Origin of the sequence: Virgibacillus oceani (assembly GCF_041521345.1) — a bacterium.
Classification (GTDB): Bacteria; Bacillota; Bacilli; order Bacillales; family Amphibacillaceae; genus Virgibacillus_N; species Virgibacillus_N oceani_A.
This window is the reverse complement of the sequence record NZ_JBGOHB010000011.1, coordinates 57,672-115,342: the sequence shown is the minus strand read 5'-3', so window position 1 is coordinate 115,342 and position 57,671 is coordinate 57,672. Positions and strand designations below refer to the sequence as shown.

The following is a 57,671-nucleotide window of genomic DNA, read 5'->3' as shown; positions in this document are numbered from 1 at the left end:
TTTTAGCTGCTTTTGTGGGTATCGGCATCATTCTGCTGTTTATCATTGCTATATATCGTTTTCCGGGGATGATAGCTGCAGTTAATTTAATTATTTACATTTATATTGTGTTATTGGTGTTTGAATTAATGAATGGTGTGCTGACGCTGCCGGGTCTGGCTGCATTGATTCTAGGTGTTGGTATGGCTGTAGACGCCAATATTATCACTTTTGAACGAATTAAGGAAGAACTGAGGACAGGGAAATCAGTCATGGCTGCATTTAAGACGGGGACAAAGAATTCGCTGTCTGCCATTTTAGATGCTAATATAACAACCATGCTGGCAGCCGTTGTATTATTTATCTTCGGTACAAGCTCTGTCCAAGGGTTTGCTACGATGTTGATTGTAAGTATTTTAGTCAGTTTCCTGACAGCAGTATTTGGTACAAGATTTTTCCTTAGTCTATGGGTGAAAAGCCGCTTCTTGAATAATAGGAAAACATGGTTTGGCGTGAAGAACGATGACATTCAGGAAATCTCGGTAAAAGAAGAACCTGAGCCAGTCATTTTTAACCGGACGCCGAATATTGTACAGCATAGAAAAAAATTCATTTTAGTGTCTGTTTTGATGGTTTTGCTTGGAACAGTCTCACTTCTTTTGTTCCAGCTCAATCCGGGAATAGATTTTACAAGCGGCTCCAGAATTGAAATACTTGCAGAAGAAAGTTTGACTGCAGAAGAAGTGGAAGAAGGACTTGCAGCACTTAACCTGGAAGCACAATCAGTTGTACTTTCAGGTGAAAATGATGAAAGAGCTGCCGCAAGATTTGATACTGTATTGGATGACAGTAAAATAACGGAAGTTAATGAATACTTTATAGCCGAATACGGAAATGAACCAAGTGTCGGCGTTGTTTCTCCGATCGTTGGGGAAGAACTGGTGAAAAATGCGATTTATGCAGTAGCCATTGCAGCAGTGTTTATGATTATTTATGTCACCTTCCGTTTTGAGTTTTTCTTTGCCATTACGGCAATCATTGCCCTATTGCATGATGCATTTTTCATACTCGTAGTATTTAGTCTCACAAGGATTGAATTTGATGTAACCATTGTGGCGGCGGTATTGACAATTGTTGGTTATTCAATAAATGACACCATTGTCACCTTTGACAGAATCAGGGAAAATGTACGCAGGAAGAAACGTGTGAAGTCGTTTAAGGAGCTTGCCTCTATTGTAAACAAAAGTATCATACAAACTTTTACACGTAGTATTAATACTTCTTTCAGTACGTTAATTGCAGTTCTGGCATTTTTAGTATTGGGCGCTCAGTCCATTTTCGGATTTGCCGTTGCACTGGCAGTAGGATTAATTGCAGGTACGTATTCTTCATTATTCCTGGCCGCGCAGCTCTGGCTTGTATGGCGAGGGAAAAATATTAAGGAAAAACCGATTGATTTTACGAAAAAGAAACGTGTGGAAGGGCCACAAGTATAATATCAATGAAGAAAGGCTATTCTAATTGGCTGCTAGTCAAATGAATAGCCTTTTGCTTAGTATACAGAGAAAATGGGTAATTTAAGAAAGAAGCCATTTTTTTACGAAAAAAAATGAGATTTTTCGAACCGGAAAAGAAGGGAGACATCAGAATGAAGGGACAAACGTACGTCATCTTATCTATTGTTTTAGTCATTATCGTTGCCGTTTTTGCTGTTACGAATGTGGAAGCCGTGGAGGTTAATTATTTGTTCTGGAGTGCTGAATCTCCATTAATACTGGTCATTCTTTTCTCTGTATTAATGGGCGGAATTATTACCGGTACAGCCGGAACAGTAAAAGTCTTTCAGCTGCAGAAGGAAAATCGTCTCATGAAAACAGAAAATGATAACATGCGAAAAACTTTGAAAAACAAGGGATTATTAGATAAACATAAGCATGAAATTTCTAATAAAGATCCAAAAGATGATTAGAATTATAGATCAATGTTAATCGTCTATCTAAAAAAAGAGGAAGTTCATTGCTACCCTTGTCTCACTTTTGTATAATAGGTGGGTCAGGGGTGAATTTTATGTTACAGAGTAAAGCAAATTGGAAATACTTACATAGTGATGAAGTCAATCAGTGGATGGATGAATCCATTGGTTATTCCCCTGTAATCCAGCGTCTTTTACTGCAGAGAGGAATAACAACAGAGCAAGCAGCATCTGATTTTCTTTCTCCGTCTCTAGAAGCTTTATATCAGCCTGAACGGCTTTCTATGATTGAAAAAGCTGCAGCGCGTGTACATGATGCTGTTGAACATCAGGAAAAAATACTCATCTATGGAGATTACGATGCGGATGGGGTGAGTTCAACGACAGTACTTTTAAAAGCACTGAAAGAACTTGGCGCTGATTGTGATTTTTACATACCTAATCGTTTTAATGAAGGATATGGGCCAAATGAAGAAGCATTTAGAAGGGCGCATCATCACGGATTCCAATTAATCATCACAGTAGATACAGGCATTACTTCTATACATGAAGCGGAAATAGCAAAAGAGTTGGGAATCGATTTAATTATTACCGACCATCATGAAATACAGGAAACATTACCGGATGCTTATGCGATTATTCATCCAAAACACTCCCCGAATTATCCTTTTCAGGAGCTGGCGGGTGTTGGTGTTGCATTTAAATTTGCTGAAAAACTGCTTGGTTATTTTCCAAAACATTTATTAGGATTCGCAGCAATTGGAACGATTGCGGATCTGGTTCCATTAATCAATGAAAACCGTATAATAGCCTATTACGGACTGAAAGCACTCACAGAGACATCGAATAAGGGCATTAAAGCCTTAAAACGACTGTGTAACATAGAGGGTAAAGTAACAGAAGAAGATGTCGGTTTTTTACTTGGACCAAGAATTAATGCAGTTGGCAGGCTTCAGGATGCTGGCTTGGCTGTACAGTTATTTATGACGGAGGAGCCAGAGGAAGCAGCTCAAATTGCAGAGGAAGTCCAGCAGCTCAATCAGGAAAGACAGCAAATAGTTGCAGAAATTGTAAAAGAAGCAGAAGAGATGGTTGTTACCGGTATAAATGAACAGCCGGTAATCATCGTTTATAAAGAGGGCTGGAATGAAGGTGTGCTCGGCATCGTTGCCTCAAGACTTGTACAAAAATATGACAGACCAGCTATCGTAATGGCTTATAAACCAGAAACGAATGAGGTAAAGGGATCTGCCAGAAGTATTCCGGCATTTGATCTATTTGCCAACTGTATGGAAGTTAGAGATCTGTTTACCCATTTTGGAGGGCACGCACAAGCTGCCGGAATGACTTTACCATATGAAAATGTGAAACAATTAGAAAAGGGACTAAAGCAGCGGATTTTAAGTCAGCTTTCAGCAAATGATTTTAAACAAATGCTTGAAATCAGCCAGACTTTATCAATCAGTGAAATAAATGAGACACTTATTAATGATATAAATAAGCTCGCGCCATTTGGAATGAAAAACCCCAAGCCGCTTGTTGAAATAAAAGCAGAACCATCTGAAGCAAGGCAAATTGGAGCGAAAAAAAATCATCTGAAGCTTCAATTTAAAGAAAACGAGGTTCAATTAGATGGCATTGGTTTCGGGCTGGGTGAACTTTATACCAAGTTAACAAGTGAAACGAAGATTTCCATTGTCGGTGAACTCGGGATTAATGAATGGAATGGTAATAGAAAAGCCCAAATAATGTTCAAGGACATGAAAATAGATGAATGGCAGCTATTTGATTATAGAGGAAAAAAACAGATGGATCTGCAAAATGTTGTGCATGATGATCCAGCTTCTCTAATCATAAATAGTCAAGTGTATAACCATTATCAGCATGCAAGGCAGATTACATATCAAACGGATACGGAAGACATTCCGGAAACTAATACTGTATATCTCTTTACACTGCCAGAGAACCTGCAGGAATTAAAAAATGTAATTGAAACCGCAATGCCTGAGAACATATATGTCTGCTATTATCTTGAAAACAGCAGCTACCTGCAGGCACTTCCTTCACGAGAGGATTTCAAATGGCTCTACGTTGTACTGATGAAGCAAAAACAGCTGGAGGTCAAAAAAGCAATTGGAAACATTATGAAAGCCCGTGGCTGGAAAAAAGAACAAGTGATATTTATGTTCCAGGTCTTTCAGGAACTCGGGTTTGTGAATATAGAAAAAGGCACCATAAATATAAACAATCAACCAGCTAAAAAAGACTTGAGTGTGTCTTCTATATACCAAAAACGTCTGCATAAAATGGAATTAGAAAAAACATTATATTATTCAAGCTATACCGATTTAAAAAAATGGTTCTCAAACAGTATAGATTATATAAAAAGTCCCAAGGAGGGAGTAGTGTATGGATTATAAACAACATATTAAAATTGTAGAAGATTGGCCAAGGGAAGGAATTAAATTTAAGGATATTACCCCATTAATGGAAAATGGAGAAGCATTTAAATCAGCAATTGATGAAATTGTAGATTATGCGAGAGAAAAACAAATTGATACTGTAGTCGGACCGGAAGCGCGTGGCTTTATTATAGGCTGCCCGGTATCCTATGCACTGGGGGTGGGGTTTGCACCAGTAAGAAAAGAAGGAAAACTTCCCCGAGATGTAATTAAAGTAGATTATGGACTAGAATACGGAGAGAATGTCTTAACCATTCATAAAGATGCCATCAAACCTGGGCAGCGTGTATTAATAACTGATGATTTACTCGCTACCGGCGGAACAATTGAAGCAACGATAAATCTTGTGGAACAGCTCGGCGGCATTGTTGTAGGATGTGCATTTTTTATTGAATTGGGTTATCTGGAAGGGATTACTAAGCTGGAAGGTTATGACGTTTTAACATTAATGCGATACGAATAAGTTTCATTAAGAGGCTTGGACAGAACAATTGTAGTAAACAAAAATCTGAACAACTAAACTTGCACTTAAAAACCTCCGGAAATATACTACGCTTTCCGCGGACATAAGTGCGACATCTATTCAAACGCCCGTTGGTTGTTTTCATAGTGTCTTCTTTGCAGCGGGTGGCCGGTGAGCCTCCTTGCCCCGACAAGGAGTATGACGACGTTGCCCGCAAAGGGCGGTTTTAGTCGGCCTTCCTTATCAACGCACTCCGGGATCTCACCGATGCCGACGCAATCCCAGGATGTGCGAGTGTCGGCGTTGGTCACAGGACTTGACCGAACTTAGCCGACCTCCCGCAGGAGTCTACGTATATTTCCGGAGCTATCATAGTAGATTGTTTGTCTTTTTAATGTTTTCTCAGGTTCTGTCCCAGCTTCTTAATAAAATATATAATTGTACATAAAAGCGAGAAAAGCATATAATCAATAATACGATCATGTTTAGACAAAGACAATAGGTTTTGATTATCTAAATGAAGTAAGGAGAAAATAGGCTCCTTTTTTCTATATAGAGAGAAAATTGTAATACAGACAAGGTGATTATATGGCCAAAGATGACATTTTAACAATTGAAGAAATCATAAATACAGCAAAAAAATTTCTATCCGCAGAAGATGTTGCGTTTCTTTGGAAAGCCTATGAATTTGCGGAAGAGGCGCATAAAGATCAATTCCGTAAATCAGGGGAATCTTACATCGTGCATCCTGTTCAGGTAGCAGGTATTCTTGTGGATTTAGAAATGGATACCGAAACGATTGCAGGCGGATTTTTACACGATGTGCTCGAAGATACGGAAATTACTTTCGAGGAAATTGAGACGGCATTTAATCATGAAGTGGCTATGCTTGTAGATGGTGTAACCAAGCTTGGGAAAATTAAATATAAATCCCAGCAAGCAATTCAAGCAGAAAACCATCGAAAAATGTTTGTGGCAATGGCAAAGGATATTCGCGTTATTTTAATAAAACTGGCTGACCGCTTGCATAATATGCGCACATTAAAGTTTTTGCGGCCGGAAAAACAATTCCGTATATCCAATGAAACACTGGAAATTTTTGCGCCATTAGCTCATCGGTTAGGTATTTCCACTATAAAATGGGAGCTTGAAGATACAGCGCTGCGTTACTTAAACCCTAAGCAATATTACCGTATTGTTCAATTAATGAAACAAAAGAGGGAAGAGCGGGAATCCTATATTGAAGATGTTATGGATGAAGTTTCCAACCAGCTGAAAAAGGTAAATATTGAAGCGGATATGTCAGGAAGACCAAAGCACTTATATAGCATTTACCGCAAAATGACGAAGCAGAATAAGCAATTTAATGAAATATACGACTTGCTTGCTGTGAGAATTTTAGTAAACAGTATCAAAGACTGTTATGCTGTCCTGGGAATTATCCATACATGCTGGAAACCGATGCCAGGAAGATTCAAAGATTACATTGCAATGCCGAAGCCAAACCTGTACCAATCATTGCATACAACGGTTATTGGTCCAAAAGGTGATCCTTTAGAAGTGCAAATTCGGACAAAGGAAATGCATCAAATTGCCGAATACGGGATTGCAGCCCATTGGGCATATAAAGAAGGCAAAATGGTAAATAAAAATAAGGAATCGTATGAACAGAAATTAAGCTGGTTCAGGGAAATTCTGGAATGGCAAAATGAAACGCATGATGCCGAAGAATTTATGGAAACATTAAAAATTGATTTGTTTTCCGATATGGTATATGTTTTCACACCAAAAGGAGATGTTATCGAACTTCCAAAAGGTTCTGTACCGCTTGATTTTGCCTATAAAATCCATACGGAAATCGGGAACAAAACGGTAGGAGCAAAAGTTAACGGGAAGATGGAGCCATTGGATTATCATTTGAATAATGGCGACATCGTGGAAGTGATGACTTCTAAGCATTCTTACGGACCATCCACAGACTGGTTAAAGCTTACACAGACATCGCAAGCCAAAAATAAAATAAAACAGTTTTTTAAAAAGCAAAAACGTGATGAAAATATCGCCAAAGGAAAAGAAGCAGTAGAGAAAGAAATCCGTTCATTTTCGATTAATCCTAAACAAGCACTGACCCGGGATAATTTGCAGCGAGTTTTTGAGAAATTTAATTTCAGCAATGAAGATGATATGTATGCGGCAGTTGGTTACCAGGGGATCACCGCAGCACAAGTTGCAACCCGCATGACAGATAAAATCCGTAGTGAAAGACAGCAGGAACAGGACCTTGCTGAGGCGATAGAAGATGTAAAAACAACAGATGTGAATCAGAAAAAATTGCAGAAAAAAGATTCCGGAGTCAAAGTAGCAGGGGTGGACAACCTGTTAGTGCGTTTATCCAAATGCTGCAATCCGGTTCCGGGGGATAAAATCACAGGCTATATAACAAAAGGAAGAGGCGTTTCTGTTCACAGAGCAGATTGTCCAAATGTACAAACAGAAGAAGCGAAAGAACGTCACATTCATGTAGAATGGGAAAGAAGCCATACAAATCAAAAACAATATCATGTTGATCTGGAAATCTCAGGGTATGACAGGCGAGGCTTAGTAAATGAAGTACTGCAGGCGGTAAATGAAACCAAAACAAACATTACATTTGTTAACGGCAGGTCTGACAGAAACAGAATGGCTTTTATCCAGCTGACAATTTTGATTCAGAACACGAGTCATTTACGAAGTATTGTAGACCGGATTAAACAGATTAGAGATGTTTACACCGTTACCCGTACACTTCATTAAGCTGGTAAATGAAGATATGAAAAGATTGTGAAAGACTAAACGGTTTGTTTCTGTCAAGTATGTTGGATGTAAAGGGGTTTGGATGAATGAAGGCGGTAATTCAGCGAGTTAAAGATGCAAGTGTGTCTGTTCACGGTGAAAAAGTTGGGGAGATTGATCATGGTTTAACGGTGCTCCTCGGCGTCACCCATGAAGATACATTGGAAGATGCAAAATACCTTGTGAATAAAATTATTCATCTACGTATTTTTGAAGATGAAAATAATAAAATGAATCGTTCATTGATCGATGTTGGCGGGAGTGTATTATCCATTTCCCAATTTACCCTGTATGGAGATACAAAAAAGGGGAGACGTCCAAGTTTTACGAAAGCAGCAAAACCGGACGAGGCCCTTAGCTATTATGAGAAATTTAATCAGCTGATGAAAGAACAAGGGTTACATGTTGAAACAGGCAGCTTTGGCGAGATGATGGACGTTCAGTTAACAAACAGCGGGCCTGTTACATTGATCATCGATAGTAAGGATAAATAGAAAGGAAGCGCGTGTGCCAATTTCTTTCTGATAGAAAACCGATGCAGAAAATAAGATTTCTCATCGGTTTTTTTGCTTTAGAGCGGTGGTTCTCTCTGAGGGATAGGCTGAGGTGTTTTCCACTTAGTTATTGTGTCAGAGAAGGCCTCTCTGGTATGTGATACCGGTTTTTATGATGAAGTCATGTGTCAGAGAAGGTCTCTCTGGTATGCGATACCGGGTTTTATGATGAAGTCATGTGTCAGAGAAGGTCTCTCAGGTATGCGATACCGGTTTTTATGATGAAGTCATGTGTCAGAGAAGGCCTCTCTGGTAAGCGATACCGCAGATTAGGATGAAGTCATGTGTCGGAGAAGCGCTCCGGAAGGACCATATATAAAAGGGCTGCCCGTCACAAGTCTGTTTAAGACTAATGAGACAACCCCGTCTTGTTATTCATAAGCAAAGTATTTGCCTAGTCCGTTAATAATACCGCTGACAATTTTCTTTTGGTAGCCAATAGTAGTGAGCAGATCTTCTTTATCTTCATTCGATATAAATCCTAATTCAACAAGTACAGCGGGTTTTACATTTTGCATGATGACGAGGTAATTTTCCTGTGTTATACCCCGGTCATTTGCAGCTGTCGCTTTAATCAGCTCCGATTGAATGTAGGAAGCAAGGTTTTCATTTTGTTCCTGGTAATAATAGGTTTCAATTCCTGTTACCTCAGGCAATTCTGGAACACTATTATAGTGAATACTTATAAAAGCATCGGTGTTCATTGTGTTTGAAAAGCTGATTCTGCTGCCTAGTGATACGAATTCATCATCCGGTCTTGCCATCTGCACATTCGCACCAAGAATCTCCAGTTCCTGTTTTAGTTCTTGCGCGGTTAAGAATGCGAAATCTTTTTCAAATGCGCCACTTGCTCCGATGGCGCCAACATCTCTGCCGCCGTGTCCCGGGTCAATAACAATCGTTTTATCCTTAAACCCCGGGGAATTGGATTCCGGCTGTTTAATCAGGTTTTTATAAATATAACCTTCCACGCCATCTCCGGATACTTCATACCATCCATCTGTTTCCCCTGTAACATCATATCGACTGTCTTCTTCTGCAAAGTAGATGATATCATTCTCTGTTGAGGGGCCATTGCGTATTTGGGTATTATCGTTTGAGATAGTAATGGATGTTTGATTGGAATTCTCCACGTTATCAATTGATTCAGATTCTATCGTGACAAAATCCACGGCAACCCAGCCGGTGTCACTTTCCAATTGAATTTCAATCCAATTTCCTTCCTGTGAAACAAGCGGGTAAGTATCCCCTGTATTAGCCTGTCCAATTGGTTCAAACGCTGTGCCAGGTCCACTTCTGATATTTAAATCATCTGCATTTATTACTGCATCATCAGCATATGCTGGCTGTATGTTAAATTGGATGAAAAAAAGAGCAAGTATCGTAATGATGATCGTTCTATGTAATGTTGACATGATTCCACCCCAGGTAATATATTTTAGATATCCTAATTATAATAAAAACACGTTCTTTAGGCAAAACTATTCTCGTCCAAGTAAATTTAAAGGGAGGAATAGTTATGCGCAGCCATGAAAAACAATGGGTTTCCAATAATAACAAAGAAGTCTTTGGCGTTAATTTACATAAGTTCATGGAGATGGAGGAGCATGCTAACAGTATGGAAATTGCCCAGGAATTTGGTTTGACCATCGGAGAAGTGAATAAGTTGAAAAAAAAGATAAACCGGACTTGACATTCCTTTCACCATTGATTAATATAATAGTCATTCAAGAATACGATTAATAATAACAAAACCGATGACGGAATAAGTAGTTAGGATCCACATGAACAGAGAGAAAATATCATTGGCTGAAAATATTTTCACATGATGACTTAGCGAACGACACTCCTAAGGGTTGATATCGAAAACTGATGTAGATATGAACGTATGACAGGCGTTAACTGTTTAAGTGGGTGCTATAATTGCACCAACCAGGGTGGCAACGCGGGTAAACTCTCGTCCCTTTTTATAGGGATCGGGAGTTTTTTATATTTTTAAGGGGGTTATGATGATGAGCTTTAAAGCTCCACGTGGTACGGTGGATATTTTGCCGGTTGAAGCGGCAAAATGGCAATTTGTAGAGGAAGCGATTAAAAATGTGTGCAACAGATATCATTATAAGGAAATCCGGACCCCGCTCTTTGAGCATACGGAAGTATTTCAACGGGGTGTAGGGGATTCAACGGATATTGTTCAGAAGGAGATGTATACCTTTGAAGACCGGGGTGGCAGAAGTCTCACATTAAGACCTGAAGGAACAGCTTCGGTCGTACGAGCTTTTGTCGAAAATAAAATGCACGGTGATCCGAATCAGCCGGTAAAACTGTATTATTTTGCTCAGATGTTTCGTTATGAGCGTCCACAAAAGGGCAGGATGCGCCAGTTAAACCAATTTGGGGTAGAGGCAATGGGGAGTGCCGATCCGGCTATTGATGCTGAAGTAATTGATCTGGCCATGACCTGTTATCAAGAGCTTGGCCTGAAGTCACTGAAATTGGTTATTAATTCATTGGGTGATCAGGAGAGCAGAAAGAATCACCGCCAAGCTCTGGTTGACCATTTCTCACCACATAAAGAAGAGCTATGCGCGGATTGCCAGGTAAGACTGACGCAAAATCCACTCAGGATTCTGGATTGCAAGAAAGATAAAGATCATCCGGCAATGAAAACGGCCCCTTCCATTTTGGATTATTTAAACGAGGAATCCATGGAATATTTTGAACAAGTAAAAACCTATTTAACCCTGATGGGCATTGACTATGAAGTGGACAAAAATCTTGTAAGAGGGCTTGATTACTATAATCACACTGCTTTTGAAATTATGAGCGAGGCAGAAGGATTTGGCGCTATCACAACGTTGACTGGCGGCGGGAGATACAATGGACTCACGGAAGAACTTGGCGGTCCAGATGTCCCCGGCATAGGCTTTGGCATGGGGTTGGAGCGGCTGTTGATGGCACTGGAAGCTGAAAATATCAGCATTCCCGTTGACGATGCCCTGGATTGCTACATGATTTCACTTGGCGATGAAGTAAATAATGAAGCAGTCCGGATCGTCCACGAACTGCGCAAGCAAAACATTCGAGTTGATAAAGATTATCAAAACCGGAAAATGAAAGCCCAATTTAAAGCAGCCGATCGACTTGGAGCTAAGTTTGCCCTCGTTCTTGGCGATGATGAACTAAAGAAAAATGTAATTCAAGTAAAAAATTTGGAAACTGGAAATGAAGAGGAAATCCCTTTAGCGCAATTGGCAAATAGATTGAAGGAGTCAATAGGAGGATAATGACATGAGTGAAAGAATTTTAGCAGGGACACTAAATGAGTCAAACGTCGATCAGCATGTATTGCTGAAAGGATGGGTACAAAAACGACGTGATCTTGGTGGTTTAATATTTATTGATCTACGGGATAAAACCGGTTTAATTCAGGTCGTTTTTAACCCGGACCATTCCAAGGAGGCACTCGAAACAGCCGAAACAATCCGCAGTGAATATGTGGTTGAAATCGAGGGAACCGTTTTAAAGCGGGAGAAAGATACCGTAAACCCTAATATGGAAACAGGGGAAATTGAAGTTTTTGCCTCTGCCATACATGTATTAAATAAGTCAAAAACGCCTCCTTTTGCTATTAAAGACGAAGAAGCAGCCGCAGAGGACCTCAGACTGAAATACCGTTATATCGATTTGCGGAGACATTCATTACAGAAAACATTTAAGTTAAGACATCAGACAACACAGACTGTACGGAATTTTTTAAATGACCAGGGATTTTTAGAAATGGAAACGCCTATTTTAACAAAAAGTACGCCAGAGGGAGCGCGTGATTATTTAGTGCCGAGCCGAGTGCACGGAGGGGAGTTTTATGCGCTTCCACAGTCACCGCAGCTTTTTAAGCAATTAATTATGATGGGCGGATTTGAAACATATTACCAGATTGCCCGTTGTTTTCGTGATGAAGATCTGAGGGCGGACAGACAGCCGGAATTCACACAAATTGATATCGAAACCTCTTTTATGACTAGTGATGAAATAATGGAAATGACTGAAAAAATGATGCAGCGGGTGATGAAAGAAGTGAAGGGAATTGAAGTTCACCTACCTTTCCCTCGATTACCTTATGACGAGGCAATGAGCCGGTATGGTTCAGATAAGCCAGATACTCGATTTGAGATGGAACTCATCCATGTATCTGATATTCTCGCCAATTCATCATTCAAGGTGTTCCAATCAGCGATTGAATCGGGCGGAATCGTCAGTTTATTAAATGTAAAAGGGGAAGCAGCAAATTATTCAAGAAAAGATATTGATAAACTAACAGACTTTGTAAAGGTTTATGGCGCAAAAGGTCTTGCGTGGGTGAAAGTAGAAGGAGAAGGACTGAATGGGCCGATAGCTAAATTTTTATCAGATGAGGAACAAACAGCTTTAATAGATAAAGCTTCAGCTAAAGAGGGAGATTTACTCTTATTCGGCGCCGATAAAAAATCGGTCGTCTATGACAGCCTGGGTCAGCTTCGTCTTAAACTCGGAAAGGAATTGAACTTAATTGATGCGTCAAAATTCAACTACTTATGGGTTACAGACTGGCCGCTCTTTGAATATGATGAAGAGGCAGGAAGGTACTTTGCAGCACATCACCCATTTACCGCGCCGGCAGAGGAAGATGCAGATAAATTATTAACCAGTCCTGATAGCGTAAAAGCCAATGCATATGACCTGGTATTAAATGGGTATGAACTGGGCGGTGGCTCCATTCGTATTCATCAAAAGAAACAGCAGGAAGAGATGTTTGAAATGCTTGGTTTTACCAAAGCAGAAAGCGAAGAACAATTCGGCTTTTTACTGGAAGCATTGGAATACGGCGCACCACCCCATGGCGGTGTAGCTTTAGGACTGGATAGAATTGTCATGCTGCTTGCAGGAAGAAATAATTTAAGGGATACGATTCTATTCCCTAAAACCGCATCAGCATCTGATTTATTAACCAATGCACCAAGCAGCGTAAGTGAGGAACAATTGGAAGAGCTGACCATTCGGTTAACTAAAAATGACTGATCTATAAACTTGTTAAAAACACGTAATAACTGTAATCCATTATTTATAATCGCAAATATTGATAAAAAAGGATCGGTATGTTAAAATAAATTTACAGTAAATCAAAGATTATCAAATCCTGATGTGTTCGTCTAATAAAAGTGTTTTGACCGAACACCTTTAATATTGGGAGCTTGAAGTGTTTCTATGTTGCATGCATGCCCCATTTTATACATCTGGGGAAGCGTAATAAATATAGAACAAAGCACCCACCTGCCATAAGCGGGATCAAAGCTTGAATTTAGACGGCACGATTGGGATTTGATAACGTACATATAAAAAATGACTTCGTATGCGCATTGCATAGGAAGTCATTTTTTATTGTAAATAGTGAATTGTGATTAGTTTTGTGCTATTTGCTGTAAATTACCATTTTTATCCATTCTGAAGGCTGGTGATGAGGATGCACCATTGTCTTCCAAGACAGCCATTTTTCTTGCCCTGTCCATAATTTGAATAAACGCTTGATAGTCTTCTTGCATGGTAGCCAATTGTTTTTCCGTCTCCTGCAGTTTATTCTCCAAAATGGTTACTTGTTCTTCCAATTGAATTTTTTCATTTTGGGTTGCTTCAAGGGTTGCTTTTGATTGATTTGAAGCATAATAGTCTTTTTGCAGCCCTTGCAGAAAGTCGATGACCGTATCAATCGTTACTTCTTCATTCTCTTGCTTTTTAGTTAATGTATTATCTACTCTATCTAACTGTTCTGTATAGTCTTGCTCCATGGCAATAATTGGCTTCCTTGTTTTCTTGATATTCTTTGACATTGCCCGTTTCTTTTCTTTTCGTTGTCTCTTTGCAAGATCAATAGCACTATCATATTTATTTCTTACTTCTGCATTCCAGCGGAAACCGCATGCCGCTGAGGTTCGGTTTAATTTATCCCCAACCTCTTCAAAGGCGTTCAGTTGTGTACTGCCTTCCCTTATATGCCGCAATACGGTTTCTGCCAATAATAGATCATCTTCATGCGACCAGGCATCCTGTCTAACTTTTACCATAACGTTCAACTCCTATTTCAATATATAATGAAAATAGATTTCATATTTTTATAATTTATTGTTGCCTCAGATTATAGGAATTATACGTTTAAATAATAATTCTTTTGCCGGATGGTCCTATTTCCTGGTCAGATTCACCATTAATGCTTTTGAATATTTTCATATACCTGCTTTAGCGCCTGTTCAAATTTTCCGGTTCCTTTTGGGTGATAATAGTGTTTGTTTTTAATAGAATCCGGCAAATATTGCTGTTTGACCCAGCCGCTATCATGATGATGCGGGTATTTATAGAACAAACCTCTGCCCAGTGTTTTCGCGCCGGCATAATGTGCATCTTTTATATGGGCAGGAATGCTGCCGGTTTTTCCTTTTCGTATATCAGCTAATGCCGCATCCAGTGCAGAATATGCTGTATTGGATTTTGGAGATAAAGCGAGTTCCACGATAGCTACAGACAAAGGAATTCTTGCCTCCGGGAAACCCAGTCTCTCGGCAGCTTCCACAGCAGCAACGGCTCGAGGTCCTGCCTGCGGATTTGCCAGACCGATATCTTCATATGCCGTAACAATCATTCTTCTTGCAATGCTATCCAAATCTCCTGCTTCAATTAATCTGCCCAGATAGTGAAGAGCTGCATTGACATCACTTCCCCGGATGGATTTCTGAAAGGCGGAAAGGACATCGTAATGGGCATCGCCATCTTTGTCATGGGAAAAACTTTTCTTTTGCATACACTCTTCCGCTGTTTCCTGTTCAATGATGATTTGTCCCTTATCATTTTTCGGTGTGGAAGAAACGGCCAATTCTAATCCATTTAAGGCTGCTCTCATATCCCCGTTGGCACTGCCTGCAAAATGATCAAGTGCCTCTTCGGAAAGATCAATATTATGTACCCCGAGTCCTTTTTCGTTATCTTCTACGGCACGCAGTATTGCTGTTTTAACATCATCACTAGTCAAAGGATAAAGCTCGAACAAATGGCATCTGCTTCTGATAGCCGGATTAATGGAATGGTAAGGGTTGCTTGTAGTGCAGCCGATCAGTGTAAGGAGATTGCTTTCAAGATGCGGCAGCAGAAAATCCTGTTTGGCTTTATCCAGCCGGTGCACTTCATCAAGAATTAATACTGTTTGGCCACTCATCTTTGCTTCTGCTACAACAATTTCCATATCTTTCTTTTTATCTGTAACGGCGTTTAAAATTTTAACGGGAAGGTTTAAGCTTTTAGCAAGCGCATAAGCCATAGATGTTTTACCTGTTCCTGGCGGCCCAAATAAAATCATGGAGGCTAGTCTTTCTGCCTGCACCATCCGGTTAATAATTTTCCCGGGAGCGACCAGGTGCGTTTGCCCGATGATTTCATCTATGTTTTCAGGTCTCATTCGAAAGGCGAGTGGCTGTTGTTTCATTATGATCATCCTTTTCGTTATCGGTTATTTACAATGTAAGGTATTATCGTTTAATATATAAGGAAATTTGATTTGTTGTTTCCAGAGAAAAGTAACTTTCATATCAAGCTTAATTCCGATTTCGATAAAATGCAAGATGTGAATCATTCGTGCTATAATGGCGTAAGTGTAACTGCATGGTAAGTATTAAATTGAGGTGTAAAATAAATGAAGATTTCAACCAAAGGAAGGTATGGATTAACGATTATGATCCATCTGGCAAAAAAATATGGAGAAGGTCCTGTTTCTTTAAAGCTAATTGCTAAAGAAAACGGCCTTTCAGAACACTATTTGGAACAGCTTGCAACGCCTTTAAGAAATGCCGGATTAATAAAAAGCATCCGTGGTGCTTATGGCGGCTACAAACTGACAAGGGAACCAAATAATATAACAGCGGGGGACGTGATCCGGGTACTGGAAGGGCCGATCACACCTGTAGAAGGTATAGAAAGTGAAGAACCTGCAAAACAGGCGCTTTGGATGAGGATACGTGATGCAGTTAAAGATGTATTGGATACGACTACCTTGGATGACTTAACACATCACGACGATGAACCTCGGGAAGCGTATATGTTTTATATTTAAGCTTTCGGAGGTTCTAATATTAATTCGAATAAGGAAGGAAGAGAATGATGGAACAGATTTATTTGGACCATGCTGCTACTACCCCGGTCCATAAAGATGTCATAGCTGCGATGCAATCCGTCTACAGTGAAGTTTTCGGCAACCCGTCAAGTGTCCATTCCTTCGGGAGACAGGCGAGGAAATATCTGGACGAGGCAAGAATGAGTATGGCGAGGAGCATCCATGCAAATGAAAAAGAGATTATATTTACAAGCGGGGGTACGGAAGCAGACAATTTGGCACTTACTGGAACGGCAATAATAAACCGGCAAAAAGGAAACCATATTATTACCTCGTCCCAAGAACATCATGCTACACTCCACACGATTCAAAGTTTGGGAAAACAAGGTTTTGATGTAACATATCTGCCGGTTTACAAGGACGGAAAAATATCGCTCAATGATCTGGCCAAGTCTATAACAGAGGACACAGTGCTGGTTTCCATCATGTTTGTAAACAATGAGACTGGTGTTATGCAGCCTGTACAGGAAATTGGTGAGATGCTAAAGGATCATCAGGCTTACTTTCATACAGATGCTGTACAGGCATACGGTTTAATCGATATAGATGTAAAAAAAATGGCAATTGACATGCTGAGTGTTTCTTCTCATAAAATAAATGGACCAAAAGGAATTGGTTTTTTATATGCTTCAGAAGATGTAAAATTAAGTGCCATTCAATACGGCGGGGAACAGGAGAGAAAGAGACGGCCAGGCACAGAAAATGTGGCAGCAGCAGTAGGGTTTCAAAAAGCTGTTGGATTGGCCATGGAAAATAAAACAGAACAAATAGCGCTCTATCAATCATATAAGGAACAGTTCTTACAAGAATTAAAAGCGCAGCATATTGAATTTTCCATAAATGGTGATTATCATGCTTCTGTTCCTTCCATTGTTAATATCAGCTTCCCCGGAGCGAATGTGGAGGCATTACTTTCGAACTTTGATTTGGACGGGATTGCAGCCTCGAGCGGAAGTGCCTGCACGGCTGGTTCTGTCGAGCCTTCCCACGTGCTGGCAGCCATGTTCGGAAAAAATCACAAATGTACAACAAACTCGATCCGTTTTAGCTTTGGGCTCGCCAACACAAGCGAAAATGTGAAGGAGGCGGCTGTTAAAGTGGCCAAAGTCGTAAAACGATTAACTTCAAAAAAGGAATGATCAATAATGAAAGATAAAAAAGATACACGGGTAGTCATCGGGATGAGCGGAGGTGTAGACTCATCGGTTGCCGCCCTTTTACTAAAAGAAGAAGGATATGATGTAGTAGGCATCTTTATGAAAAACTGGGATGATACGGATGAATTCGGCGTATGCACAGCGACGGAAGATTTTGATGATGTGGTTCGTGTCTGTAATCAGCTGAATATCCCTTATTATGCGGTTAATTTTGAAAAGCAGTACTGGGATAAGGTTTTCACCTATTTCCTTGATGAATATAAAGCCGGCAGAACACCAAACCCGGATGTAGTGTGCAATAAAGAAATTAAATTTAAAGCCTTTTTGGACCATGCCATGTCTCTCGGTGCAGATTATTTGGCAACAGGCCATTATGCACAGGTCAGAAAAAGCAATGGAAGATATGAAATGCTCCGTGGAACCGACAGCAATAAAGATCAAACTTATTTTCTCAATCAATTAACAGAAGATGTCCTGGAGAAAGTGATGTTTCCTCTCGGTCATTTGCAAAAATCAGAAGTGCGTGAAATTGCGAGAGACCATGATCTTTATACAGCCGACAAAAAAGACAGTACGGGAATTTGTTTTATAGGCGAGCGGAATTTCAAAGAATTCTTAAGCGAGTATTTACCCGCACAGCCAGGAGAAATGAAAACTTTGACTGGCGAGATGAAAGGCCGTCACGAAGGATTAATGTATTATACCATTGGACAACGGCAGGGTCTTGGAATAGGCGGAGCCGGGGATCCCTGGTTTGTCGTAGGCAAGAACTTGGAGGAAAATGTATTGTACGTTGAGCAAAGCTACACGAATGATGCGCTTTATTCAGATGGATTAATTGCGACAGATGTAAATTGGATTAATCCGGATAAAATATCTGAGACATTTACCTGTACAGCGAAATTTCGTTATCGTCAGGACGATCATGGAGTAAAAGTAGAGAAAATGAAAGATGGAAAATTGTATGTGAAATTTTCTCAAAAAGAGCGAGCCATTACTCCTGGTCAAGCTATTGTATTTTATGATGGGGACGTGTGTCTAGGCGGGGCAACCATTGATGAAATTATCAAGGATGAAAGATCCCTTGATTATGTTGGCTGAACAATTCGAAGCATTATTTTTGCATTCAGGCGGCCGAGTTTTAGTGAACTGCTGCCTGAATGCAATCATTTTTGAGGTTAAAAATATATTTGAAAAACGAGGAGTTATTTAGAATGGACAAAAACAGACAAGCTATTGAGTTTATGAAAGAAAAGAAATACGAAGAAGCAGCTGATTTATTTTCTGAACTGATTGAAGAATTCCCCGAAGATCCTATCGGGTATATAAACTTTGGAAATTTACTACTTCATTTGAATGATTACACTCGTGCGGAGCGCTTTTTCAACAAAGCTATCGAGCTTAATAAATTTGTAGGGACAGCATACTATGGTTTAGGAAATCTATATTACGAGCAATCAGATTATGCTAAGGCGCAGGAAAATTTCCAAAATGCGATTGAACTTGAGATAAAAGATGCAGATGTTTATTATATGCTGGGTATGACATTTGTCCATCAAGAGCAGGTAAAACTATCTATTCCTTATTTGCAGCGTGCAGCAGAACTGGCTCCTGAAGATCCTCAAATATTATTTCAGTATGGACTGTCACTTGCTCTGAATGAGCACATAGAGGAAGCGGAACCCGTATTTACCAAAGTACTTGAGCTGGAGCCGGAACATAGTGATGCTCATTACAACCTGGGGGTCATAGAACTATATAATGATGAAGTGAAGGAAGCGCTAAATCATTTTGAAGAAGCACTGCGCATTCAGCCGGAGCATGTACTGGCAGCCAATGGAAAGAAAAATGCTGAAAGCTTGCTCGGGTGAATAGTATAAATTTGTGGGGTTGTTTTCAATGGAATCAGCAAAAAGCCATGGATATATTAAAGGTGAGCTGCTATTCACCATTTTCCGGAATGAAAGCGAGAAGTTTGTCATTGCAAAGGTAAAGGTCCTTGAGACAAATGAAGATTACCTGGAAAAGGATATCATTCTAAAAGGATACTTTCATCAGCTTCAGGAGCAAATGGCGTACTACTTTTATGGTGTATTTGAAAAGCATGCTAAATTCGGACTGCAGTATCGGGTGCATTCCTATGAAACATATATCCCTGATACGAAAACAGGTCTCGTCAGTTATCTCTCCAGTGATTTATTTTATGGGATCGGAAAAAAGACGGCAAAGCGGATTGTTGAATTTTTAGGTGAGGGAGCCATCAGTAAAATATTAAACGACCCCAGTGTTTTAGCCCGGGTAAAAGGGTTGAACAAGGACACAAAGGATTCATTTGTCAAAAGTTTGCAGGAAAATCAAGGGTTTGAGCATATTGCCCTTTATCTGGCGAAACATAATATCGGACTGAAAATGGCCCAAAAAATTTATCAGGAATACAAAGAAGAGGCGATTGCTGTTTTGGAAGAAGATCCATATCAATATGTCTTTGACATTGAAGGCTTTGGTTTTCAAACGGCAGATGAAATTGCCAGAAAAAATGGCTTGTCGCCTGCACACCCGAACAGAATCGGTGCCGGGTGTATTTATGTTTTGCAAAAAAACATTCAGCATGGGCATGTTTTCCTCCCGCTGGAACAATGCACACTTCAGGTTTTACAATTACTGTCTGACGGAGAATTGACAGAAACAGTAATCCACGATCGCTTAATAGATTTAAACAAAGCTAAGACTGTAATTATTTCGGAGGGAAATGTGTATTTGCCTTCTCTTTATTATGCTGAAGACGGTTTTTCTTCACACTTAAAACGTGTCATGGATAAGCCTGTGGAACATCATACACCTGTTGCAGAACTGATGAAGATTACAGGAGAACTGGAAGAAGCGGAAACGATCAGCTACGGAAAAGAGCAGTTTGAAGCAATTAATCAGGCAATACATTCAAAGCTGCTGATTCTCACGGGTGGTCCCGGTACAGGTAAAACCACAGTCATTAAAGGAATATTACAGGCATATGCTGCAATCCACGATTTGTCTCTGGATGATAGGGATTATGAAAATAAAAAGGATTTCCCATTTGTTTTGACCGCACCAACAGGACGTGCTGCAAAGAGATTAGCAGAATCTACATCACAGCAGGCTGTAACTATCCATCGGCTATTAGGCTGGGATGGGCAACAAGGTTTTAGTAAGGACGAAAGTGAACCATTATCAGGAAAAGTACTTATTGTTGATGAATTTTCCATGGTTGATATTTGGCTGGCGAATCACTTATTTAAAGCAATCCCAAATGATATGCAAGTTTTACTAGTGGGAGATGAAGACCAGCTTCCGTCTGTTGGTCCTGGACAAGTCTTGTCAGACTTATTGGAAACAGAGGTTATTCCTGTTGTTCGACTTACGGAAGTATACCGGCAAAAGGAAGGATCAAAAATAATATCGCTCGCCCATGAAATTAAGAACAACGAGCAGATTGATTTGCAAAATGACAAGGATTTCAGCTTTTTCTCATGCAGGCAAGAACAATTAGTCGATGTCATTATTCGAATTTATAAAAAGGCGATGGAAAAAGGACTTGATGTAAAGGATATTCAAGTTCTCGCTCCCATGTACCGGTCCCAAGCAGGAATTACGGCGATCAATAAGGAATTGCAGCAATTATTAAACCCAAAAACTTCGGCAAAAAGGGAAGTGAAAACATATGACCAGACATTCCGGGTAGGAGATAAAGTGCTGCAGCTTGTTAATCAGCCGGAAGACGGTGTTTATAATGGGGATATCGGAGAAGTTGCTGCTATTTTTGAAGAAGATGAAACCGAAGAAAATACGGAACAGCTTGTCATTCGCTTTGAAAATAAGGAAGTGGCATATGAAAGAAAAGAATATACGAACCTGATGCATGCTTACTGTATTTCAATTCATAAGTCACAGGGGAGTGAATTTCCGATTGTCATCCTTCCTGTTACACCGGCATACCGTCGTATGTTAAGGAAAAATCTACTTTATACAGCAATTACGAGAAGTAAACAATCCCTTATTATTTGCGGTGATGCCCACTCTCTGATAAAAGGGTTAGCGACTATGGACACAAACAAGCGTTTTACAACGTTAAAGGAACAAATCTTGAAACGCCAGGAACATATATCTTTACCCGTCCCGGAAAATGAAGAAAAAGAAATATCTCCCTATGATTTTATGGAATGATGTATATTTTTAACAAAATCGGGTTAGCATAACATAATAATCTTTTAAAAGGAGATCTTTGATGTATGCGTTGCCCGAATTGTCGTGAAAAAAATATAGGTAAAATAGGGACAGCACAATATTATTGCTGGACATGTTTCATCGAAATGGTTGTGGAGGGAAATAAACTTACCATACACCAGGTAGAGGCGGATGGCTCATTAAGTTCCTTGAATGATCTGTTTTCAGAGGAAGAAAGAAAAGTGAATGGGTAGCCTTTTGCTTAAAAATATAAACACTATTTTAAGAGGAAGTTCAAAAAGTCCGGTAAAATTCCACATATACTAGAGGTTCTTCTCTGCCTGCGATTACTTAGGGTGAAAATAGATTGCTAAAAACGTCTATTTCCTGGGACTACAGTACAGCGGTTCCTCATACCACGGCCGTGAGCAACGCAGAAGTGAATACCCCATGTGGAAGCTCGTCAGTTTGCTTTTCCGTTGTTCATATATTAAAACCATACATTAAAGAACTGATGTACCTGGTCTTCATGGTTATTCGGGGAAGTCAATTCCTCGGTGCAAGCCAGCAGGGAAGGAAATCGCTGAAATAGGATCCTGCTTAAAGCTGCACTGCCTCGACCTTAGCTGACGGGTTCATTTTATCCTCCTTTTTAAACACGTATATTAAGCTGGGGGAAGTATAATTATGCTAAAAGAGAAAAAAAGAGTAACTATTTTATACTGGTTATTGCTCGGGATTCTGTTATTCCTTTTCTTTTACTTGCTTGTGAGGTTATTTCCGTTATATGGCAGTTTTTTTTCTTTTATATGGCAGCTGTTCCTGCCTTTTTTAATTGCAGGATTAATTGCCTATCTGCTCCATCCGATTATTGCAAAAATAGAAACCTGGAATATTCCACGCAGCATATCCATTCTCCTTATTTACCTGTTATTTTTTGGCGGGGTTGGTTACTTAATCTATCGTGTTTATCCGGCAATCATTGTTCAACTGCGCGATTTAAGTGAACAATTACCGCAATTCATCTCTATGTACCAGTCATTTATTAATCAAATGTACGAATCTACCTCTTTTTTACCGGAAACGGTTCATGATAAAATGGATGAACTGATTTTACGTGTGGAAGCGTCTATTGATAACCTTCTTTCTAGATTAGTTGCTGGTTTTACAAGGGTATTTGACATGATTATTATCATTACCGTCATCCCCGTACTCGTATTTTACTTCCTGAAGGATGATGATAAATGGAAGGATTTATTTAAAAAATATATTCCGGATAAACATCGATCAAAAGCCAGCAGCATGCTGCATGCTATAGATGAAAGTCTTGGAGGTTATATCCGCGGTCAGCTGATTGTAAGTTTATTTGTTGCGATCACCGCTTTTATTCTCTTTGAATTATTAAATATGGATTATGCTTTGCTGCTCGCTATAATCATGGGTATTACCAACCTTATTCCTTACTTTGGGCCGATCATTGGTGCAGTCCCGGCTGTTGCGATTGCCTTTACCATGTCCGTTCAGACCGTTATTTTTGTGATCATTGCTATTTTTATCCTCCAGCTGCTGGAAAGTAATTTGCTGGCACCTTATATTGTAGGTAAAAGTATTGCTATACATCCTATAGCGATTATTTTTGCATTACTCCTCGGCGGCAAGATTTCCGGCGTAGTCGGCATGATTTTAGCTGTTCCACTACTCACCGTTTTGAAAGTTATTTTCACTCATGTGTATGCATTTCGAAGCTTTCGTTGACAATGCCGGAAAAGTTTTCTATAATATCGCTAAATGAACAATTACAGCGTACACACGAATGCATAGAAGGTTCTGAGTACATGATATCGCTTTAAAGAGAGGGATTTTCCACAGGCTGAGAGAAATCCCAAACGCAGAATCATGGAAAGCTAAACTGGAGTGCGGCTAATCCCCGCCGGTTTCATACCGTTATCATGGGAAAGTGATGTCTGAAAAAGTTAGACATAATAAGGGTGGTACCGCGAATCAATCTCGTCCCTGCTATAGCAGAGATGGGATTTTTTTATTTTTGAACTTAAGACATTTCATATGAATTTTATAAATTACATTGGGAGGTAATTAAATGAAAAAACTAACATCAGCTGAAGTCAGACAAATGTTTCTTGATTTTTTTAAAGAAAAGGGACACCGGGTAGAACCGAGTGCATCTCTAGTCCCAAAAGATGATCCTTCTCTTTTGTGGATTAATAGCGGGGTGGCGACATTAAAAAAATATTTTGACGGCAGGGTCATTCCTGACAACCCCAGAATTGTCAACGCCCAAAAATCAATACGGACCAATGATATTGAAAATGTTGGTTTTACTGCCAGGCATCATACATTTTTTGAGATGCTTGGAAACTTCTCCATTGGAGACTATTTTAAAAAAGAAGCAATGGCGTGGGCTTGGGAGTTTTTAACGAGTGATAAATGGATCGGCTTTAATGAGGAATTATTATCTGTCACGGTACATCCGGAAGATGATGAAGCATATGATTTGTGGCTAAATGATATTAAAGTTCCAAAAGAACGGATCATTCGGCTGGAAGAGAATTTCTGGGATATCGGAGAAGGGCCGAGTGGTCCAAACACGGAAATCTTTTATGATCGTGGGGAAGAATACGGGAACGATCCTTCAGATCCCGAACTTTATCCTGGCGGGGAAAATGAACGTTATTTGGAAATATGGAACCTGGTATTTTCCCAGTTTAATCATAATCCTGATAACACATATACACCACTTCCTAAAAAGAATATAGATACGGGGATGGGGCTTGAAAGGATCGTTTCCGTGATTCAGGATGCGCGTACGAATTATGATACGGATTTATTTATCCCGATCATTGAAAAAACCCAAGATATTGCAGATAAAGCCTATGGAAAAGATAAAGAGGCTGATGCTGCATATAAAGTTATTGCTGATCATATTCGCACAGTCAGTTTTTCCATAGGGGACGGTGCCGTTCCGTCAAATGAAGGACGCGGTTATGTACTGCGCAGACTGCTGAGAAGGGCTGTCCGTTTTGCAAAAGATATTGGCATTGAGAAGCCTTTCATGTATGAATTGGTGGAAACTGTAGGAGAAATTATGAAAGATTATTATCCGGCAGTGGCAAAGAATAGCGAATTTATTAAAAGTATCGTGAAGACGGAAGAAGCCCAATTTCATAAAACACTGCAGGATGGCATCGACATTTTGACAGAAATTATGCAAAAGGAGAAAGAAAGAAATAGCACGGTCATTCCCGGTGAAGATGTTTTCCGTTTATATGATACGTATGGGTTTCCTAAAGAATTAACCGTGGAGTATGTGGAGGAAGAGGGTTTTTCGATCGATGAAGCAGGTTTTGATCAAGAGATGGAAAAACAGCGTGAACGAGCAAGGAGTGCCCGCCAGAAGGTAGATTCCATGCAAGTGCAGGATGGTATTCTCGCAGAACTGGAGATCGAAAGTGAGTTTGTCGGATATGACAAATTGGAGGCAGATACCCGGATTGCTGCTATTATCCATGAAAACGAGCAAGTGTCTACGGCAAATGCAGGGGATAACGTATTTATATTTCTGGAGCGTACACCATTTTATGCTGAAAGCGGAGGTCAAATGGCTGATCCGGGTTGGGTCTATACAGACGGCGTTTCTGCTTACGTCAAAAATGTACAAAAGTCGCCGAACGGGCAGCATGTTCACCATGTAGAAATAAAAGAAGGTGGATTAGCGGAAGGAGATTATGTTAAAGCAATCGCTGATCCCGCATTCCGTAAAGGCATCATTAAAAATCATACAGCTACCCATTTATTACACCAGGCTTTAAAAGATATTTTAGGAAGCCATGTAAACCAGGGAGGTTCTTTGGTAGCACCGGACAGATTGCGTTTTGACTTCTCCCATTTTCAATCGGTCACACAGGAGGAAATGCAACAGATTGAGCAAACGGTGAATGAAAAGATCTGGAACGCATTGCCGCTCATGATAAATCATAAGAAGCTGGAGGAAGCGAAAGAAATGGGAGCGATGGCCCTTTTCGGTGAAAAATACGGAGATATTGTCCGTGTTGTGCAAATAGCAGATTACAGCATTGAACTATGCGGCGGCTGTCACGTGAGAAATACGGCAGAAATCGGCTTGTTTAAAATAATTTCAGAGGCAGGAATTGGTGCTGGCACAAGAAGAATCGAAGCAGTCACAAGTAAAGATGCCTATGAATATTTGAATAACAAACTCGATATCCTAAATGAAGCAAGCGTTCTGTTAAAGGTGAGTGAAGCAGAAAAACTGCCTGAGCGGATTGAAGGGCTTTTTAAAGATATGAAAGCTTTGCAGAAAGAAAATGAATCATTGCTTCAAAAAATTTCCAATGCAGAGGCTTCTTCCATTATGGAACGTGTGGAGCAGTTAGGTGATGTAAAAATAATTGCAGAAAAGGTTAACGTAAAAGATATGAACCAGCTGAGAACGATGGTGGATGAATTAAAACAAAAGCTGAATTCCGGCATCGTTCTGCTCGCAGCCGAAAATAATCAAAAAGTGCAGCTGGCGGCAGGTGTTTCCAAAGACCTGGTGGAAAAAGGCTATCATGCCGGCAATATAATAAAAACGGCAGCCACAAAATGCGGTGGCGGTGGCGGCGGCCGTCCGGATATGGCCCAGGCCGGAGGGAAAAATCCTGAAAAAATCCAGGAGGCTTTAGAAGCGGCAAAAACACTTGTAGAAAACCATTATTAATAATAATTTGTATAATAATGCAGTAAAGCGTTATAATGGGGATGGAATCGTTGGAAACGATAAATAAAGACATTTTCTACAATGTACTCAGTTATTTAAGGGCGAGGTGTCACGATGAGCAATATTGATAAAACGATGAAATTCAATTTTTCAGAAGAACCATTTGACCAGGACATTAAAGAAGTACTTTACACGGTCCATGAAGCATTAAGAGAGAAAGGCTACAACCCGATTAATCAAATTGTTGGATATCTCTTATCCGGTGACCCCGCTTATATACCAAGGTATAGGGATGCTAGAAGTCTAATCCGTAAGATGGAGCGGGATGAAGTCATAGAAGAACTGGTCAAATTCTATCTGGAAAATAACAAAAAGGATTCCTGATGAAAATTATTGGATTGGACGTAGGTTCAAAAACAATCGGTGTTGCAGTCAGTGATGCATTGGGATGGACAGCACAGGGGCTGACCACGATAAAATGGGAAGAAGATGATTTCACCTCAGCTGACCCCGAACTTACACGAATAATAACGGAGCATGAAATTGGGAAGGCTATTATCGGTTTACCAAAGAATATGAATGGAACCATTGGTGAGCGTGGCGTGTTTTCTCAAAAATATGCCAAATATATTGAAGAGAAATATGATATCCCGGTTGTATTGTGGGATGAACGTCTGACTACAGTCGCTGCGGAAAGAGTACTGCTTGAGGCTGATTTAAGCCGGAACAAGCGAAAGAAAGTCATTGATAAGATGGCTGCTGTAATGATACTGCAAGGCTATCTGGACCAAAAGTAAAGGAGGGATATCATGGCATTGGAAGAAAAAGAACGCATCATTATACCAGATGAGAACGGGGAAGAGCATTTATTCGAAGTGTTATTTACGTTTGATGTGGATCAAACAAACCAATCCTACATTGCGGTTGTTCCAGCTGAACAATCAGAGGAAGAAGAAGTGGAAGTGTATGCATTCCGGTATGAGGAAAAAGATAATGAAGATAACGATTTATCTTTATTCCCGATTGAATCGGACGATGAATGGGAAATGGTCGAGGAAATGCTCCACACACTTGCAGAGGAAGAAAAGGATGTTTAATTCCGGACTAAACGCTAATGCTGTTAAACGGCATTAGCGTTTTACTTCTTAATTCTTTGTTTCAGCGTTCACTACGATGAATAGTGATCCAGAAAGGTAGAAGTCAGCCCCAATTATAATTATGGAATATCCCGTCGAAATTTAGTATAATTAACCAAGTGAAAGGGGGCTGCTGCATGTCCAAAAAGAAAAAGAAAAGTTTTAAGGACAACCTTATTGCCAGAAGCGAAGAAGCAAGTACTGTAAGAAAAATTGTTGCTATTATAATAATATCTTTGTTAGTTATTCTGGTAATTGGCGGTTTTTCCGGTTATCTGTATATCTCATCTGCACTTGAACCTGTTGACCCGGAAAGTGATGAAGAAATTACAATAGAAATTCCAATTGGTTCCTCCTCATCTGCAATTGGTGAGATTTTAGAGGAAAATGGACTTATTAAAGATAGCCGCATATTTCGTTTCTATGCTACATTTAATAATACTACAGATTTTCAGGCAGGGGACTATACATTTACACCATCCATGACGGTAGATGAGCTTATAGCTTCTCTTCAGACTGGCAGGGTAATAGCTGATGCAATGCACACTGTAACAGTACCGGAAGGGATGACAGTGGATGAAATTGCTGAGATATACGCAGAAACGCTGCATTTTTCAAAAGATGATTTTTTGGAAGTTGTTAATGACCCTGAATATATTAATGAGTTAATAGAATCTTATCCATCGATTTTATCTGAAGAAATTTTATCTGAAGACATCCGAACCCCGCTGGAAGGGTATTTATTTGCTTCTACCTATAATTTTTACGAACAGGAACCAAGTATAGAATCCATTGTAGAAGAAATGTTAAATAAAACCGTTTCTGTAGTAGAAAACTACATGACGGACATGGAAACTACGGATTTTACAGTCCATGAAACCTTGACCTTTTCATCTTTAGTAGAGAATGAAGCCAGAACAGAGGAACAGCGGAATATGATCGCAGGTGTATTTTATAATAGACTGGATGAAGGTATGCAGCTGCAGACAGATCCGACTGTTCTGTATGCATTAGGGGAGCATCGGGACCGGGTTTTATTCGAAGACCTTGAAGTGGAGTCACCATATAATACCTATTATATTGATGCGCTTCCGGTCGGTCCCATCAGTAACTTTGCCGAGAATTCCCTACAGGCTACATTAAATCCGGAAAAATCGGAATTCCTTTATTTCCTTCATGATGGGGATGGGCAAATACACTATGCAGAAACGTTTGAGGAGCATGGTGAGAACAGGGAACAGTATATTGATTAAAAATGAGCTTGAATAGGGAGTGTGAATCAATTTCACATTTCCTTTTTTAGCAGACATAGAGAACCATTTGAATAATCGGCTGTAGAATGAGGTTATAAAATGAATGAAGCATTAGATACGTATTTGCATACACTTTTACCTGAGAGGAAAGGATGGATTACAGCAATGGAGCATACTGCCCGGAAGAATCATATACCCATTATGGACCCGGTAAGTATGCAGTTTGTCACGCAATTAATTCAAGCGCAAAGACCTGTGAATATATTGGAAATAGGAACAGCAATAGGCTATTCAGCACTGCGAATGGCAGAGGTTTGCCCTAATATAAAAGTGACTACCATCGAAAGAGATAAAACTCGATTTTTCCAGGCAAAGGAAAATATATGCGCATTGGAAAGACAACAGCAAATTGAAATGATTTATGGAGATGCTTTGGAAGTTTTACCGACATTGCCACCTGAATCTTTTCAAATGATATTTATTGACGCTGCCAAGGGACAATATAAAAATTTCTTTGAACTCTCCCATCCGTTACTAAAAAATAATGGCATAATCCTATCTGATAATGTTTTATTTAGAGGGTATGTCACCGATCCTGACAGTGTACAGAACATCCGGCATAAAAAGTTGGTAAAAAAGCTTCAGGAATACAATAAATTAATTGCAGAACATCCAGATTACAGCACTTCCATCGTACCGATTGGTGATGGAATTGCAATCAGCATAAAAACGGAAAGGGGCAGCTGATTTTCATGGAAGAAAAGCCGGTAGTTATTGGTGTGGCGGGCGGCAGTGGAAGCGGGAAAACGTCAGTCACCCAGTCCATTTGCAAGCGATTTGCAGAAAAAACCATTCTTGTGATTGAGCAGGACTACTATTACAAAGATCAAAGTCATTTGCCTTTTGAAGAAAGGTTAAACACAAATTATGACCACCCACTTGCATTTGATAATGATTTACTCATTGATCATTTAAATAAATTGTTGAATAACGAAACAATCGAAAAGCCTGTCTATGATTATAAAATTCATACGCGCTCTGATCAAGTCATCCCAGTAGAATCAAAGGAAGTTATTATTATTGAAGGTATTCTTATTTTGGAAGATCCGAGGCTTGTGGATTTAATGGATATAAAGGTGTTTGTTGATACGGATGCAGACCTGAGAATTATACGGCGATTAATGCGAGATATTAAGGAGCGCGGCAGATCCCTTGATTCAGTAATTGAGCAATATATTAATAATGTCCGCCCTTCCCATCTGCAGTTTATCGAGCCATCCAAACGCTATGCTGATATAATTATTCCAGAGGGTGGACATAACCATGTAGCGGTTGATATCATGGCAACCAAAATTGAAACGATTTTGTCAACCAAACAGTTGGATAAGCAAGATAGGAAATAACAAGGAATTATAGAAAAGTATTGAAAAAATACAGGAATTCTGCCATAGTATTGATTAGCATATTTTAGTAAGCCAAAAATGCATGAAATAAATACTTATTCATAATATATGGAAATGAAAGAAAAAGGAGTGTTTCACATGGCAATAGAGAAAGAATATTACATGACACTAGAAGGAAAAGAAAAATTAGAGAAAGAATTACAATTCTTAAAAACAGACAGACGGCAGGAAGTCGTTGAAAGGATAAAAGTTGCAAGGGATTTCGGGGACTTATCCGAGAACTCTGAGTATGATGCTGCAAAAGAAGAACAGGCATTTGTAGAATCACGGATTGCCCAAGTGGAAAAAATGATTCGCAATGCTGTAATCATTGAGAATAATAACGAAAATCCTGATGTTGTAGCGCTAGGTAAAACGGTTACATTTCAAGAACTGCCTGATGGGGAAGAAGAAACTTATACCATTGTTGGTAGTGCAGAGGCTGATCCTTTTGAAGGAAAAATCTCCAATGATTCTCCAATGGCCAAAAGCCTGATTGGCCAGGAAATTGGCGCAGAGGTCGCTGTAACAACTCCAGGTGGAGACATCCAGGTGAAAATAGTAAAGGTTGATTAAGGGATCTCAGGAAGGTCTCGCGTGACTATCGGCTTAACATTTCTCCACACACAGCTGCAGAAGGCTTAAGCTTATATTGCAGATGCGTGATAAAACAAACATATTGCAAAAGTATGAGAGAACAAAAAAGCAGGGACGACCTGCTTTTTTAGCTTGCAGATTTCCTGACAGCCTGAACGAGGAGGGGGTAATATTTCCCTTTCTTGTCTTAAAATTATTAGTAAAAGTAAATATCATTTCATCATATTAATAGTTCATCCAAATATGCTATTATAGTAGAATAGTGATGAGGAGGGTGAATGAATGAGTGATTTTGATAAGCATTCAAGGGTGAATAAGTTTGAAAAACGCAGAAAAAATACAAAATATATTTCCATTTTACTGATCACAGGCAGTGTGTTACTTGTTGTATTATTTGGGATGTGGATATTTGGCGGAGAAAATGATGATGAATCAGTTGAATCCGAGGATCCGTCCTCTGATAACGATTCAAATGACATTGTAATAATAGATGAAAACGATGATGAGAGCAATGAGGAAGAAGAAGGTACTGAATCAAATGAAGGTGATGAAAATAATGAAGGCACAGAAGAAGACGATGAAGATGAGAACAATGTCTTAAATGAAGAGGTCGAAATGGAAACAGCTGAACCGTCTGATGAAAACGTAATTGAAGCATATACCGGAAACTGGCAGCCTGTAGGAACAGAACAGGAAGGGCCGCATACAACGGACTACAACGATGGCTCACAGGATCGTATTGAGATTAATCAGGCAGTGGTATATGCCACTGATCTGGATGAAGATGATATGACTACGCATTGGGTAGGAAATGATGGTGAACAAAGGGTAGTAGCAACTGTATCAGATAGCGATCATACTCAAATCTACCGCGTATTTTTAACATTTATAGACGGGGAAGGCTGGCAGCCAACTAAAGTAGAAGTATTAGAAGAAATCGATGTTTAATGAACTGGGAACAGAAACGGAGGCATATGAAGTGACAATAGGCATCATTGGCGCAATGGATGAGGAAATTGCAATATTACTGGACAACATGACGAATAAAAAGGAACGGACAATTGCCAATTGTCTTTTTGTAGCAGGGCTTATTCATGAAAAAAATGTTGTACTTCTAAAATCGGGAATCGGCAAAGTAAACGCAGCGATGGCAACGACAATTATGCATGAGCAGTACAACCCTTCTCATGTCATAAATACCGGGTCAGCAGGGGGATTCCACGAGAATCTGGAGATTGGAGATATCGCAATTTCCACAGAAGTTGTACATCATGACGTAGATGCAACAGCCTTTGCTTATGAATATGGACAGGTTCCCGGTATGCCGATATCCTATAAGGCTGATAGAAATTTAATAGATATAGTAATGAATGCGCTGAAACACCTTGAGCTATCTTATAAAAAAGGTTTAATAGCGACAGGGGATTCGTTTATGGAGGATAAAGAAAAAGTTCGGTTTGTAAAAGAGAAATTCAGCGGATTGCTTGCAGCTGAAATGGAAGCAAGTGCCATAGCTCAAGTGTGTTATCAGTACAATACCCCATTTGTCATTATTCGGGCTCTTTCCGATATAGCAGGCAAAAGTTCTTCCGTATCGTTTGAGGTATTTTTGGAAAAAGCAGCAAAAAATGCAGCTGAATTAATATTAACTGCGATTAAGAATATGTAATTTCCCCAGCAATTACCACTCCTCGAAGGGAAAAATATATGTTATTCTTTCTTCAGAGGAGGGGGAGTTATTGGATAAATCTAGTAAACAATTAAAGCTGAAACAAAAAGATTTCCGAAGATTTATGGGAGTACTGTTGGTTATAGGCAGTTATTTATATTTAGGTGCCGTTATTACGACATACATTCAGCCGGCAAATGGAGGAAATCTATTATTTATTTTTTCCCTGCTCACCGTATTATCCGGGATCGGTTATGGCCTCACGTCATTAAAAATAAAAAAACAATTGGAAAATGAGCACTAAATAGGTGCTCTTTTTCCAATTGATAAGGTAAAAGCGAGAAATAGACGCTTGTTAATTATTGGTTTCTCTTATTGTCTTTCTTTCCGGTAGTATTCATGAAATACTTTCATTAAAGCTCTTTTTTCAATACGGGAGACATAGCTCCTGGAGATGTTCAGCATTTTTGCAATTTCCCTTTGTGTCATTTCTTTGGAATCGTTTAATCCATATCGATGCACTACCACTTCCCGTTCACGCTTATCAAGAACTGTAAAGTAATCCTGCATCTTCTTTATTTCCATATTTAATTGAATATATTCGATAATGTTCTCATTTTCAGCTTCCAATATATCCATTAAACTGATTTCGTTCCCCTCTTTATCCTGACCGATAGGGTCGTGAAGAGAAACATCTTTTTTCACCTTTTTTAACGCTCTTAAATGCATGAGAATCTCGTTCTCAATACATCTGGCTGCATAGGTTGCAAGCTTTGTTCCTTTATCAAGAGAAAAACTTTCTACTCCTTTAATCAGTCCAATTGTTCCTATGGAAATTAAATCTTCTACATCCTCACCAGTATTTTCAAATTTTTTCACGATATGTGCAACAAGTCTTAAATTATGTTCAATCAGTTTATTTCTGGCTGTCTCACTACCATTCTGCATTTCTTTAATATATTTCATTTCTTCATCCGGCGGGAGCGGCTGGGGAAATGCATGGTTTTTTACGTAAGAAACAAAAAAGAATGTTTCTTTGATCAGAAGAGCAAGAACACTTAAAATTCCGGACAAACAGTACACCTCCTCATGAGAGCTGGGCTTTAGCCTATACATTCAATGTATGTAACAGCAGGAGGTTTTGTGTCTGTCCGATCTTTCTTTACTATATTTCACTGCTAAAAACTTGATGCGCTATCATGATATTTATGCTGACATTGTTCCGTGGCAATAGTTAAATCACTATGAGGAAGCTTTTCGTTATTAATAATTTGATAATCTTCCCGTCCTTTCCCGGCAAATACAAGGACGTCCCCGGGTTCGCTGATTTCAATGGCATAACTGATTGCTTCTTTTCGATCCGCTATTAAGACATAATTATTATGCAGCATCCCTTTTTCCATTTCTTTAAGAACCAGTTCTGTATCTTCATATCTTGGATCATTAATCGTCAGTATAACTATATCTGCAGCAGAGGCTTTTTCTGCGATTAATGGCCGCTTATATGCATCCCTGTCACCACCTGTACTCGCCATATAAATAAGCCTGCTTTTTTTAAACGGCAGCACCGTGGAAATAGATTTTTCGATGGCATCAGGTGTATGGGCATAATCCACGTACATCGTTATAGGTGCTTGTATCGTTATTTTTTCCATTCTGCCCTGTATTGGTTCGATTTCTTTAAGCATGTCCACTAATGAGGATATGGAAAGCCCTTTTGCATATAAAGAAGTAATTGCTGCTAGTACATTATAAATATTAAATTCACCAAGCAATTTCATTTCCGTTTGAAAAGCTCCCTCAGGGGAATGTAGTGTAAAAAATGTTCTGTCTTCATAATGCCGTATATTAGCAGCATTAAAGCTTGCTTGTTCATGAATCCCATAAGTAATTACTTCAGCTGCAGTTATATTACGGTATAACATAGACCAAGGATCATCCTGATTTAAAATCGCAAATTTGGGGTTTGTCATTCTATTTCCAAGCTGTGAAAATAAAACCGACTTTACATATCCGTATTGTTCCATCGTGCCATGATAATCTAGATGATCATGTGTCAGGTTTGTAAATGTAACAATATCAAAATCCACACCCCATAATCTGCCTTCTGATAAGCCCTGTGAAGACACTTCCATTACTACATGATCTATATTTTTTTCCAGAACATGATGCAATAAATGCTGGTTTGTCAATGCATCAGATGTCGTATTTTCACTTGTGAAAAGATCATTACCGACTTCCAGACCGGTTGTTCCGGATAAAGCTGCTGTATGTCCGGATTTTTGAAGCATTGATTTGATTAAACTGGTTACTGTTGTTTTGCCGTTTGTACCAGTTACTCCAAACAAAATCAACTTCGTGGAAGGAAAGCCGTAAAACTTGTTTGCGATTATGGATAATGCTTTTTTTGTATCATCAACAACTACGAGAGGAACTTTATTATAATCGATTGACAGTTTTTTTTCAGCCACCACGATGGTTGCACCTCTTTCGATGGCTTGATAGCAATAATTATGTCCATCCACCGTGTAGCCATCAATACATACGAATAAAGTATTAGCGCTAACTTTACGGGAGTCTTGATGAATAGCACTTATCTTTTCTGGCAGTATGCCGTAAGTTTCTTTTATTCTTATACTTGAAAGTAATTCATATGTGTTCATTTAATGGAATCCCTCGTTTTGCATTATGTTAATTTTAATTTGTCCATTTATTAACGAAATATAATCCTATATAACCTTTTTTTCTTTTCTGTAAACATGAAATTATATTAAATTAAATCTACAGTAAAAATAAGTCTCATTTGCGTTAATGCTACATATAAAAATTTTAAAAACAAAAAAAACGAACCTTAATAGTAAAGATTCGTTTTTTTATCAGTAGCAAAGTATGCTTTCTAAATATCCCTTTAACAGCAAGCCAGGTTTCTTTCTATTGGTTTGCTTCGCTTTTCTTTTCCATGTATTTCTTTAAATCATCTTCTGTACTTGTATCTGATAGCTTAATGCCAAATCGATAAGCAGAACGCCCCATCATCAGCCCTGCAACCGGTGCAGTCAGGAAAATAAAAAAGATGGTTAACAAGAGCTTTGGCACGAATGTCCCTTCTACCAGGAAGTAAAGAAACACAGCAACCATAATGGTAATAGCTCCCAGCGTAGACACTTTAGAGGCTGCGTGTATGCGTCCGTAAACATCAGGAAGACGCAATATGCCAATGCCGCTGATAAGGGCTAATATTCCTCCGATTAGAAGCAATATACTTATGATAACTTCAATCAGGGTCAAAAATAACACCTCTTTCGATGAATTTGGACATGGCTACCGTTCCTATAAAGGCAAGAATACTGAGAACCAATGCCACTTCTGCATATGCCACTGTGTCCTGGGCAATCATGATCACCCCTATAATTCCGATTAATTGCATTCCAATCGCATCAAGGGCCAAAATGCGATCAGGCAGGGAAGGGCCGATGAGCGTACGGACAAAACAGATCACAATGTTAAGGGACAACATGATTAATACGATATTCAGGATAGTACCAAACATTATTCTGTCACCTCCAGGATTGCTTTTTCAAAAGAGTCTAGGATATCCCGAATTGTTTCCTCTTTGGAGTCTATATCTACGGCATGAACAAATATCAGACTGCTGTCATCGGAAAAATCCATGGACAATGTACCAGGAGTCAACGAAATTAATGCAGCCAAGAGCGTGATCTCCAGGTCTGTCTCCAGCTTAGTCGGAATAGCAACAATGCCGGGTTTTATATCCATTTTTGGCTTAAGTATAATTCTGATCATGTCGATATTTGCAAGGACCAGTTCCCTGAAGAAAATAATGGTCAGTTTGATAAAGGACCAGACTCGCCTGAAGTAAAAATCAAAAGTCAGAAAGCGGCGCAATACGAACAGGATAAGAATACCGATGATATAACCAATAACAAAATTAATGACACTATAACTATTTTGCAGAAGCATCCATATAAAAGCCATTAAAATATTAATTAAAATTTGAAAAGCCATAGATAACTACTCCTTTAAAACAGAATCAATATAATAGGACGGGTCCATTATTTGTTCTGCTGCCAGTAAAGAATAAGAAAAAATAGGTTCAGCTGCAAAACCGAGTATGATGGTTAACGCGACTAGAGGTACTACAGGTAATAATAATTTTCCAATCGGATATTTTGCCTGCGCATCTGTATGCTTTTGTTTTCCCCAATACACATAGCTGAATATTTTCATCATAGAAAGCAAAGTCAATAAGCCAACCAATAGGGCGACAGCACCAATAACATATTGCTCTTCCTGAAAACTGGATAATATAATCGGAAACTTACTGAAAAACCCGCTTAGTGGGGGAATACCCGCTAGTGATAAAGCAGTAATAAAGAACATCCAGGCAAGGAATGGATGTGATTTCAGTAAACCACCCATTTGTTTTAAATCGTTCGTTCCCGTGATTTTCTGTGTCGCTCCGGCAAACAGAAATAATGCTGATTTAACAATAATATGGTGCACAATATAATAAATCGCACCAGCTACCGCTAGGGTAGTAAATACACCTAGCCCCATCACCATATAACCGACCTGACTGATAATATGGTAGGAAAGAATCCGTTTGAAATTAAATTGAGATACAGCACCAAGTACGCCTAGCAGCATGGTAAAACCTGCAATGGTAGTGATGATGCCTTTATGTGTAAAACCTGCATCATGGTAAAAGATTAATGTAAATGTACGAATAATTGCGTACACCCCTACTTTGGTCAATAAGCCGCCAAATAATGCGGCAATTGCGGCAGGCGGCCCGTAATAGGAACGCGGCAGCCAGAAATACAGTGGGAACAGCGCACCTTTAATGGCAAACACGAAGAAAAACACTACTGCAATAACATTCAATGCACCAGCCTGTTCGAGCTCTGCAACCCTTTCTGAAAGATGCGCCATATTAACTGTACCGGTAACTGCGTAAATATAGGCAATGCCAACTAAAAACAGCATGGACGAGAACACATTTATAACCACATATTTAAATGATTCCCTAAGCTGGTAGCCGGTACCCCCATGTGCAATAAGTACATAGGATGCGATGAGCATTACTTCAAAAAATACAAACAGGTTAAATAAATCCCCTGTAAGGAAAGCACCGTTTACGCCAGTTAAAAGAAAGAAGTAGAAAGGGTAGAAGTAAAACTTTTCTCGTTTCGGCTCAATGGTCTGAAAAGTGAAGAACAGACAAACAACCCCAACAATCGCAGACAGAATAACCATGATCGTGGCAAATATATCTGCTACCAAAACAATGCCAAAGGGTGCAGACCAATCACCAAGCTCCAAAACAGTGATGCCATTTTGATACACATAAACAGCCAGATAAACCGCAGATGCCAAAATAGCAAGCGCGCTGATACTGCTGATGATGCGCTGCATTCTATGTTTTTTTGTAAATAAAATGAGTAGTGCCCCAGTAAAAAATGGAATTAGTACTGGAAGTATAACTATATTATTCATCTTTAGATCCCCTTAATTCGTTCAAGTCATCTGTCTCATGTACTTTAAAAGTGCGATAAGCCAGCACGAGTAAAAAAGAAGTTACACCAAAACTGATAACAATAGCTGTCAACACTAACGCCTGAGGAAGCGGATCACTGTATGCCTCTGATTCAAACCCCAAGAGTGGCGGTCCGCCCCGTTGTAGTCCCGCCATCGTTAAGAGAAGCAAGTGAGCGCCATGCGATAGAAACATTGTACCAATAACGACACGCAACAGGCTCCTCATAAGCAGCATATAAGTGCCAACAGTGAAGAGGATACCAATGATGATGGATATGAGTATTTCCATTAATTATCATCCTCCGCAATCGTTAAAATAATCAATAAGGCAGCTCCTACAACGGTAAGATAGACGCCAAGGTCAAAAGGCAGGGCAGTCGTCAGTTCAATCTCACCCAGGAAAGGAACCTGAAAATATTCAAAGAATTGGGTGAAAATCGGGAAGCCAAACAACATCGAAGCTATCCCTGTAATAAGCGCAATCAGTATTCCTCCGCCAATAATGAAGTCAAAATTGAAAGGCAGTGCCTTTTTCAAAGTTTTCATATCAAAGGCAAGATACAGTAAAACAAAGCCAGCTGCAGTCATTAAGCCGCCAACGAAGCCTCCGCCGGGATCATTATGTCCCGCAAAAAATAAATAGATGGAAAATGCAAGAACAACAAATGAAACGATGCGCACCAGCGTATGAAGCATGACATTATTCGTATTCAGCTGTTTCATACATCTTCCCTCCCGGTAAAGCGAAGTTTAATTAAAGCAACCACGCCAAGCGCAGCAATGGCAAGTACAACGATCTCCAGAATGGTATCCAGTGCACGGAAATCAACCAGTATGACGTTAACGACGTTATATCCTCCCGCCAATTCTTTTGCGTTGGCAAGGAAAAATTCTGCAATGGTATCATATCCAGCTTCACTGCCCATGGCAAAAGAACTTAATGCGACAACGGTAATGATGGCTCCAACGCCAATCGAAATAGCCATGTTAACGAGATTGACTGCCGGTTTGAAAGTTTCTTTCTTGAGCTTTGGTAAATGCATAAATACAAGCATGAACAGAACAACTTGTACACTTTCTATGAGTAATTGAGTTAGCGCCAAGTCTGTCGCCCTGAATTGGACAAAGAATAGTGCCATCATAAATCCGATTACACCGACAACGACAATGACAGTTATTCTGTTATTAATAAAAGGAACGGCCAGTATGGCCAGGCTAAATACTGCAGCAAGTCCCCACATAAAAGGACTTATTTCAGAGACATTTACTATATCTACAGCAAACGCATCACTGCGGAAAATGGTATACCCAACCATTAAGATAAAAAAGGCACACATGTAAACAAAATAGTCTCTCAAAAGCCCTGTCATTTGTACCCTGGTAATTGCCTGAGAGCCTTTAACCAGGCCATCATAACCATGATCATACAAGTTATTAAATGGATCCCTTTCATTTAGATAAAAGTTAGTTTGTGACCATTTTTTCATGAGCAGGTACAATATAGTACCAACAACAACGACTACAATAGTCATAAACAATTCCGTATTAAACCCATGCCATAAGGTTAGATGGTAGTCAATTGGTTCTGTTATATTTGGCAATATAGATGTCATTACTGGATAAATGATTGAATCATAAAGCACATTCGGAAAAAGTCCGAAAATGATCACTAAAGATGCCAGGATAGCCGGGCTGATCAGCATGCCAATTGGCGCTTCGTGGACCTTCACATCATAATTTTCCGGTTTGAATTTTCCAGTAAACGTTTTGAAAAATAAAATTGCACAATACAGAAAAGTAAAGATGCTTGCTATTACAGCCACAACAGGAAAGATAATTCCCCAGGTGCTTAAATCAAGCATTTCAAAATCCATGACATTTAAAGTACCTGTAAAAAATAATTCCTTGCTTATAAAGCCGTTAAAAGGCGGTATACCAGCCATAGACATAATCCCGACCAACGAAATGGTAAACGTGATCGGCATAATTGTCATCAATCCGCCAAGCTTGCGAATATCTCTTGTTCCAGTTTCATGGTCCACAATACCCGCAGTCATAAACAAGCTGCCTTTAAATGTGGCATGGTTAATTAAATGAAAGACAGCAGCCAGAATTGCTATGTAGTACAGCTCATCCGGTACACCTTCAAAATAAATGGCAGCTGAACCTACTCCAAGTAAAGTCATAATTAAACCAAGCTGACTAATAGTAGAGTAAGCCAGGATGGATTTCAAATCCTTTTGTCTGACCGCAGAAACAGAACCCCATAGCAGGGTAATGAGTCCGGCAACCGCAACTATCCAGAACCATTCGGCTGATCCGCCAAATACCGGTGTAAGGCGGGCGATTAAGTATATACCTGCCTTAACCATGGTTGCTGAGTGCAAATAAGCACTTACCGGTGTAGGAGCTTCCATTGCATCCGGCAGCCAAATGTGGAATGGAAATTGGGCCGATTTTGTAAATGCCCCTAACAAAATCAGCAGCATCGCCGGTAAAAACAGTGCGCTTCCTGTTACCAGCTCAACATTTGCAATAATTTCACGAATACTGAAAGAACCGGCCATAACATAGATTAAGGAGAAACCGCCAAGCATAGAAAGTCCACCGAAAACCGTTATGTACATGGATTTAAGGGCACCCTGCACTGATTTCTCCCGGTGATACCAATAACTGATCAAGAGGGAAGAGGAAACACTGGTAACTTCCCAAAATACATATAGAACAATTAGGTTTTCTGATAGAACAACACCGAGCATGGCGCCCATAAACATTAACATATAAACATAGAATTGATTTAGCTTCTCACTCTTTTTGGACAAATAATATATGGAATACAAAATAACCAATGTGCCGATTCCTGTAATCAAAAGGGCAAACAGCATACTCAATCCGTCCAAATAAACATCAAAATTAATGCCAAGAGATGGCACCCATGGCATCGAGTGATGAATAACGTTACCATTTGATATTTCTCGCAAATTGGAGAAGAAGTAAATGAATAAAATAAGTGGAAGGAGTAAAACAAACCAGCCAGTATGTAATCGTTTTGTATACCTGTATATAATCGGAATTAATATTGCCAAAATAAAGGGTGATATTGTCACCCAATGTAAAGCAGTCAAAAAAACAACCCCCTAACTTAATACGCAGTCTTGCTTTAAAAAACCTATTCTATCTAAAACTTATTGCTTAGTATAACGTATTTTTATTCAGCTTGCATGGATTATCATCGATAAATTTATTTAATTAAATTGGTTATTAAATAAGTAGAAACAAGGAAAAAATGATAAAAAAAATATTTATTACACGGTCATTTATCCAGATAAATCGGGAGTGCTGCAAGCAAATTTATTATTCCCTTTATAAAAAAATAATACCCTTACAAATAACTTATTTGTAAGGGTTGTTTTAAACACATTATTAGCTTTTTGTGCCATCTTTTATTTTATACGATAATCGTCTTCTATGAATTTCTTCTTCAATTAATAATAGAAAATCAGGGCTTAATTTTAATTCATTTGCTGTAAAATAAGATTCCAATAGTAACTCATCTGACAAATGTTCCATCAATACAGCCCTCCCATTTCAAAATAGATTAGTAATAATTTAACACGGAATGCCGGCGTGGACAAGGCGTGACTTATCTACATCCACTTGTAGATAACTTGTGCGTAAAAAGTAATATATGTTAATTTGACTTGTTATCACCCTGTTTATTATGTGAATAAAGTTATCCACAGCGCAAATTATGCAAGTATTTGTCGAACGATTTTAGTTATTTTACACATATTTGCACCATCCTTAAAGTACTATCATTTTTTGCGCTAAAATTGTAGACTGCTGTATCGTGAGCCAGTTCGTTTATCAGGAAATGGCTATGTTCCCAATGAGGAAAGTGCAGTTTTTTCCTATTTCACTTTATAATACTAGAAAGTTGTTATACGATAGGGTTATAATTAAAAATCGGTAAACGCTAAAAGCAGTAATCAATTGAGGTGTCCATGTTGTTAAAATTATTTTTGCCTAACGAACACGTAAAAAGCATTTTTGATATTCACCCGGAAATGTTAATAGATAAGGAGATAAAAGGTATTATAACGGATCTGGATAACACGCTCGTTGCATGGAATGTGAAGGATGCTTCCCCGAAAGTTATAGAGTGGTTCCAGTTGATGAAAGATCATGATATAAAAATTACAATTATATCAAATAATAAACAGGAGCGGGTTAAGATCTTCTCTGAACCGCTCGGAACCCCGTTTGTCTATAGTGCGAGAAAGCCTCTTGGCCGTGCTTTTAAAACAGCGGCAAAAGAGATGGAATTAAAAAGGGAAGAAGTTGTTGTTATCGGGGATCAGGTTTTAACGGATGTCCTTGGCGGCAATTATGCAGGTTTTTATACGATACTGGTTGTACCGATTGTAAAAACCGATGGAAAAATCACCCGGTTTAACCGGCAGATTGAAAGAAGAATTTTAAGTTATATGCGGCGTAAGGGCAAAATCAGCTGGGAGGAATAAGGATGGAAGAAACAGTTTGTCAGGGATGCGGGGCATCTCTCCAGTCGAGGGATCCAAAAGAATTGGGGTATATACCATTAGCATCCCTGGAAAAGGAGAATCCGTTGTGCAAACGGTGTTTCCGTTTAAAGCATTATAACGAAGTACAGGAAGTAGCAGTGACGGATGATGATTTCCTGCAAATGATCAGTACAATTAGAAATACAAAAAGTCTGGTAGTACATCTGATTGACATTTTTGATGTTAATGGGACCTTGCTTAGGAGCCTTCCAAGGATCGTAGGGGATAATCCCATTATTTTAGTTGGAAATAAAATGGATTTATTGCCAAAATCCACAAATGAAAGAAAAGTCATCCATTGGTTGAGGGCATCTGCAAAAGAAGCAGGCCTCACTGTAAAAGATGTCCTTTTAATATCCTCGGAAAAAGGATATGGTTTTGAACCGCTGGAAGAGAAGATAGAAACATGGAGAAATAATCGGGATGTATATATTGTTGGAGCTACCAATGTTGGAAAGTCCACATTTATTAATCGATTAATTAAACAGTCTACCGGTTACAGTAATGTGGTAACAACTTCCTATTTTCCCGGTACCACATTAGGTTTTATTGAGATACCATTGGATGACGACACATCTTTAATTGATACACCTGGTATTGTAAATAAAGAGCAAATCACGCACTTGCTATCTGCTGCAGATTTAAAAGTGACCACGCCACGGAAAGTAATAAAACCGCGTGTTTATCAATTGAACAGTGGACAAACCCTGTTTTTTGGTGGATTGGGCAGAATTGATTTTATTAAAGGGGAGAAACAGTCATTTGTATGTTATTTTTCAAATGAATTAGAAATTCATCGTACAAAACTGGAAAAAGCAGATAATTTGTATAAAAATCATGTCGGGGAGTTATTGGTTCCGCCTAATAAAGAAACGATTGCTCAATTACCTCCATTAGTTGAAAATACATTTCATATAAAACATGAAAAAATGGATATTGTATTCCCAGGGCTGGGCTGGATAAGTATTGATAGCCCGAATACAACAATTATTACGCATAGTCCAAAGGGAGTAACAGTAACACGAAGAAAAGCATTAATTTAAGGGGGAGCAGTATGGATTATCGATTTTCATTAATTGGCTATCCAATTAAGCATTCATTGTCACCTTGGATCCATAAAAAGTTTTTAAACAAGGCTGGCCTGGAAGGGGAATATACCATACATGAAATTGACCCGGCCGCCTCCTTTGAATATGAAATAGAAAAATTGAAATCGAGCCAGGTGAATGGTTTTAATGTGACTGTTCCGTATAAGCAGGATATTTTACCCTTTTTGGATAAAGTAAACCCTATTGCACAAAAAATGGGTGCTGTAAATACGGTAGTAAATGAGCATGGCGTTTGGACAGGCTATAATACGGATGGAGTCGGTTATTTGCGTTCGCTCGAAAGTGAATACCCCGAATTTTTTTCGGATAATTCAAGAAGAATACTTATTATTGGGGCAGGTGGTGCGGCAAGGGGGATTTATGTCATTTTGAGCCAGGAAGGTTTTAGCCACATTGACATTGGTAACCGTACCGAAAAGAGTGCTGCGCAAATCTTGGAAAACAGAAATGATGAAATCAATTCCAAGTCTTTAACGCTGGCAGAAGCACAGCAGTATGCAGGCAGTTACGATCTCATTATACAAACGACATCAGTTGGCATGAAACCAGCTGAAGAAAAATCAATTTTTTCGCTAAAAAATGTAAAAACAGATGCGATTGTAAGTGATATTATCTATCAGCCAATTAATACTGCATTTTTACTGCAGGGAGAAAAAGCCGGGGCATCGCTTCATTATGGACATACGATGCTCTTATACCAGGCACAATATGCTTTTGAACTATGGACAGGTAAGAGGATACCAATTGATATGATGGATGAGGAATTAATGGCAGAACTGAAAGGAAGATAATATGCTGACAGGCAAACAGAAAAGATTTTTACGGAAAAAAGCACATCATGAAAAGCCAATCTTTCAGGTTGGCAAAGATGGTGTTAATGATAATATGCTGAAACAAATCAATGAAGCACTGGAACTACGGGAATTGATTAAAGTAAGTATTTTACAAAATAATATGGATGATAAAGATGATGTAGTAAATGAAGTTGCTAATGGTACGGACTCAGAAATTGTGCAAGTAATCGGAAACAATTTTGTCCTGTATAAAGAATCGGCAGAAAATAAACAGATACAGTTACCTTAAAGAGGATGGGTGTTATGAAGCGAATAGGTATTTTAGGCGGTACATTCGATCCGCCCCATCTCGGTCATTTAATTATAGCGGAAGAAGTCCGGCAGAAAGTCGGATTGGATGAGGTGTGGTTTATTCCATCCTTTACTCCGCCGCATAAAGATGGTGCCATAGCAAGTCCGGAAGTCAGGGTGAGGATGGTGGAATTAGCCATCGCCTCCAATCCGATTTTCAAGGTAAATACCATTGAGCTTGAACGCTCAGGAAACTCCTATACGTTTGATACGATTTCTTTATTAAAGGAAAACCATCCGTCTGTGGATTTTTATTTTATCATTGGGGCGGATATGGTTGAATACTTGCCTCATTGGCATAAGATTAATGAACTCATCCGTATGGTGGATTTTGTTGGTGTTAAAAGATCCGGATATAAGCTCTCTTCTCATTATCCGATCATTGAAATTAACATACCGATCATTGAAATCTCATCCACATTACTAAGGGAGCGGCTGAAAAACAGCGAATCTGTTGCCTATTTAACGCCGGAAAAAGTATACAGCTATATTAAGGAGAAACGATTGTATGAAGAAAGATAAAGCGATAGATACAGTAAAAAAGCAGTTAACAAGGGAACGGTTTGAACATACGTTAAGAGTTGCAGAAACGGGTATTCACTTGGCAAAGTTATATGATGCTTCCGAGGAAAAAACCGAACTTGCGGCTATTCTCCATGATTATGCAAAATACCGGGAACCTGAGGAAATGGCAAGATGGATTAAAACAACCGGAACATTGCCAAAAGATTTACTGAATTATCATCACGAACTATGGCATGGACCGGTTGGAGCAGTTTTAGTTGAGAGGGAATGCGGAATAAAAGATAAAGATATCCTCTCAGCGATCCATTACCATACGACAGGAAAAGGAAAGATGAGTAAACTCGAAATGATTATATTTTTAGCTGATTATATAGAACCAAAGAGAAATTTTCCGGGTGTAGAGGAAGTAAGGGAGATGGCTGAAACCGATTTGCTTCGTGCATGCTGGATGACGGCTCGAAATACCTGCATGTTTCTCATACAGAAGGAAGCCACTGTTTATCCGGATACATTTCATGCTTATAATGATTTAACGAATCGCCTGAATGGAGGTAATTTATAGATGGAAAAGGAAGAAGTATTACAGCTTGCTGCAAATGCATGTGATGAAAAAAGAGCAGAAAATATTCTTGCATTAAATATGAATGAAGTTTCACTTGTAGCGGATTATTTTTTAATTTGCCACGGAAATACGGAGCGCCAGGTACAGGCTATTGCCCGCGGTGTTAAGGAAACAATGGATGAAAGTGAAATTCAGGTAAACCGGATGGAAGGGTTTGAACAGGCAAGATGGGTTTTAGTAGATCTCGGGGATGTTGTCTGTCATATTTTTCATAAAGATGAACGGAATTATTATAAGCTGGAACGTCTTTGGGGAGATGCAGACCAGGTTACATTGCATTTGAGCGGGGAATAAGCATGGCTTATAAACATATGGCTAGTGTTTACGATACATTTATGGCGGATGCACCTTATGATGAGTGGCTGGAATTTACAACACAAATCATAAATGACTCAGATCGCGCTATTCAATCTATTATTGATTTGGGCTGCGGTACAGGCGAAATTGCATTGCGGCTGGCTGAGGGTGGTTATCAGGTAACAGGTGTGGATTATTCTTCGGATATGCTGACATTGGCTGCCCATAAAGCGAATAATAAAAACATGTCTATCCAATGGGTTCATCAGGATATGCGCGACCTTGTCGGGTTTGCGGATATGGATCTTGTGATCAGCTATTGTGATGCTATCAATTATATTACAACGGAAAAGGAATTAAGTGCTGTTTTTCACCGGGTTGCAGATGCATTAAAACCTGGCGGGCAATTTATATTTGATGTGCATTCTTTACATCATCTAGAGCATCAATTAATGAATCAGACATTTGCAGATGTAACGGAAGATACGTCTTATATCTGGTTTTGTACTAGAGGCGATGCTCCTGGCGAAGTGTTTCATGAAATAACATTTTTTTCATTAGAAGGCGGTACGTATATTCGGTTTGATGAATTACACCATCAGCGGACGTTTTCAATTGAAATTTATAAAAAATTATTAGCTGATGCAGGATTCAGGAATATAAAATTGTATGGCGATTTTTCTTTGAAAAATGGACATCCAAAAGAAGACACGGAAAGAATTTTCTTCTTAGCAGAAAATAGCACTGGGTAAATTTAATTTTCCCTGTGCTATTTTTTAAAAGGATTTTCGGGGTTGGTGTCGAATATATTAATAATAGCTGCTTTTTTTCTCTTAATACCCTCCTGAAGCCACTTCTTTACTTCGTGAATTGATACCAACTTTGATTTCCAATCAAAAGGATGTGACCCACTTGAATAATTTTATAAAAAAAGGGTTATTTTTTGTGCCTGTTGTTATTGTCATTGGTCTATTTTTATTTATAACAAGAGATGATGGAGGTGCTAATCCAGAGGCTGAGTTACAAGAAGTTTTAGCAGCAGAGGGAGATGATAAATCAAAAGAGGACAACCAATCACATGAAATGGAGTTCATGGTAGATGTAAAAGGGGAAGTACGGAATCCGGGTGTATATGAAATGTCAGCAAATTCCCGGGTGGACGATGTCATTCATAAAGCAGGTGGTTTTACGGATGAGGCTGATCAGACACAGGTGAATTTGGCCCAAAAGGTTCATGATGAAATGATTATTATTATATCGAAAATCGGTGAAGAAGGAGACTCAACCACCAGTGGAACTGATGATTTGGGAAAGATTCGAATTAATGTCGCCGATCAAATGGAAATTGAATCGCTTAGCGGGATTGGCCCGTCCAAAGCAGCAGCTATTATTCAATATAGGGAAGAAAATGGCTTATTTCATACGGTCGACGAGTTGCTTGAAATATCAGGGATCGGGCAAAAAACACTGGACAATATCAAAGATGATTTAATTATACCTTAGTTCTTTGACGAATAATGTTAATAAACGTAAACTGAAATGGTGAGTTATGTATTATCGTAGGAACTTTATATCAATTTTAAATAACATGAGGAGAATATCAGATGGAAAGAATATCTTGGGATCAATATTTTATGGCACAAAGTCAATTGCTGAAACTCCGCAGTACTTGTACGAGACTAATGGTAGGTGCCACTATTGTGCGTGAAAAACGGATTATCGCGGGCGGATATAACGGAAGTGTTTCCGACAGTGTTCATTGTATTGATGAAGGCTGTTATGTTGTGGATGGACATTGCGTGCGTACGGTTCACGCAGAAGCCAATGCCCTCTTGCAATGTGCCAAATTTGGCGTTCCAACCAAGAACGCAGATATTTATATTACCCATTTTCCTTGCCTGCAATGCAGCAAGCAGCTTATTCAAGCAGGAATTAAGACGGTGTACTATGAGGAAGACTATCGTAACAATGAATTTGCTATTCAGCTATTCGAGGAAGCCGGAGTGAAAATGAAAAAAGTAGAGCTGGACTATTTGGCTGTAGATACGAATTACCAGCAGAAAAAAAATTATGTAGATGAGCTGCTGGGAAGACTTGAACCTATGATGGGTAATAGAGATGAAGTCGATAAATTAAAACAGCAGGCGGAAAAACTTTTTCCGGAAAAGCCTTAGGAACAGATATGAAAGGTTATTGGCATATTCCAGCAATTGCTGTTGTGGTTAGTATTTTCAATGTACATTTCAGTCATTATTGGTCTTTGATCCTTTTTTTAATTTGGATCAGTTATTTATACTTCAGTAACCGGTTAGGGAAAACACCTATTATTTTATCCTTAGCCTGTTACATCTTCTTCTACAGCTATATACCTTCCCCTGATTTAAACTTCACAGACATAACTGAACCTGAAACAGGAGATATTCAGGGTACCATTAGCAGTGAAGTGGATGTTTCAAAGCAGAAAGTGGAATTTACCCTCCGTAAAGAAACAGGACAAAATACCCTCATCCTATTTTTTCCTCAAGATAGCGAGGACTCACTTGCATACAGTCAATATTCCCATTTGAAATATGGTGCAGCTTGTACGGTTCCTGGAGCAGAGCAATTACCTGATGAAAGCAGAAATCCGGGTCAGTTTAATTACCGGGAATATTTATTAACAAGGGACATTACGACACAGATCATTGTTTCTTCCCTGGATGAAATAACGTGTGAAGGCTCGGCTTTCTTCCATCGTTTTTACTCCCTCCGTGCCACATTATTCCGCTATGTTGAAGAAAACATAAATCCTTATACAGCAGCCTGGTTAAATGCACTGGTTCTAGGCAATGACGATGATATTGCGGACGATACCATTGAATTATTTCAGCGCTGGAGTTTATCCCATATTCTTGCCATTTCAGGTCTGCATGTCGGGATCATTATTTCTGTCGTTTATTTTCTGCTCATTAAGTTAAATCTGGCAACGAAAGAGAAAGCAGCCTGGATTATGCTGTTATTTCTGCCGGTTTACGCGATTGTAGCCGGGGGAGAACCGTCTGTATGGCGGGCAAGTACAATGGTTTTCCTTTTTATAATATTGAATAAATTGAAGCTCCATCTAATTTTAACCGATGTACTTAGCATCGTGTTTCTATTATTAACTCTTTCTGATCCTTATATTATTTATCATGTAGGTTTTCAATTATCATTTACCGTTACTTTCGGATTATTGCTTTCCAGAAGTTGGATTGCTTCTTCTGGTCACATGTTGTTTCAGACATTGCAAATAAGCTTTATTGCCCAAATGATGATTCTGCCGCTTCTAATGAACTACTTTTCTTATTTTCAGCCGCTGTCCATCCTTCTGAATGTTATCGTAGTACCATACTTTTCCTTTCTTGTTATTCCTGGTATGTTCCTAATTTTAATAACGGCACCAATTTCTATGCTGTCTGGTATGTTTGATTATATCTTCCTATTTGTACATCGTCATTTTCTGAATTTCATCAAATTTATTGATGCTCATTTTAGTTTTCCTTGGATTACAGGTTCCATGCCACTTACGTTCATTGTTGGTTACTATGGATTCTTACTTATCATGATGTTTCATATGGAAAAAAATAACAGGAAGAAAAGCTTTGTATATGGAATATGTATTTGTTTATTAATGACCGGCTTATTGATGCAGCCGTATTTATCTTCTGAAGGAAGGATCACCATGCTGGATATTGGACAAGGAGATGCCTTTGTTATAGAGCTTCCTTATCGTAGAGGGGTTTTTATGATCGATGCAGGGGCAAGGTATTCTTTTGAAGACATGGAACCAAATAATAATGTATACAAACAAATTATCAAACCTTATCTTTATTCAAGAGGAATCCAAAAAATTGATGCTGTCTTTATTAGCCATGAGGATATGGACCATATGGGAAGTGTGTCTTTTATGGTTGAGGAATTGGATATTGATCAAATCCTTGTCAGTGAGTTTTATCAATTTAATGATCAAACTGCTTTGCACTGGCTGGAAAATAATGTGGATATCAAAAGGATTTCTCATCGGGAAGGCGTGGAATTAGGTGGTCAATATTTTCATGTATTGGCACCAGTTCAGAATCAAGAAGGAGCAAATGAAAATTCACTTGTCTTATATACAGAAGCAGGAGGCAAACAGTGGCTTTTTACTGGTGATATCGGCAAAAAGGAAGAAATAGAAATAATCGAACATTATCCCAATTTAAGTGTTGATGTTTTAAAGGTGGCACACCATGGCAGTGACACTTCTACGGGTCAATCGTTTATTGATGCAATAAATCCAAAGTATGCTTTAATTCCGGTAGGCATTAATAATTCCTATGGCCATCCTTCCAGTGAGGTGTTAACACGTTTAGAAGAGTCAGTCATTTTACGAACGGACAAAAATGGAGCAGTCCAGTTTCGTTTTAAACAAAATGAAGGAACATTTTATAAGTTCATGCCATAGGATATGATGAAGATAAAGCAGTTTGTAGGAAAAGTTATTCGCATATTTCATCATCACTTGTACAAATAAAAAAGAGACTGTCGTAATTCAGTCTCTTTATTCTATGTGCCGATAAGTTTTGTTGCTGTTATCGCATAACTACACTGATTATGACACCAATAGTGAAAAGTAACACCCAGAAAATGAATGAAAAGCCAAAGCCCTTAATTGAATCAACTACATCATTATTTTTTGATTGAACATCATTTTCAAACTCATTCACACTAACCCCTCCTATGTCATCATTAGTATAGAATAAATTCCAGAAAAAATCTACTTTTGCCTATAAAATGTCACATAATAATATGCTTATCCATTTTTAGAAAGACTTTACATCTATAGTATTACTAAGTCGGGAAAATCTATAAGTACACAGCAAATATCGTTTAGTGTACAGTTCCTAGGTCTGTATGCTGAACGTTGATATAGATGACAGGGGGATTTTTGCTCTTAAAATTCCCCTGATTTCCTTGCTATTCGACAATGAACAATTTACCATTAACATTATAGTATAGGAAAATCAATTAGTGGAGTGGACGCGATGTCATATTCGGAAGTGATGAAACAAATTAAAAAGAAACAGATTTCGCCGGTTTATTTAGTTTACGGGTCAGAAAGCTATTTTATACAGCAATTTAGAACCGAGATAACTGAAGCAGTGTTAGGGGAAGAAAAAGATAATGTAGCTGTTTATGACCTGAAGGAGTCCCCTGTACAGGAAGTAATCAGGGATGCGGAAACCTTTCCTTTTTTTGAAGATAGAAAATTAATCCTTGCAACCAACCCGGTCTTTTTAAAAGCGAAACCGGACACACTTGATTTCGAGCATGATCTTTCCATTCTTGAAGCATATCTGGATCATCCGGCTGATTACTCGATTATTGCCTTTATTGCTCCATATGAAAAGATAGACGAAAGAAAAAAAATCAGCAAACTGCTGAAAAAAAAGTCTACGATCGTTCCATGTCAATCAGTTAAAGCGTATGAGACGGGCAGCTGGCTGGATGAATTGAGTTCTAAGTATAACGTGAATATTGATCAGGACGCAAGAGAGCTTATGGAAACCGAGCTGTCAACAAACTTGCATCTCTTAGAAAACGAAATAGGAAAGCTTGCCGCATTTGCAGGTGATAACGGCTCCATTACGAAGGAAGCTGCGGAAGGTTTATTATCACGTACGCCAGAAAGCTCCTCACTGCGACTTGTGGATGCAGTCATTGACCGTGATTTACATAAAGCGATATCGATTTATAAAGATCTGGAAAAAATGAGAGAAGAACCGATAGCACTTATTGCATTGCTTGCTTTTCAGTTTCGGATGCTCTTGCAGGTAAAACTGTTAAAACAAAAAGGAATAAGTCAATTTGACATGCAAAAGCGGCTGCGGGCACACCCATTTGTAATTAAAATAGCATTAAAAAGAGAACGGCAATTTACACTTTCAAATCTGAAAAGCATTATGGATAAATTGGCGAGTACGGATGCGCAAATGAAACAGGGCACAATGGAGAAAGGTCTTGCATTTGAATTTCTGTTGTATGATCTGATTCAGCAAGAAAAAGCGCCAAGGTGATAATATTGAAATGAAAAATGATCCCGGTATATGGGATCATTTTTTCTGCTTAGGAAATATATCATTTAGGGTTTGTGGATGATTTATAATATAGAAACAGCCCGGGCCAGCTCCAACACTCAGCGATATCGAATGTTTACGGTAGGGTGAGCATTCAGCGCAGCCCCAAGGCCAGTCTGTACGTTGCTAACTCGGCGCTTCCGCTTCTGTTAGGCACCAATACCTTTCACTTTTTGATCGAGGTTGGACTTTTGACGGTTTCCGTTGTTTTTGTGAATAAGTCCTTTTTGGACCGCTTTATCAATATGTTTCTTGGCAGATTGCAACGCAGCTCTAGCATTTTCCACGTCGTTTTTTTCCACTAGTGTTTCTACACGTTTAATCATTGAACGCATTTCAGCTTTTTGTGCGCCGTTTTGTGCACGTTTTTTATTTGTTGTTTCTACACGTTTAATTGCAGATTTAATGTTAGCCATTGGTTTCACCTCCCAAATGTAAGCATGTTAGATCATAATTGCTAATGTAGCTAAAAATAAAAGCAATGGCCGAATCTAAATCCATTTTAGTGGACAATAGCATTTTATCAGAGGTCTTCCCTGTTTTCAAGAGCTTTCATCAGGCATGTATGACTTTTATTTATTTGTGAACGCTATTATTGAGGAATTGTGAAAGGGTGAAAACGATGAGTAATGAACAATTAAATTTTCAAGTCAGAACAGACCTTGCAGTTGAAGCGCGTGATATGTTTGTTCAACAGGAAGAGAAGGTGGAAAAAGAAAGTCAGCTGAAAGGGGTAACCGTAAAGGAAAGGGAACAGGACAATATAAAAATCACCTATGTAGAGATTGATGAGAAGGGGCAAGAATTGATTGGGAAAAAGCAGGGTTCCTATGTAACCATTTATGCAGATGGTGTAAAAAGGCAAGATACCGCAAGACAGGAAAAAGCTGCAGAAATCCTGGCAAAGGAACTGGAACAATTAATTACAAAAAATAATATCCCTCTCGATAGTAAAGGATTAATTGTAGGACTTGGTAATTGGAATGTTACACCGGACGCACTTGGTCCGATGACTGCAAAAAAAATCATGGTAACAAGTCATTTGTTTGAACTCGAGCATGAATCAGTTTCAGACGGTTACCGCCCAGTAGCTTCTGTCACACCAGGCGTAATGGGAGTAACCGGGATTGAAACGAGCGATATTATTTTCGGCGTTGTAGAGGAGTTTAAACCTGATTTTGTTATTGCCATTGATGCGCTTGCATCGAGATCGATCGAAAGAGTAAATGAGACAATTCAGCTTTCGGATACTGGGATCCATCCAGGGTCAGGAGTTGGAAATAAACGAAAAGAATTGAGTAAAGAAACACTTGGTATTCCGGTGATGGCAATCGGTGTTCCTACCGTGGTCGATGCTGTAACCATTGCAAGTGATACAATAGATTTTTTGCTGAAGCATTTCGGGCGCGAATGGGATGAAAAGGATAAACCATCCAGATCGCTGTCACCTGCAGGATTAACATTTGGAAATAAGGAATACACAGAGGAAGACCTCCCGGATGAGGAAAAGCGGGAGACGTTTTTAGGGATCGTTGGAACATTATCAGACGAGGAAAAGCGGAAGTTGATTAATGAAGTTCTAACTCCTATTGGCCATAATTTAATGGTAACTCCAAAAGAAGTGGATGGATTCATGATTGATATGGCCAATGTAATAGCAAATGGTGTCAATGCAGCATTGCACGAGCAGGTCGACGTTGATAATTTTGCTTCCTATACGAGATAATTCAGGTTCTATTAAAAATGAAAGTTTGGTTCTATTTCCTGGAGTCACTTCATAGATTTTTACTATAAGGGCTTCAGGAGGGTGAAACCAGTATGTTACAAAGCAAAAATGCTTCTAAGCATCAGCGATTTAATCCTTTTTTTAAAAAAAGCGGGATTTATTTAATGAGTATAGTTATTTTATTTGTTTCCATCGGTTTTTTAACAACGGTAAAACCTGCTTACCGTCTGTCCATTCAAACGATTACCGAGTGGACAAGCGATATCGACAGTTCTACCTTTTTGTACTTATTTGGTATAGAAAATCGTGTATTTCAGCAGGCATATCCTAATAACCAAACAATGCCAAATCTATCCACCACTTTACTGCAGATTGCAACAAGTATAAAACCAAACGATCCACGAAGTCTGCTGGGCAACGAAATACCGGGATTTTCTGTTTATGATCGAATTTTAATTGCCGGAGAAGGCACTAATTATGCAAATATGCCAGTTGAGTCATCCCCTCCGCTGGAAGAAGTGTTGAAGGAAAGAGAAGCTGTTTTTAATGAAGAACAAGAAGAAGAGGAGAAAGAGGAACCGCAAGATACACAGGAAGAAATAACACCATCCACCGGCGACCGGAATGTGGTGTTTATCTATAATTCGCATAACCGAGAGTCTTTTCTACCGCATCTGCCAGATGTGTCAAACCCTGATCAAGCGCATCATGATGAAGTGAATATTACGAAAGTCAGTGAGCGATTTGCTGAGGCATTAGAGGGAAAAGGAATTGGCTCCCAGGTAGATGAACATGATTTCATGAGTATATTAAATGAGCGGGACTGGGGATATGGACAATCCTATCAGGCATCAAGGGAAATCGTAGAAGAAGCAATGGCAGGGAATAGTGATCTCAACTATTTATTTGATATCCACCGGGATTCTATTTCCAGGGACAAAACAACAACAGAAATTGACGGAGAAACATATGGCCGAATTTTATTTGTAGTTGGAGCGGAGCATGAAGCTTATGAAAAAAATCTCGAACTGGCAAAAGAATTGCATCATCTGCTGGAAGAAAAATATCCGGGGGTCAGCCGTGGCTATTTGCCGCTGGAAGGTGCCAGAACGAATGGAATATTTAATCAGGACTTAAACGAAAATGCATTGTTATTTGAATTTGGCGGGGTGGAAAATACACTGGATGAATTAAACCGATCAGCAGAAATTCTGGCAGAGGTATTCAGTGAATACTATTGGGATGCTGAAGCAGTTGATGCAGATGATTAGGAGGGGATGAAATGATACGTTCATTTATTGTTCTATTATTACTGGCTGTCTTTTTTTTATCCGGTATGCTTTACGGAATGGATCAAGGAAATTCCGCAGCACCTAATTCTGTTATGGAAAATCATCTAGAGGAAAATGAATCTGAAGAAAGCAGTTTTTTTAACGATGAAAAACAAGCTAATACTGCAAGCGATGAAATGGTAGAGGTAGCTGAACAGAACAATTTCACACAACAGACAGCATCATTCCTTGAAGCGGGTGTCAAAGGGGTTTATGACGTGATTGTTCACATACTTTATCAGTTTGCACAAATTTTTTTCTGAATAAAAACTTCATTCATTTAAAAAGCACTATTAATTAGAGTTCAAAAAACAAGGCGATTTAACGTTATTATTGAATATAGCTTACTCTATGCTATAATCAACCTAGTAATTGCCGATTGTTATGTTGAACTTTTTTTAATTTACAGCCTATGTGCGTATAATGCTTACTTATCTGCATATGTGCATACTATGGAATCGAACTTTGCAAACGAGAAATTTATTTTTCGTTCATTGAGGTTTTCGACTTGACGGAATCCAAGTTTTCTAAGAAGAAGACATGTAGGAGTGAACACTAGTAATGACTAAGAAACAAAGAAATGTAAGGAACTTTTCCATTATTGCTCATATTGACCATGGAAAATCAACCCTGGCTGACCGGATCCTTGAGAACACAAAAGCAATTGAAGAGCGTGAAATGAAAGAACAATTGCTTGATGCTATGGATTTGGAGCGGGAACGTGGAATCACGATCAAACTAAATGCAGTACAACTGCGATATACAAGTAAAGATAACGAAGAATTTATTTTTCATTTAATTGATACACCGGGCCATGTCGATTTTACATATGAAGTTTCACGGAGTCTGGCTGCCTGTGAAGGAGCTATCTTAGTTGTGGATGCAGCACAAGGCATTGAAGCCCAAACACTTGCCAATGTATACCTCGCCATGGATAACGATCTGGAAATTATTCCGGTAATTAATAAAATCGATTTGCCTAGCGCAGATCCCGAGCGAGTAAAAAAAGAGCTGGAAGATGTTATTGGGATAGATGGCGATGAAGTAATACTCGCATCGGCAAAGTCGAACATTGGTATTGAGGAGATCCTTGAAAGAATAACTGAAGTAGTTCCCGAACCGACTGGTAATAACACCGATCCTTTAAAGGGACTTATTTTTGATTCATTATACGATCCCTATCGCGGTGTAATTGCCTATACTTGTATTAAAGAAGGATCAGTGAAAGTCGGCGATAAAATTAAAATGATGGCTACTGGAAAAGAATTCGAAGTAAATGAAATAGGGGTGTTTGGGCCAAAACCTATTAATAAAAAAGAGTTAACAGTAGGCGATGTCGGATTTTTAACTGCGTCCATTAAAAATGTCGGTGACACGCGGGTGGGGGATACAATTACTCATATTGACCGACCTGCCGAAGAACCACTGCCGGGTTACAAAAAGTTAAATCCAATGGTTTTTTGCGGATTATTTCCAGTAGACTCCAATAATTATAATGATTTAAGAGAAGCATTGGAACGGCTCGAATTAAATGATTCCTCACTGCAATACGAGCCGGAAACCTCCCAGGCGCTCGGTTTTGGGTTCCGCTGCGGTTTCCTGGGACTATTGCATATGGAAATTATACAAGAACGGATTGAGCGGGAATTCAGTATAGATTTAATTACAACAGCACCAAGCGTTATTTACGAGGTAGAACAGACAAATGGAGAAACATTGAAGATTGACAATCCCTCGATGATGCCTGATGCACAGCAAATTGAAGATATTAGCGAACCCTTTGTAGAAGCTACTATCATGGTTCCAAATGATTTCGTAGGGCCTGTAATGGAAATCGCACAAAAGAAACGCGGCCAGTTTGTTGATATGAAGTATCTTGATGAAATTCGAGTGAATGTTGTTTATCACATTCCATTATCGGAAATTGTGTATGATTTTTTTGATCAGCTAAAATCGCAAACAAAAGGGTATGCTTCCTTTGATTACGAGTTCATT

General features: G+C 39.0%; 58 protein-coding genes, 1 other RNA gene and 2 other annotated features (2 of these 61 cut by a window edge). Of the genes, 44 read left to right on the top strand and 15 right to left on the bottom strand.

Annotated elements, in window-relative coordinates:
• The 6 genes from secDF to dtd form a co-directional block, all read left to right on the top strand.
• Positions 1-1,475: the 3' portion of a protein translocase subunit SecDF gene (gene secDF, locus ACDX78_RS10130; protein ID WP_486027526.1), read on the top strand. Its footprint begins 781 nt before the window's first position; only the last 1,475 of its 2,256 coding nucleotides appear in the window; the start codon falls outside the window, past its left edge; it ends in the stop codon at positions 1,473-1,475.
• A 152-nt stretch (positions 1,476-1,627) separates the two neighbouring features.
• A complete protein-coding gene (locus ACDX78_RS10125) occupies positions 1,628-1,948 on the top strand; it encodes a LapA family protein (RefSeq protein WP_486027524.1) in 321 nt (106 codons plus the stop codon).
• Between the two features lie 98 nt (positions 1,949-2,046).
• Positions 2,047-4,371 carry a single-stranded-DNA-specific exonuclease RecJ gene (gene recJ / locus ACDX78_RS10120; RefSeq protein ID WP_486027522.1) on the top strand — a complete coding sequence of 775 codons (2,325 nt, stop codon included), beginning with the start codon at positions 2,047-2,049 and terminating at the stop codon, positions 4,369-4,371.
• Positions 4,361-4,876 (top strand): adenine phosphoribosyltransferase, encoded by a 516-nt coding sequence (locus ACDX78_RS10115; RefSeq protein WP_486027520.1) that lies wholly within the window; start codon positions 4,361-4,363, stop codon positions 4,874-4,876. The genes recJ and ACDX78_RS10115 overlap by 11 nt, the downstream gene beginning before the upstream one ends.
• A gap of 588 nt (positions 4,877-5,464) precedes the next feature.
• Complete coding sequence (locus ACDX78_RS10110) at positions 5,465-7,669, top strand: RelA/SpoT family protein (protein WP_486027518.1); 2,205 nt, start codon at positions 5,465-5,467, stop codon at positions 7,667-7,669.
• Positions 7,670-7,755: 86 nt separating this feature from the next.
• Positions 7,756-8,202, top strand: coding sequence for a D-aminoacyl-tRNA deacylase (dtd, locus tag ACDX78_RS10105; RefSeq protein ID WP_486027516.1), 447 nt, complete (start codon positions 7,756-7,758; stop codon positions 8,200-8,202).
• A gap of 431 nt (positions 8,203-8,633) precedes the next feature.
• Here dtd and ACDX78_RS10100 read toward each other — a convergent pair whose 3' ends face one another.
• A complete protein-coding gene (locus ACDX78_RS10100; protein ID WP_486027514.1) occupies positions 8,634-9,677 on the bottom strand; it encodes an N-acetylmuramoyl-L-alanine amidase family protein in 1,044 nt (347 codons plus the stop codon).
• A gap of 104 nt (positions 9,678-9,781) precedes the next feature.
• On the opposite strand from ACDX78_RS10100, the gene ACDX78_RS10095 reads away from it, so the two are divergent.
• The 4 genes from ACDX78_RS10095 (at position 9,782) to ssrS (ending at position 13,624) form a co-directional block, all read left to right on the top strand.
• Positions 9,782-9,955: a hypothetical protein gene (locus tag ACDX78_RS10095; protein WP_486027512.1), complete on the top strand. Its 174-nt coding sequence runs from the start codon at positions 9,782-9,784 to the stop codon at positions 9,953-9,955.
• A 55-nt stretch (positions 9,956-10,010) separates the two neighbouring features.
• Positions 10,011-10,230, top strand: a binding site (T-box leader).
• 44 nt (positions 10,231-10,274) lie between these two features.
• Positions 10,275-11,549, top strand: coding sequence for a histidine--tRNA ligase (gene hisS / locus ACDX78_RS10090; protein WP_486027510.1), 1,275 nt, complete (start codon positions 10,275-10,277; stop codon positions 11,547-11,549).
• Between the two features lie 4 nt (positions 11,550-11,553).
• The gene (aspS, locus tag ACDX78_RS10085; protein WP_486027508.1) at positions 11,554-13,320 is read left to right on the top strand and encodes an aspartate--tRNA ligase; all 1,767 of its coding nucleotides are present in this window, start codon (positions 11,554-11,556) and stop codon (positions 13,318-13,320) included.
• A gap of 112 nt (positions 13,321-13,432) precedes the next feature.
• Positions 13,433-13,624, top strand: a non-coding RNA gene (gene ssrS / locus ACDX78_RS10080) — 6S RNA.
• A gap of 76 nt (positions 13,625-13,700) precedes the next feature.
• On the opposite strand, the gene ACDX78_RS10075 is transcribed toward ssrS, so the two are convergent.
• Together ACDX78_RS10075 and ACDX78_RS10070 are read right to left on the bottom strand one after the other, a co-directional pair.
• Complete coding sequence (locus tag ACDX78_RS10075) at positions 13,701-14,360, bottom strand: RsfA family transcriptional regulator (RefSeq protein WP_486027507.1); 660 nt, start codon at positions 14,358-14,360, stop codon at positions 13,701-13,703.
• Between the two features lie 140 nt (positions 14,361-14,500).
• Positions 14,501-15,769, bottom strand: coding sequence for a replication-associated recombination protein A (locus ACDX78_RS10070; RefSeq protein WP_486027505.1), 1,269 nt, complete (start codon positions 15,767-15,769; stop codon positions 14,501-14,503).
• A 207-nt stretch (positions 15,770-15,976) separates the two neighbouring features.
• Between ACDX78_RS10070 and cymR the strand changes: the two genes are divergently transcribed.
• The 18 genes from cymR to ACDX78_RS09980 all read left to right on the top strand — a co-directional run bounded on the left by cymR (position 15,977) and on the right by ACDX78_RS09980 (position 32,949).
• Entirely contained in the window at positions 15,977-16,393 is a 417-nt protein-coding gene (gene cymR, locus ACDX78_RS10065) for a cysteine metabolism transcriptional regulator CymR (RefSeq protein ID WP_486027503.1), read from the top strand.
• 47 nt (positions 16,394-16,440) lie between these two features.
• Positions 16,441-17,592, top strand: coding sequence for a cysteine desulfurase family protein (locus ACDX78_RS10060; protein WP_486027552.1), 1,152 nt, complete (start codon positions 16,441-16,443; stop codon positions 17,590-17,592).
• A gap of 6 nt (positions 17,593-17,598) precedes the next feature.
• The gene (gene mnmA / locus ACDX78_RS10055; protein WP_486027501.1) at positions 17,599-18,711 is read left to right on the top strand and encodes a tRNA 2-thiouridine(34) synthase MnmA; all 1,113 of its coding nucleotides are present in this window, start codon (positions 17,599-17,601) and stop codon (positions 18,709-18,711) included.
• 113 nt (positions 18,712-18,824) lie between these two features.
• Positions 18,825-19,481 (top strand): tetratricopeptide repeat protein, encoded by a 657-nt coding sequence (locus ACDX78_RS10050; protein WP_486027500.1) that lies wholly within the window; start codon positions 18,825-18,827, stop codon positions 19,479-19,481.
• Between the two features lie 28 nt (positions 19,482-19,509).
• A complete protein-coding gene (recD2, locus tag ACDX78_RS10045) occupies positions 19,510-21,810 on the top strand; it encodes an SF1B family DNA helicase RecD2 (protein WP_486027498.1) in 2,301 nt (766 codons plus the stop codon).
• A 65-nt stretch (positions 21,811-21,875) separates the two neighbouring features.
• Positions 21,876-22,064 carry a hypothetical protein gene (locus ACDX78_RS10040; protein WP_486027496.1) on the top strand — a complete coding sequence of 63 codons (189 nt, stop codon included), beginning with the start codon at positions 21,876-21,878 and terminating at the stop codon, positions 22,062-22,064.
• 433 nt (positions 22,065-22,497) lie between these two features.
• Positions 22,498-23,565 carry an AI-2E family transporter gene (locus tag ACDX78_RS10035; RefSeq protein WP_486027494.1) on the top strand — a complete coding sequence of 356 codons (1,068 nt, stop codon included), beginning with the start codon at positions 22,498-22,500 and terminating at the stop codon, positions 23,563-23,565.
• 54 nt (positions 23,566-23,619) lie between these two features.
• Positions 23,620-23,828, top strand: a binding site (T-box leader).
• Between the two features lie 80 nt (positions 23,829-23,908).
• Positions 23,909-26,548: an alanine--tRNA ligase gene (alaS, locus tag ACDX78_RS10030; protein ID WP_486027493.1), complete on the top strand. Its 2,640-nt coding sequence runs from the start codon at positions 23,909-23,911 to the stop codon at positions 26,546-26,548.
• Between the two features lie 114 nt (positions 26,549-26,662).
• Positions 26,663-26,932, top strand: coding sequence for an IreB family regulatory phosphoprotein (locus ACDX78_RS10025; RefSeq protein WP_486027491.1), 270 nt, complete (start codon positions 26,663-26,665; stop codon positions 26,930-26,932).
• Positions 26,932-27,345: a Holliday junction resolvase RuvX gene (ruvX, locus tag ACDX78_RS10020; RefSeq protein WP_486027489.1), complete on the top strand. Its 414-nt coding sequence runs from the start codon at positions 26,932-26,934 to the stop codon at positions 27,343-27,345. Before ACDX78_RS10025 ends, ruvX begins: the two co-directional genes overlap by 1 nt.
• Before the next feature lie 12 nt (positions 27,346-27,357).
• Positions 27,358-27,645 carry a DUF1292 domain-containing protein gene (locus tag ACDX78_RS10015; RefSeq protein ID WP_486027488.1) on the top strand — a complete coding sequence of 96 codons (288 nt, stop codon included), beginning with the start codon at positions 27,358-27,360 and terminating at the stop codon, positions 27,643-27,645.
• A 176-nt stretch (positions 27,646-27,821) separates the two neighbouring features.
• Positions 27,822-28,937: an endolytic transglycosylase MltG gene (gene mltG / locus ACDX78_RS10010; RefSeq protein ID WP_486027486.1), complete on the top strand. Its 1,116-nt coding sequence runs from the start codon at positions 27,822-27,824 to the stop codon at positions 28,935-28,937.
• Positions 28,938-29,036: 99 nt separating this feature from the next.
• Complete coding sequence (locus ACDX78_RS10005) at positions 29,037-29,684, top strand: O-methyltransferase (protein WP_486027485.1); 648 nt, start codon at positions 29,037-29,039, stop codon at positions 29,682-29,684.
• 5 nt (positions 29,685-29,689) lie between these two features.
• Positions 29,690-30,340 carry a uridine kinase gene (gene udk / locus ACDX78_RS10000; RefSeq protein WP_486027483.1) on the top strand — a complete coding sequence of 217 codons (651 nt, stop codon included), beginning with the start codon at positions 29,690-29,692 and terminating at the stop codon, positions 30,338-30,340.
• A gap of 138 nt (positions 30,341-30,478) precedes the next feature.
• Positions 30,479-30,955 (top strand): transcription elongation factor GreA, encoded by a 477-nt coding sequence (greA, locus tag ACDX78_RS09995; protein WP_486027482.1) that lies wholly within the window; start codon positions 30,479-30,481, stop codon positions 30,953-30,955.
• Positions 30,956-31,258: 303 nt separating this feature from the next.
• Positions 31,259-31,924 (top strand): YrrS family protein, encoded by a 666-nt coding sequence (locus ACDX78_RS09990; protein WP_486027480.1) that lies wholly within the window; start codon positions 31,259-31,261, stop codon positions 31,922-31,924.
• Positions 31,925-31,955: 31 nt separating this feature from the next.
• Positions 31,956-32,645, top strand: a complete 690-nt coding sequence (gene mtnN, locus ACDX78_RS09985) for a 5'-methylthioadenosine/S-adenosylhomocysteine nucleosidase (protein ID WP_486027550.1) — start codon at positions 31,956-31,958, stop codon at positions 32,643-32,645.
• Between the two features lie 70 nt (positions 32,646-32,715).
• A complete protein-coding gene (locus tag ACDX78_RS09980; RefSeq protein ID WP_486027478.1) occupies positions 32,716-32,949 on the top strand; it encodes a YrhC family protein in 234 nt (77 codons plus the stop codon).
• Positions 32,950-33,017: 68 nt separating this feature from the next.
• On the opposite strand, the gene sigK is transcribed toward ACDX78_RS09980, so the two are convergent.
• The 10 genes from sigK to sda all read right to left on the bottom strand — a co-directional run bounded on the left by sigK (position 33,018) and on the right by sda (position 41,774).
• The gene (gene sigK / locus ACDX78_RS09975) at positions 33,018-33,719 is read right to left on the bottom strand and encodes an RNA polymerase sporulation sigma factor SigK (protein WP_486027476.1); all 702 of its coding nucleotides are present in this window, start codon (positions 33,717-33,719) and stop codon (positions 33,018-33,020) included.
• A 104-nt stretch (positions 33,720-33,823) separates the two neighbouring features.
• Positions 33,824-35,308, bottom strand: coding sequence for a UDP-N-acetylmuramoyl-L-alanyl-D-glutamate--2,6-diaminopimelate ligase (locus tag ACDX78_RS09970; protein ID WP_486027475.1), 1,485 nt, complete (start codon positions 35,306-35,308; stop codon positions 33,824-33,826).
• A 268-nt stretch (positions 35,309-35,576) separates the two neighbouring features.
• Complete coding sequence (mnhG, locus tag ACDX78_RS09965) at positions 35,577-35,933, bottom strand: monovalent cation/H(+) antiporter subunit G (protein ID WP_486027473.1); 357 nt, start codon at positions 35,931-35,933, stop codon at positions 35,577-35,579.
• Complete coding sequence (locus ACDX78_RS09960; RefSeq protein ID WP_486027471.1) at positions 35,920-36,195, bottom strand: Na(+)/H(+) antiporter subunit F1; 276 nt, start codon at positions 36,193-36,195, stop codon at positions 35,920-35,922. The genes mnhG and ACDX78_RS09960 overlap by 14 nt, the downstream gene beginning before the upstream one ends.
• Positions 36,195-36,671 (bottom strand): Na+/H+ antiporter subunit E, encoded by a 477-nt coding sequence (locus ACDX78_RS09955; RefSeq protein WP_486027469.1) that lies wholly within the window; start codon positions 36,669-36,671, stop codon positions 36,195-36,197. Before ACDX78_RS09955 ends, ACDX78_RS09960 begins: the two co-directional genes overlap by 1 nt.
• Positions 36,672-36,677: 6 nt before the next feature.
• Positions 36,678-38,162 (bottom strand): Na+/H+ antiporter subunit D, encoded by a 1,485-nt coding sequence (locus ACDX78_RS09950; RefSeq protein ID WP_486027467.1) that lies wholly within the window; start codon positions 38,160-38,162, stop codon positions 36,678-36,680.
• Entirely contained in the window at positions 38,155-38,493 is a 339-nt protein-coding gene (locus ACDX78_RS09945) for a Na(+)/H(+) antiporter subunit C (RefSeq protein ID WP_486027466.1), read from the bottom strand. The genes ACDX78_RS09950 and ACDX78_RS09945 overlap by 8 nt, the downstream gene beginning before the upstream one ends.
• Positions 38,493-38,927, bottom strand: coding sequence for a Na(+)/H(+) antiporter subunit B (locus tag ACDX78_RS09940; RefSeq protein ID WP_486027464.1), 435 nt, complete (start codon positions 38,925-38,927; stop codon positions 38,493-38,495). Before ACDX78_RS09940 ends, ACDX78_RS09945 begins: the two co-directional genes overlap by 1 nt.
• Complete coding sequence (locus ACDX78_RS09935) at positions 38,924-41,329, bottom strand: Na+/H+ antiporter subunit A (protein WP_486027463.1); 2,406 nt, start codon at positions 41,327-41,329, stop codon at positions 38,924-38,926. The genes ACDX78_RS09940 and ACDX78_RS09935 overlap by 4 nt, the downstream gene beginning before the upstream one ends.
• Before the next feature lie 298 nt (positions 41,330-41,627).
• Positions 41,628-41,774, bottom strand: coding sequence for a sporulation histidine kinase inhibitor Sda (gene sda / locus ACDX78_RS09930; RefSeq protein ID WP_486027461.1), 147 nt, complete (start codon positions 41,772-41,774; stop codon positions 41,628-41,630).
• A gap of 437 nt (positions 41,775-42,211) precedes the next feature.
• On the opposite strand from sda, the gene ACDX78_RS09925 reads away from it, so the two are divergent.
• The 11 genes from ACDX78_RS09925 (at position 42,212) to ACDX78_RS09875 (ending at position 50,947) form a co-directional block, all read left to right on the top strand.
• On the top strand, positions 42,212-42,727 hold the full coding sequence (locus ACDX78_RS09925; RefSeq protein ID WP_486027460.1) for a YqeG family HAD IIIA-type phosphatase: 516 nt from the start codon (positions 42,212-42,214) through the stop codon (positions 42,725-42,727).
• 2 nt (positions 42,728-42,729) lie between these two features.
• On the top strand, positions 42,730-43,830 hold the full coding sequence (gene yqeH, locus ACDX78_RS09920) for a ribosome biogenesis GTPase YqeH (RefSeq protein ID WP_486027458.1): 1,101 nt from the start codon (positions 42,730-42,732) through the stop codon (positions 43,828-43,830).
• An 11-nt stretch (positions 43,831-43,841) separates the two neighbouring features.
• Complete coding sequence (aroE, locus tag ACDX78_RS09915) at positions 43,842-44,687, top strand: shikimate dehydrogenase (RefSeq protein ID WP_486027456.1); 846 nt, start codon at positions 43,842-43,844, stop codon at positions 44,685-44,687.
• A gap of 1 nt (position 44,688) precedes the next feature.
• Complete coding sequence (gene yhbY / locus ACDX78_RS09910) at positions 44,689-44,979, top strand: ribosome assembly RNA-binding protein YhbY (RefSeq protein WP_486027455.1); 291 nt, start codon at positions 44,689-44,691, stop codon at positions 44,977-44,979.
• Positions 44,980-44,993: 14 nt separating this feature from the next.
• Entirely contained in the window at positions 44,994-45,563 is a 570-nt protein-coding gene (locus ACDX78_RS09905) for a nicotinate-nucleotide adenylyltransferase (protein WP_486027453.1), read from the top strand.
• Positions 45,550-46,128 (top strand): bis(5'-nucleosyl)-tetraphosphatase (symmetrical) YqeK, encoded by a 579-nt coding sequence (gene yqeK / locus ACDX78_RS09900; protein ID WP_486027452.1) that lies wholly within the window; start codon positions 45,550-45,552, stop codon positions 46,126-46,128. Before ACDX78_RS09905 ends, yqeK begins: the two co-directional genes overlap by 14 nt.
• Complete coding sequence (gene rsfS, locus ACDX78_RS09895) at positions 46,129-46,482, top strand: ribosome silencing factor (protein WP_486027450.1); 354 nt, start codon at positions 46,129-46,131, stop codon at positions 46,480-46,482.
• A 2-nt stretch (positions 46,483-46,484) separates the two neighbouring features.
• The gene (locus ACDX78_RS09890) at positions 46,485-47,237 is read left to right on the top strand and encodes a class I SAM-dependent DNA methyltransferase (protein ID WP_486027448.1); all 753 of its coding nucleotides are present in this window, start codon (positions 46,485-46,487) and stop codon (positions 47,235-47,237) included.
• A gap of 160 nt (positions 47,238-47,397) precedes the next feature.
• Entirely contained in the window at positions 47,398-47,988 is a 591-nt protein-coding gene (locus ACDX78_RS09885; protein WP_486027446.1) for a helix-hairpin-helix domain-containing protein, read from the top strand.
• Positions 47,989-48,089: 101 nt separating this feature from the next.
• A complete protein-coding gene (locus tag ACDX78_RS09880) occupies positions 48,090-48,659 on the top strand; it encodes a ComE operon protein 2 (protein ID WP_486027444.1) in 570 nt (189 codons plus the stop codon).
• An 8-nt stretch (positions 48,660-48,667) separates the two neighbouring features.
• A complete protein-coding gene (locus ACDX78_RS09875) occupies positions 48,668-50,947 on the top strand; it encodes a DNA internalization-related competence protein ComEC/Rec2 (RefSeq protein WP_486027442.1) in 2,280 nt (759 codons plus the stop codon).
• 127 nt (positions 50,948-51,074) lie between these two features.
• Here ACDX78_RS09875 and ACDX78_RS09870 read toward each other — a convergent pair whose 3' ends face one another.
• Positions 51,075-51,209: a YqzM family protein gene (locus ACDX78_RS09870; protein WP_486027440.1), complete on the bottom strand. Its 135-nt coding sequence runs from the start codon at positions 51,207-51,209 to the stop codon at positions 51,075-51,077.
• Between the two features lie 318 nt (positions 51,210-51,527).
• Between ACDX78_RS09870 and holA the strand changes: the two genes are divergently transcribed.
• Positions 51,528-52,559: a DNA polymerase III subunit delta gene (gene holA, locus ACDX78_RS09865; RefSeq protein WP_486027438.1), complete on the top strand. Its 1,032-nt coding sequence runs from the start codon at positions 51,528-51,530 to the stop codon at positions 52,557-52,559.
• 209 nt (positions 52,560-52,768) lie between these two features.
• Here holA and rpsT read toward each other — a convergent pair whose 3' ends face one another.
• The gene (gene rpsT, locus ACDX78_RS09860; protein ID WP_486027436.1) at positions 52,769-53,035 is read right to left on the bottom strand and encodes a 30S ribosomal protein S20; all 267 of its coding nucleotides are present in this window, start codon (positions 53,033-53,035) and stop codon (positions 52,769-52,771) included.
• 206 nt (positions 53,036-53,241) lie between these two features.
• Here rpsT and gpr point away from each other — a divergent pair, with 206 nt between their 5' ends.
• The 4 genes from gpr to lepA all read left to right on the top strand — a co-directional run.
• On the top strand, positions 53,242-54,345 hold the full coding sequence (gene gpr / locus ACDX78_RS09855) for a GPR endopeptidase (RefSeq protein ID WP_486027435.1): 1,104 nt from the start codon (positions 53,242-53,244) through the stop codon (positions 54,343-54,345).
• A 92-nt stretch (positions 54,346-54,437) separates the two neighbouring features.
• Complete coding sequence (gene spoIIP, locus ACDX78_RS09850; protein WP_486027434.1) at positions 54,438-55,616, top strand: stage II sporulation protein P; 1,179 nt, start codon at positions 54,438-54,440, stop codon at positions 55,614-55,616.
• Positions 55,617-55,627: 11 nt separating this feature from the next.
• The gene (locus ACDX78_RS09845) at positions 55,628-55,939 is read left to right on the top strand and encodes a hypothetical protein (RefSeq protein WP_486027432.1); all 312 of its coding nucleotides are present in this window, start codon (positions 55,628-55,630) and stop codon (positions 55,937-55,939) included.
• A 298-nt stretch (positions 55,940-56,237) separates the two neighbouring features.
• Positions 56,238-57,671 carry the 5' portion of a translation elongation factor 4 gene (lepA, locus tag ACDX78_RS09840; RefSeq protein ID WP_486027430.1) on the top strand. 375 nt of this gene lie beyond the right edge of the window, so 1,434 of the gene's 1,809 nt are visible here — the first part of the coding sequence; its start codon is at positions 56,238-56,240; the stop codon falls past the right edge of the window.

What these genes read in the sequence shown, in the direction of transcription:
- ACDX78_RS10125 (WP_486027524.1), top strand. Translation starts at nt 1,628, where the DNA reads ATGAAGGGACAAACGTACGTCATCTTATCTATTGTTTTAGTCATTATC.
- recJ (WP_486027522.1), top strand. Translation starts at nt 2,047, where the DNA reads ATGTTACAGAGTAAAGCAAATTGGAAATACTTACATAGTGATGAAGTC.
- ACDX78_RS10115 (WP_486027520.1), top strand. Translation starts at nt 4,361, where the DNA reads ATGGATTATAAACAACATATTAAAATTGTAGAAGATTGGCCAAGGGAA.
- ACDX78_RS10110 (WP_486027518.1), top strand. Translation starts at nt 5,465, where the DNA reads ATGGCCAAAGATGACATTTTAACAATTGAAGAAATCATAAATACAGCA.
- dtd (WP_486027516.1), top strand. Translation starts at nt 7,756, where the DNA reads ATGAAGGCGGTAATTCAGCGAGTTAAAGATGCAAGTGTGTCTGTTCAC.
- ACDX78_RS10100 (WP_486027514.1), bottom strand. Translation starts at nt 9,677, where the DNA reads ATGTCAACATTACATAGAACGATCATCATTACGATACTTGCTCTTTTT.
- ACDX78_RS10095 (WP_486027512.1), top strand. Translation starts at nt 9,782, where the DNA reads ATGCGCAGCCATGAAAAACAATGGGTTTCCAATAATAACAAAGAAGTC.
- hisS (WP_486027510.1), top strand. Translation starts at nt 10,275, where the DNA reads ATGAGCTTTAAAGCTCCACGTGGTACGGTGGATATTTTGCCGGTTGAA.
- aspS (WP_486027508.1), top strand. Translation starts at nt 11,554, where the DNA reads ATGAGTGAAAGAATTTTAGCAGGGACACTAAATGAGTCAAACGTCGAT.
- ACDX78_RS10075 (WP_486027507.1), bottom strand. Translation starts at nt 14,360, where the DNA reads ATGGTAAAAGTTAGACAGGATGCCTGGTCGCATGAAGATGATCTATTA.
- ACDX78_RS10070 (WP_486027505.1), bottom strand. Translation starts at nt 15,769, where the DNA reads ATGAAACAACAGCCACTCGCCTTTCGAATGAGACCTGAAAACATAGAT.
- cymR (WP_486027503.1), top strand. Translation starts at nt 15,977, where the DNA reads ATGAAGATTTCAACCAAAGGAAGGTATGGATTAACGATTATGATCCAT.
- ACDX78_RS10060 (WP_486027552.1), top strand. Translation starts at nt 16,441, where the DNA reads ATGGAACAGATTTATTTGGACCATGCTGCTACTACCCCGGTCCATAAA.
- mnmA (WP_486027501.1), top strand. Translation starts at nt 17,599, where the DNA reads ATGAAAGATAAAAAAGATACACGGGTAGTCATCGGGATGAGCGGAGGT.
- ACDX78_RS10050 (WP_486027500.1), top strand. Translation starts at nt 18,825, where the DNA reads ATGGACAAAAACAGACAAGCTATTGAGTTTATGAAAGAAAAGAAATAC.
- recD2 (WP_486027498.1), top strand. Translation starts at nt 19,510, where the DNA reads ATGGAATCAGCAAAAAGCCATGGATATATTAAAGGTGAGCTGCTATTC.
- ACDX78_RS10040 (WP_486027496.1), top strand. Translation starts at nt 21,876, where the DNA reads ATGCGTTGCCCGAATTGTCGTGAAAAAAATATAGGTAAAATAGGGACA.
- ACDX78_RS10035 (WP_486027494.1), top strand. Translation starts at nt 22,498, where the DNA reads ATGCTAAAAGAGAAAAAAAGAGTAACTATTTTATACTGGTTATTGCTC.
- alaS (WP_486027493.1), top strand. Translation starts at nt 23,909, where the DNA reads ATGAAAAAACTAACATCAGCTGAAGTCAGACAAATGTTTCTTGATTTT.
- ACDX78_RS10025 (WP_486027491.1), top strand. Translation starts at nt 26,663, where the DNA reads ATGAGCAATATTGATAAAACGATGAAATTCAATTTTTCAGAAGAACCA.
- ruvX (WP_486027489.1), top strand. Translation starts at nt 26,932, where the DNA reads ATGAAAATTATTGGATTGGACGTAGGTTCAAAAACAATCGGTGTTGCA.
- ACDX78_RS10015 (WP_486027488.1), top strand. Translation starts at nt 27,358, where the DNA reads ATGGCATTGGAAGAAAAAGAACGCATCATTATACCAGATGAGAACGGG.
- mltG (WP_486027486.1), top strand. Translation starts at nt 27,822, where the DNA reads ATGTCCAAAAAGAAAAAGAAAAGTTTTAAGGACAACCTTATTGCCAGA.
- ACDX78_RS10005 (WP_486027485.1), top strand. Translation starts at nt 29,037, where the DNA reads ATGAATGAAGCATTAGATACGTATTTGCATACACTTTTACCTGAGAGG.
- udk (WP_486027483.1), top strand. Translation starts at nt 29,690, where the DNA reads ATGGAAGAAAAGCCGGTAGTTATTGGTGTGGCGGGCGGCAGTGGAAGC.
- greA (WP_486027482.1), top strand. Translation starts at nt 30,479, where the DNA reads ATGGCAATAGAGAAAGAATATTACATGACACTAGAAGGAAAAGAAAAA.
- ACDX78_RS09990 (WP_486027480.1), top strand. Translation starts at nt 31,259, where the DNA reads ATGAGTGATTTTGATAAGCATTCAAGGGTGAATAAGTTTGAAAAACGC.
- ACDX78_RS09970 (WP_486027475.1), bottom strand. Translation starts at nt 35,308, where the DNA reads ATGAACACATATGAATTACTTTCAAGTATAAGAATAAAAGAAACTTAC.
- ACDX78_RS09960 (WP_486027471.1), bottom strand. Translation starts at nt 36,195, where the DNA reads ATGTTTGGTACTATCCTGAATATCGTATTAATCATGTTGTCCCTTAAC.
- ACDX78_RS09955 (WP_486027469.1), bottom strand. Translation starts at nt 36,671, where the DNA reads ATGGCTTTTCAAATTTTAATTAATATTTTAATGGCTTTTATATGGATG.
- ACDX78_RS09950 (WP_486027467.1), bottom strand. Translation starts at nt 38,162, where the DNA reads ATGAATAATATAGTTATACTTCCAGTACTAATTCCATTTTTTACTGGG.
- ACDX78_RS09945 (WP_486027466.1), bottom strand. Translation starts at nt 38,493, where the DNA reads ATGGAAATACTCATATCCATCATCATTGGTATCCTCTTCACTGTTGGC.
- ACDX78_RS09940 (WP_486027464.1), bottom strand. Translation starts at nt 38,927, where the DNA reads ATGAAACAGCTGAATACGAATAATGTCATGCTTCATACGCTGGTGCGC.
- sda (WP_486027461.1), bottom strand. Translation starts at nt 41,774, where the DNA reads ATGGAACATTTGTCAGATGAGTTACTATTGGAATCTTATTTTACAGCA.
- yqeH (WP_486027458.1), top strand. Translation starts at nt 42,730, where the DNA reads ATGGAAGAAACAGTTTGTCAGGGATGCGGGGCATCTCTCCAGTCGAGG.
- aroE (WP_486027456.1), top strand. Translation starts at nt 43,842, where the DNA reads ATGGATTATCGATTTTCATTAATTGGCTATCCAATTAAGCATTCATTG.
- yhbY (WP_486027455.1), top strand. Translation starts at nt 44,689, where the DNA reads ATGCTGACAGGCAAACAGAAAAGATTTTTACGGAAAAAAGCACATCAT.
- ACDX78_RS09905 (WP_486027453.1), top strand. Translation starts at nt 44,994, where the DNA reads ATGAAGCGAATAGGTATTTTAGGCGGTACATTCGATCCGCCCCATCTC.
- yqeK (WP_486027452.1), top strand. Translation starts at nt 45,550, where the DNA reads ATGAAGAAAGATAAAGCGATAGATACAGTAAAAAAGCAGTTAACAAGG.
- rsfS (WP_486027450.1), top strand. Translation starts at nt 46,129, where the DNA reads ATGGAAAAGGAAGAAGTATTACAGCTTGCTGCAAATGCATGTGATGAA.
- ACDX78_RS09890 (WP_486027448.1), top strand. Translation starts at nt 46,485, where the DNA reads ATGGCTTATAAACATATGGCTAGTGTTTACGATACATTTATGGCGGAT.
- ACDX78_RS09880 (WP_486027444.1), top strand. Translation starts at nt 48,090, where the DNA reads ATGGAAAGAATATCTTGGGATCAATATTTTATGGCACAAAGTCAATTG.
- ACDX78_RS09875 (WP_486027442.1), top strand. Translation starts at nt 48,668, where the DNA reads ATGAAAGGTTATTGGCATATTCCAGCAATTGCTGTTGTGGTTAGTATT.
- holA (WP_486027438.1), top strand. Translation starts at nt 51,528, where the DNA reads ATGTCATATTCGGAAGTGATGAAACAAATTAAAAAGAAACAGATTTCG.
- rpsT (WP_486027436.1), bottom strand. Translation starts at nt 53,035, where the DNA reads ATGGCTAACATTAAATCTGCAATTAAACGTGTAGAAACAACAAATAAA.
- gpr (WP_486027435.1), top strand. Translation starts at nt 53,242, where the DNA reads ATGAGTAATGAACAATTAAATTTTCAAGTCAGAACAGACCTTGCAGTT.
- spoIIP (WP_486027434.1), top strand. Translation starts at nt 54,438, where the DNA reads ATGTTACAAAGCAAAAATGCTTCTAAGCATCAGCGATTTAATCCTTTT.
- ACDX78_RS09845 (WP_486027432.1), top strand. Translation starts at nt 55,628, where the DNA reads ATGATACGTTCATTTATTGTTCTATTATTACTGGCTGTCTTTTTTTTA.